The sequence below is a fragment of the Aneurinibacillus aneurinilyticus ATCC 12856 genome (assembly GCF_000466385.1).
In the GTDB taxonomy this organism is placed as follows: domain Bacteria; phylum Bacillota; class Bacilli; order Aneurinibacillales; family Aneurinibacillaceae; genus Aneurinibacillus; species Aneurinibacillus aneurinilyticus.
The window spans coordinates 29,583-77,504 of sequence record NZ_KE952892.1 but is presented as its reverse complement, the minus strand read 5'-3'; the positions used below and the strand labels follow the sequence as shown (position 1 = coordinate 77,504).

Sequence of the window (47,922 nt, the reverse complement as noted above, 5' to 3'; positions counted from 1 at the left end):
TATCTGCACTGAAGCATTTTGCGAAGCTTCTTTCAGTTGTTTTGCCTGTTCAGGAGTAAGCGTAGCTTCGACTGGACGTTTAACAATGAATGAATATGAGCCTAATCTAATCCATCCATCATTTTGTTCAAAGCTCCCTGAAGAATCGCCCCACCAGCTATCGCCCTTATAAGTGATGTATGTTTCACCATCAAAGTTTTGATTATATGAAAAACTTACGGTATATCCCCCTTCTGGAAGCATAGCTGTTGCAATATCAATGTTTCTTGTAATATTTATCTCACCACGGTCTAACACCTCTACCCATGATCCTATAGATTTCCCGCTTGAATCTTTGAGCTGATAACTTAATCTTGCATATCCACTAGTTACGTTTCTTGTGCCATTACCTTCTTTTTTCTCGTAGTACGGACTTCTAGTTAATATGAATCTTGCGTTCTCATTGGAAAAGTCATAACCTTTATTCTCTATATCATAATCAAATTTAAAGTAGTAATACGAGGCGCCTATTGTCCCTGCAATTAATCGAACTTTTGCATCTATTGTTGTAGCTGCTAGTACATGATTTACATTTAGTAGCATACTTAATGCCAATAAACTGCAAAAAAATAACCGAATAGCTTTCTTTTTCACTTATTTCCCTCCTCATAAAATGGCGATTTTACGAAATACAAAATTGGAAAAAATACTAGGCAATATACCTGATATATTCTTCCTTTTTTCGTCGCTCCGTGATACGAGCATAAATCTGTGTTGTGCTAAGTTTTTCGTGGCCAAGAATTTCAGCAACAGAACTAATCTCCATTCCCTTATTTAGAAGGTGGGTCGCTAGTGTATGCCGTAACATATGAGGATGTAGTCGTTTATTTAAACCAGCTTTTTCACCAATTTTCTTTATTTCTGATTGAACAATCCGGGTACTTAGCGCTCTAGCCTTCCCCTTTCGTGGTGCAAACAAATACGGGCTATTATCGAGCCGAGTATTTAAGTATTTCTTTAAGTAATAGTGTGCGTTCACATGAAAGTATACGGTTCTCTCTTTTGCTCCTTTCCCTCGAACAATGACCGAACGATTGAGCCAGTCAATTTGGTCCAGCCGAATTTGTACCATCTCAGAAACACGGCAGCCTGTCTCAAATAAAAATTCAAGCATGCAACGCGCCCTCAAATTATCTCCAGCTGCTTCTCGAATACGTAACATCTCATCCATTGTGAGGTACCTAATTTGCTTTTTTTCCTCTTTGACACGTTTAATTTTACGCATCGGATTTTTTTGAATTATTTCTTCATCCATTAGGTAGGCAAAGAAAGATTTTAAAATACTGGTTTTTGTGGCAATCGTGGCGCGTTTTAAATGTTCAAAATGTCCTAAGTACAACTTGATATCTGCATCCGTAATATCCTGCAGTGGCTTATTTATATGCTTCTTAAATATTTGAAGTTCTAATGTATAATTTTTTAATGTGCCTGTAGAACAACCGGCAAGACGCTTATCAGCGATAAATTGCTCAATAGCAACCTGGTAGTCGTAGGACGCCTGCTTCTCATGCTCAGTCATTTTCTCGTTGATCAATTCAATAAAATCATGCACAGCTTCTTTATAGGCCGCCTCTCTTCTCTTTTCTGCTTTCTGAAGCATCTCCCCTAATACTTCCTCGTATATTTTTTTAATTTCCTTCATTCATTCTCCCTCCAATAATAGATAAATTGCACAAAACCATATTATATATAAGGCTTGTGAGATCACTATTGGAGGGATATGTTCTTCTTTTCTTTGAAAAAAAGCTATTTAGACGAGAGGCGAGAAGCCAAATCATGAATGGTTTTCACATAGGTTTCTGAATGATGATAGGCTAACAATGCCTTGTCTTTGTCCTTCAAGAACCCATGCTCTTTTAGGAAAAAGGCGCAAGCTCTGGCCCCATCCTGCACATTTCCTGGATCGCCTCCCATGCCATATACACGCCAAGCTTCAGGAGTAAAATTAAAATGTTCTGTTTGATTTTCCTTATTTTTGAGTTGGCCAAATCGCGTCTCTGCTCCATGTATAGCTGCGATATATGTCCATGGGATATCAAATTCTGCTCCTGCTTCCTTGTATATAGGTAAATAGCTCATTATTTTTAAACTGTTTAAAAGGTTAAAGGTGTAATTTTTATCATTAAAATTGACTGGATACCGGTAACCGGCTAGTTCCAATAGTTCCATTTCACCTTCTGGTGGCCTATATTCCAACGTCTGAATCCGAACATTTGATAAGGGTCCCTCAATCGCTGGTTTAGCCTGCATTTTCGCCCATTCTGCATTCTTTCTTGCTTCTTCTCTCACACTGTCCAATGACCGTTTCTCCTGTAGTATGAATGGAGCAATGACGGCTTCTTTAGTAGATGGTTCATCTATTATGTTTTTCAATTCTTTGATACTATGTTCCAATTGTAAATCTGATATTTGTTCTTCTGACGCCTTGCCCTGCGATATATACGGTCCTGGATCAACCGATTTTCCATTTACTCGTACCTCAAAGTGAAGATGGGGACCAGTGGATGTTCCTTTCGTCCCCATATCTGCTATGTGTTCCCCTGCCCGAACTTCCTTTCCTATCTGTACAAGTAGCCCTTTTGCATGGCCATACCAGGTTTCTACTCCATTCTGGTGTTCAATTTTAATCAGGGTACCGTATCCTGGCACTTCACTAGCAAATACCACTTTTCCGGATGCATACGCATAAATTGGTTCGCCCAGCTTTCCAGGGACATCGATGCCCTGGTGAAATTTCATATACCCGTTTGGATGCTGATACCATCCATATCCTTTTGACACGTTCAAGGATTGTACAGGGTTATGGGAATTTTCTTCTGCAGCTGCCGGTCCAGCAAAAGCTAAAGACAAAGAAAGACATGCTAAAGCCATTTTTACTTTTTTCATGTTCATCCTCCTATATTTTCAATGGATTCACCCTAAAGCGTACATAATGGCATAGAATCCTTTTATAATCCATGGAAGTAGCGAAGTGATATCGGCTACTTGATAGGCTGCTACTACCGTTAAAACTTTCAAAATGACATACTCTATCTTTCCGCCTGTCTCAAACGTTATAGGCAGCCTTATATCGAACGGTAGTGGCCAAAGTAGTCTTATGCCTTGATGTGTCATCATATCGCCTAATAGGTGGCTTAAAACACCTATCACAAGCCCAATTACAAAAGGCATAGGCAGCCAATATGGCAAGTATGTGTAAAGAAGCCATACGAACAACAAACTGTGTAAAGCTGTTCGGTGGCCAAATACTTTCGAGAATAACCAGGGCAGTACTGGTACACGTCTGGAGATCGCAGTACCTTTTTTATCGATATCCGGGAGAAGAGCACCTAAAAGAACAGCAGCTCCGTAAGTTTCAAAGCCAGGCGTTTGCATAGATAGCGAAGGTTCAGGAATATGGATGCCTAGCACCGGCAAATAAGGTAAAACAGCCAAACCGCATACACTTCCGAACGCTAAATGTGTTTTCTTGAGCATACTTTCATCCCTTCTTGAACCAGGAACCGATCCAGTTTCCCAGCTTCATTACACTTTCTTTGATACCATGCAACCATGAGAGGGCATCCGAATTAATCGCTGATGCGATCGCAACGATAACAAAGAAGCCAAGAATCATATATCCCCACTCGTTCTCTTCCCTCTCTTTTTCCCTTTCTCTTTCAATATCGTACAGGCGTTTTTCATCATCCCACATTTTTCATCCCCCCAGGCCAAAGAATCGAGCCACCCGCTTTCCCATCGATTCCGGAAATTCAAATTCTGTACTGCCATCTGACGTTAAATAAAGAACAGCTCGACGCTTTCCTGTTTTGAACTGATAGCTCTTTTCCTTCATTTTTCCGCGCTGAAGAAGACGTTGTATGTCCTTTTGTGTTATCGTTTGGCCAGCAATGGTACCGGCGATAAAAAATCGGCAGCCATCCTGCCGCCGGTTGCACATATAATAAGGTTTTTCTTTGCCTGTAATGTGAAGGACTTGCCCTTGCTTACATGCCGGGCAACTTCCCATTACAGCTGCTTTTGCTTTCACAATCGTCGGGTCCTTAAGTTTAGCTGCAGCCTGCACCATTTCCCGAACCGATTCCTGGATACCCCGTTCGAATTCGGCAACCGATAAAGTCCCTTTTTGAATTTCTTCCAGCTGTGTTTCCCATTGACCGGTGAGCTCCGCTGATGTAATCGGTGCATCTCCCAACTGTTCGATCAAAAAAAGTCCCTTTTCAGTAGGGACCAGGGACTTTCCTTCTAATGTGATGTATGCCTGTTTTTTCAGCTTCTCAATGGTTTCAGCTCTAGTGGCCGCCGTACCCAATCGGCAACGTTCCATCTCCTTAATAATGGCTGCTTCTGTATAACGAGAAGGTGGTTGTGTTGCTTCCTCCGTCCAACTAGCATCCACATTTATAACCGTTGGTACAATATCATCCGGAAGAGCTTCCGGCACCGCACCAAATACAGTACGCCATCCTGGTACTACCTTATATCCTTCCCGTGTGTAAAACCTCTCTCCTTTTACGATGGTTATGATATCGCGTACACGGTCCAATCCGGACTCATGATGAGCCGCAATAAATACACGGACAATATAATCATACAACGCTGCTTCTGCGCCCTCTATTTTCCCTCTCTGGCCCGTTGGGATAATGCCATGATGATCCGTAACAGGTCCCACATACCGGCTGTCTATGGCCAAATTACGGGGCGATGCCGGGACAATAGAATGATAACTTCCGGCCAGCTGCTGCAAAATAGAAGGAAAGCTTGCTGCTACATCGGGTGTAACCAGAGAGTCAGCCGTTCTAGGATAGGAAATCATCCCTTTTTCATACAGCACTTGTGCAATATCCGTAACCTGAGCAACAGTGAGTCCTAAACGTGTACTTGCTTGCCGTTGTAAATTCGTCAACGATAACAAAGTAGGAGGAAGAATCGTTTGCTCCTGCCACTGTATCTCTACTCGATCAACCGATTGACCTTTCACCTGGTCCACAATTTTTTCGGCTTGCTCCTGACTGGCCAAACGTGACGATCCGGTTTCCGGATCGGTCCATTTTCCTGAATAAACGTATCCGGCCTTGTCTTCAAAAATACCAAGGATTTCATAATAGATTTCCGGCTCAAATGTCTCTATTTCTTTTTCCCGGTCCACAATTTTCTTTAAAACTGGTGTCTGTACACGCCCTAGGGTGTAGGTAGGGGAAGAACTGTCATTGTATCGTAAGGCACATGTAACGGCCCGTGTTGCATTTAGGCCCACCGTCCAATCACTACGCGCACGAGCTGCAGCCGATTCATACAACCGATCATATGCTGCGGCCGGTTGCAGCTGCTTCATCCCCTCCAGAATGGCCGTTGTTGTAACGGAAGCGATCCATAGTCGTTCAGCTGGTTTTTTACAGCCACACTTTTCATATATCCAGCGTGCAATCAGCTCCCCTTCAGCACCAGCATCCGTTGCAAAAATAACCCGGTCCACATCGTTACGCTGCATTAATGATTTAACAATCGAAAATTGTTTTTTCGTTCGCTTATTGGCCACCAATTTCCACGAATCCGGCAACATCGGCAACTCATCCAGTTTCCAGCTCTTCCATGATGGATGATACGCCTCTGGAGGCGCCAGGGCTACCAGGTGGCCCACTGCCCAGGTTACGAGATAGTTTTCTACCTGCAGGTAGCCGTCTGCACGTGTTGGCCGTCCTAATGCCTTTGCGATTGCACGAGCAACCGATGGCTTTTCCGCAAGTATTAATGTAGGCACTGCCTCCCCTCCCTTCTATGCTCTTCTTCTTTCTACAAATCTTCGCCATAAATAAAAGGATAATGACAGGAATGTGATAATCTCAAATGTAATTATTACGTTGCCTGCCAAGCTAATAGATGCGATAAAGAATGACGGACCACCAACACCCATAAAAACTACAAATAGAACCTTATTTTTTAAACCTTTTATGGAAAACCGAAGAAGTAATACTATAGACAGGACAAAAAAACACACCATTAAAACAAGAAAAAAGTATAAGGTGTTATTAATTATTTCTAACTTTTTATCTTCTGGATACATAGCCGTATAACTTGCTAATTCTATATAGAATTCATACACACCATATAACGAAAATGAAAAAAAGAAGGCTATATATGCCTTCAATATTGTTGAAGAGGTGAACTTCATATTTCCTCCCTTTTTCTATCTATTTTGGCTCTTCGTAGAATCTACGCATAAATGCTGGATTGTGAAACCTGTCATTTTTGTTGAAAAGTTTTAAACGAGCGTAATCTCTCCTGCAGGACACTAATTTGAGCAGTTACACGCCTCATTTCATCTTTAATTTCAGCAGGTACACTTTTTTCATTTTCAAGAACTGTATTAGCCCAGGACATTTGGCAAGATGCGTTACCCATATGAGCCAATGACTGAAAGATAAAATCGTCCAGTTTACCGAGTTGTATGAATCCTTCGTAGTTCGGTTGATGCGCTTTGTAACTTCCGAACGCTGCCTTTTTGTTCATGCTTCAAATCCTCCTTTTATGGGCTGTTTTACGAAATCGTCGAATCACAAAGTGCTCCTAGACATTCATTTAATGACCATTTTGTAAATCTTGAAATATGAACCGTATTTCGAAACTTTATAACATTGACTTAGTTATTTAAAAGTATGAAATACTGCTGGAAAACCGAATCCTTTTGGTTTTCCACTTCATAATCGCATAGAGTAAATACTTTTTGTTTCCCCCTTAAATTATTAAAATAGTATTTGTGAATTTCTCCTATTACTGCATCCTGCGTTTCCTCATACAAAAAAAAGATTTTATTTTCCAAGGCGAATACCTTCGCATATTTCACCTCCAATTCTTCTGAGGAAAATTCACCGATTTGTGTAAGCTGAGGATAAAAAATAATTGATTCTAATTCAGAAACTAGGGCAGTTAATTCATTTAAAGAATTTTTAAATGTTGAACGAAATTTAATAGTATCACTCAAGGATTCCTGATAATCCCCCTCACCATAAACTCGCATCTTTTCAAATATTTCTGAAGGAAGTTTAGTATTAGCTTTTAATTCAAGTTCTAATGTTGAATACATCCCCATATGTTTTAGCCCCTCTCTTCGTAACTGGCAACTTCCCCCTGGTATTCATTTAATGGGCTGGGGGTCGCTACCATGTCCGTCCTCCGGCTTTTGGCTCCTTGTCAATCATTACAATTACCCTCTATTTTTTCTTGCTATTTTGTATCTATTACACGTGACATACCATTCAAATTCCCAACAATGAGGTAATGTGCCGGGTATTCTCGTTCATATACCTTCCCACTTGCATCTTTTGCTATGACTTTTGCATCGATGGCCATGTTTGGGGAATCACCAGGAAAGAAATGTGTACCCGCAAAGATGAAGCCACCCTTATCTGTGCAGCTCACTCGCTCTCCGTTACTGAATTCGATATCGACACTTGATGCACCGGGTGCAAACACTTCAAAACTAAAATTAAATCCCGCATACAATCGAACCGGCTTCGGTGTCGGCAATGGGGGATTCCCTCCAGGATTTCGTACAATATCCGTCGTAATCAATCGATCGACAAAGAGCGTTCGGTCATAAATTACGATGTCATGTAAAATCGGTGTCTTTGTTTTATCCTCGGTGGCCAAGACGGCACGTAGATATATTTCACTCACCGGTACCTGTAGATCAACCATCGATTCATTTTTTGCTTCCTGGAACGAAACACCGTCTGAAGAGATATAAAGCTTTACATCTGTTTTTTCCGGTGTTGTAGCTGTATATTTTATTCCAAAGCGTTGTAGTGGCTTTGGAAGCGTATATGCTGTACTTTCCCATTGTCGTGGAGTCAGGTATGTGGCCTTTATTTGCCCTAACCCGGTTAGTTTAGCTTGTTCTAGATACTCCGTACCATTAAACATATAACGGGATACTCCATCTGCATCTCGAACATACACAGCCCCTCCTTCTGTGGCCACAGCTGACACCGCACCGGTGTGGCTGAAACTCAAAAGTTCCATCCCGTAATGATAAGAGGAAACAACACCGTCTTTTACCGCCGTTAGAACATCTTGCGCCCTACTAGAAGGGCCTACCCCATCCAAAGAGTACAATGGATTCTTGAGGTATTCCTGGCCATCATAGGACAAGACATGTACATTCTTTTCATCATCCGTTATGACTAATTCTGATTCAGTTCCTCCAGTGAAATACAGAGGCTCTGTCTCCAACTCATATGTTTTTTTCTTTTCTCCCAATGAACTCCCTAACTCATCCGCTGTCCATATTTTATTTCGGTCAAACACGGATACACCGGATTCAGTGACAGCCAACGAGATCGCACTTTGAAAGCCGGAAAGCCGGTATGCTGGATTTTCAAGAAACTCCGCACCGGTGTACTGGAATCGAATAACGTCACCGCTTTCAGTCAAAACTACATGATCCCATCCGTTCGGTGCGAATTGTACACCGACAATTCCATCCCCTAATGTTCGTGATAAGGCTGCATCGTATTCAAATTGGCCGGACTGATTAATCCGATAGAACTTAATTTCATTTCCTTCTACTTGAATAAACGCATCATCTGTGGCATGAAAGCTTTGCAGGCCACTGACTTTCGGCAGCCGCACTTCACCGGCTTTCGTATCCACCGTTGCATTCGTTTTTTCTTCGTTTACATGTTTACGATCCGTAAATGTTTCTTTTAGAACTTCTTCATCCGGCGTATTGGCTGCAAAAGCAAATCCAGGAAGTAAACACAGCAGACATAAAAAGCAAAAGAGAACGCGCCGCATCATATCGTTTCTCCTAGCGCCGCGATATCTTCAATTTGCCATTTTCGATCCTCATACATCCGAGCAAATACAACCGCTTCTTGTATTTTGACTTTTCCGAATGTATTGATTGTGTATTTCACTTGATACAGCTGCTCATGCATACTACCAGCGATAAATTGAATATCCTGTACTTTGACCGTTGTTCCTTTCTGTCCTTTATTGGTGCCACGCAGGTATACACCATAATGGCTTCGGTCTTCCCCGCCAACACCCTGGATCGCCTCCTTAACCACCTTTTCAGCCTCGATGTTTCGAGCATCATCTTTAACACGTGTCAGGTAATCGATGCTTCCCAGGCGAAGAGATACAATTTTATGCTTTTGTATCACTGTTTTATAGCGTCGCCAATCATATAAACCACCTTTTTCAAGAACAACATCTGTTTCTAATACATACATATCTCTTGGGAGCTGCTGCACAACCGGGTTATCTATACTGACAACTCGGTATGCTTTATAGGATTCTGGAAGTAGAATCGGGAGCGATTGTTGAACAAACGGGCCGAGTGAATCAGCCGGTGCCTCTCGTTTAAACATCTTGGCCAAAACTTCATTATGCCAGGCAGTCATTTCTTTCTTTTGGACTGCCATATGCGCTTCTACCTGGGAACCGGAGGCTTGTACAACTACCTTTTCCTCATCTTTCATGTATATCCACCAATATGAAGCAAGACCAATAAAAATAGCGCCACATAGCGCAATGCCAATTGTTTTGCCTGAATCAATTACAGCCATTAAAAAACGTTTCATTCACTCACCTCCGTTTCCGGTTCCGTTTTTTCTTCCTCTTTTTCCTCTTCTTGAATAGGGTCTTTAATGCGAACCTCTTCTGTTTTCAATACAGGAAACCCATTTTGTACAAATCCAACCGCCACACCGTTTTCCTTAAAAAAATGCTCCTTCCCTCTCCATGTGAAGAGGGTGGGAGCATTATTTACTACAAAAATTTCATAATCCGAAAGCTGTTGGCCGTTTGCGACAAGCGTATTTTGGGCTAATTCTACAGCCCGAATCTCGTCAAGTTTAATAACCCCGGCTTCTGCCGTTGCTTCCTTGTCCCAGGCCATGGCCCCGGAACGACTTGCCAAAATAGCATTGAAACGATGATCTGAAATGGTAATTAGTGATATTCCTGCTTGACTTGTTACTGCGATAAACGTGGCCATCAACAGAATAATAAAGATGGATTTAATGGATGAACTCATTAACGTTCTCCTGTACGCATAATCGCCTTATTCTTAGGAATTACATCAACCAGCCCAATCGTTTTACCTATTTCGGCAAAGTAGGGGACATGTAATTCATATTGCAATGTGGCCAATTCCCCTAATGGAACTGGATCAGGATTTTCTATTACTTCAAATTCCATTCCCCGTTCGGCTGCCAGTTGTTGCGCCTCTGCAATGGTCTCAGGCGTCATATATCCATCCAGACGCACACTATCTGCAACATACACATCAATTCCGGTTCCTTGTGCAATTTGCACTGCATGTACCCAAAGCGTCAATCCCATCACCAAACAAATAATAATCATGATGCTTCCTAATGAGGAACCAACTGTCTCACCCACACAAACCCCTCCTTACACTTACACGAAAAGATGGGCCACAAATGCAAGGGCTGTTGAACCCATATCTACAGCATCGGGTGCCATCGTTAACAGCTGATCAAATCGTCCGGCCAACCGTTCTCCCAAACTGGTTAAAGCCGTTCCTAATCGTCCATCCGGATTAAAGATAGCCGACAACACCGTTACCGCAAAGCTCACCAACATAATCGCACTTGAAGTCTCTTGCATAAATAATATCCTCCTGTTTTTCCGTTTTTTTGTTTTATCCAATCATGTCCATTTTTGTAATCGAGTCGAAAATCACCGGCAAAACGATTAAGGCAAAGGTCGTAATAATTGCCGTATAGCCAATTAAATCCAGACGTTGCTGATCTTTCTTTTGCTTGTCTTCCATTTGAATCTTCATTTCGCGTTCCAGGAGCTCTTCTTGCTCTCGAATCACTTTTAAATCCGTTGATGTTAAGGACACTTCCAGCATGTTAATGAGGGTCTGAATCATCGGCAATTCATCCATGTGTGTCTCCGCAAATGCCGCTTCCATGGGAATTCCATTTCCCCATCGATGCAAAATCAACTGGAAAGGTTTTTTCAAATACTGCATGTCCCATATTGCCATTTCAATCGCTTGCTCTGGACGAGCATTTGATCCCCTGGCAAATTGATACCGGCGATACCAGCGTCGAACCTCGTTTGTGATACCCTCCTCTTTTCGTAGCCCATAAAAGCTTTGTAAAGATAGGTACGAGAGAGGTGATAAAAAACAGAGTATCGCTAGATACCAAAGGGATGGCACCCAATTCAAAATAATAACGGGTGGTGGGATACATATGCAGGCCATTAAGACAATGAAGGTTCTCGGCTTAATTTTAATTTGGAACCGTGCAAAGTCCCGTTCTAATCTCTGTTCAAAAAAGGAGATCAAATTCTTCCCCTCGCTTTCATTAAGAAAAAGACATACGTATGAGGAAGTAGAAGTGTAATAACACCTACTGTACTCAAAACCTGTCCCAATCCCGTTCTAAAGTAAAATTTGAAAGGTTCATGAATCAATCCAGGCATCACTGTCACAACAACAAATACAACAAAGCCATTCAGTAAAAGACTCGATTTCAACATTCGTTTCTTTACTTTTGCCCCTTGTTCCCGGTCAATGTTCTCATTTTGAAAAGCGATTCGCAGGGATTCCAGGCGCTCAATAATATAGTCCCTCTGTGCGTTTTGTTCCTCCAGAATAAGGAATAGCTTTCCTATTTCAACTAAGTACCGGTTGTCATGTTTGTAACCTTCATTCATAAAAACGCTCGATGCTGGACGTCCAGCAGCCATCCCCTGCCGTATTTGCCTAACAATATGGGAAATAGCTGGGAATTTCTCTGGTTTAACGTGCTCCATTGCACCCTCCAGCGTGCCATAAGTACGAATGAGCGAAGATAAACTGGCTGTAAACTCAGTCGTTTGCTTATAACGAATGACATCGCCAAAAAGCGCTCGACTCTCCTGCAAAAAATATGGAAGCAAAAACACCAGTGCAGCTGCAATGAACGCCATGGGATAATTCATGATGTATTGAACCAAGCCAAATAACAGCGCTGCGATCCCAACCTTCACACCATACTGCCTAAACATGCGTTTTGCCTCCAAGGATGCCTATCTTGTGTAACTGCTGATATAACTTCATCGTTTTTTCACTAAAGGAGAGTGTTTCTAACTTCTCTCTTAGTCTGTCTTTTGCTGGGTAAAACTCGTATTCGTGTGTGTAAACATTGTACTTGGCTAGTAATTCCGGCTTTTGATAGTCAGGATATTGCCAAATTTCTACTAACTTACGAGGTTCACCATCGATCTTTTCTTTCATGACTACCGATGCATCGAGTACATGCGTAATCTGATTCACGGTTGGTTCTAACTCTACATGCTTTTCCTGCGCCATAATTTCTGCCAAATACAGAGGTAAATGCAGCCCTGTGGAATGAGTTGTAAATGGCCCCATTGGATGCCCTGATTTAAAGGCCGTAAGAAGATTTGACACTTCACGAGCACTCAAAATCTCCCCTTGTATAATTAAATCCGCAGAGCGTTGCTTCATGTTTTCATAAAGGTCTTCTAACGTTATATTTTGGGTAGCTGCCGTTTCAACGACATCTACGTCAATACCTTTTGATTTAAAGAACTTATAGAGGTTTAACTCAGGCATGATTTCCATATCAAAAATACGAAGTTTCGGCTCTACTTTAATGAGCTCATACAACAACTGGCGTAACAAAGCTGTTTTTCCTACCCTTCCTTGTCCAATGATGCCGAATGCTGTTTTCGCAATGGTAAGAGCCATTAAAACTTGATATACCGGCTCACTCATCACCCGTGGAACAAAATCCTCTTTTGATAGGAAAACCGAATTATCAATCCGTAGATTAAAGCTGGGATTTGATACTTCTCCTGCCGTAAACGAGAGCCTAGTTCCGTCTGCCAGCATCACCCGATTTACCGGGTTTGCATTACCAGCAGCTCCACCCTCATGATGGGATGTCAATCGATACAGTACAGTAGATACATCTTCTGCATTATCCCAGCAGATAGAAGTAAGTTTCTCCCGATCCCCATTTACGTAACAACGTACATCATTACGCCGATTGACATAAATGTCCTCAATTCTTTTTTCTTTTGCACTCTCATATAAGCGCTCAAATTCAACGTTTTTAAACCCGTATAACATGCTATATACATACAGCACAACTTCTTCGTGATCTGTACATTGAGAGCAAGTCACACCTAGTCCAGAAATAACATCAGAAATCATCTTTCGTAGTGCATGAACCGCTTGGGGATCGCGTTCTTCAGCTGCGCGTTTTAAAGTGTAAATTGTGCTATCGTTCGACTGCTCAATCTGCTTTTGTACAAGCTGCTCGATTTGAGAAAGGGTCAAGTCTTTTACGTTTTGCTGCTTGTGGCTATAAAATCGCGTCATAACGCTTTCGACAAATAATGTCTGGTTCGCTACTGACCAATCCTCGGCACTTTTCCTGTCAAGCGTGACCGCCATCTTGCCAACCACCCTTCTCCTTGTTCTTCTTCTACTCCCAAAATGTCTGCAGCAATTCGGCGTACTGCAGCTGAGTATTCTTTTGGAATGGTTTCAAAATCAATTTCCGCCACTTCTGGAAGAGTCCAATCTGCACGGTCACGGTCAGTTTTCCCGATCCAGACTTCTTCTATCTTGTCATTTAGACCAAATCGATCCAACAATTCCCCATAGAACTGCTCTTCTCTCAACTTTGCCTTCCACGTTTGAGCATGATGACGGATTCGTAGAATACGATGTGCCTGGGCAAAGGTATGTAAACCCGTAGCCACATCAAACCGATCAGGGCAATCCACGATTACTACATCTGCAAACTTATCGGCAGCTTGTAATAAATCACGAATTTTGTAATGAGGCACATCCAAACGGTGAGGTTGCCGAGTACCAGGCAAAAATAAAAAGCCCTGTGTTGTGGTAAACGTGCATATATCCACAATCCGAGGTGTGATTTCCTCGTGACGTTTGAATACAGCATCGATACCAAAATCAGAGCTTCGTTCCTCATCTAAAAAAGCTGTAATATCCGGATGTAGTGTCTCAAAATCAATTAAGAGTGTACGCCGGTTCTGAGCACACTGTTGAGCCAGGTCATAGGAAAAGATGGAGGCCCCCTGACCATTACTTGCAACTGCAATAATCATGAATTGTCTCCCTTCCATGTAAAATAGAACTTGCCTTTGTTTTGTGCGCTTTTCACTTTTTGGAGATCCACTGTTCTGATAATGATCTCCGCAGCCGCTGGATTCCGATCCCTGACCTCACTCCCTGCAATATCTTGATTTTGACGATTATAGTATTTTGTTACTTGGGCACCCTCACTTAATAAATCTGTTCGACCATCCTTATACAGTACGAACAAATCGACCTTACCAAGCTTGCTGCTCATTTCATAAATATCGACAGGAACTCGTAAATTTACGGTATCCTGCTGATACGCTTTATGCCTGATAAACTCTTGCGACACCGGAATACCGGCCGGAATCCCTGTATCCACCACGGAGCCTTCCAGCTTTTCCGGAACCTTATACCATTCACCGACAGTTTCCTTTCTCATCTCAATATCTTGCTTTTGAATCACATAACCAGGTGGCATCTTTATCTTAGCGACTGGAACTTCCCTCAACGTATCATTAGCCCCTGCATTTCCGAAAAAAATAAAGGAGATTCCACCTCCTATAAGGCAACCAACCGCCGCTATCAATAAGGGTCTTGTTTTCTTTGCCATAATGTCCTCCTTATCTTATTTTTTTAAGAAACGAAGCAAGTTGCCGAATCTTAAAACGCCATAGAGTGAAAGTACGCATACAATGAAGCAAATGGTTTCCAATATACGTACTTGGCCTGTTTGTACCATCCGTAGAAAGGCCACAAGTAATCCTCCAGATAATGTGGCAAGAATTCCGCATACGAAAATTAACAATACATTTCCTTTTTGTTCTTGGTTTTGTCGTTTCATATTTCTTCTCCTCCTATAATGGTTATTGAGCCCATGGAAGTAACGCCAGTAACTTTCTTGGCGCTAATTTTGACCAAAAGCTAGGCTCAGGTTGAATATAATCAATATGTGGTAATAACAAAGCTGCTAAATCCAGCATTTCATCCGTATACGGATGTTTTGGATGAAGCAATACAAATGGCTCCCGTTCTGTTTTTAGCTTTTTAATGTCCTTATGATACTGGATGACGCGTGAATCATAAGCTTGTACCATTCCCATAGCTTCCTCTTCTGTTATTCCAAGCCCTTTTTCTGCTCGATTTACTATGTGAATAATTTTCTCTTCCGGGATTCCATGTTGTTGTAATAACAAAGAGGTAAAATTATTTCCTTGTAACGTTTCAAAATCCATATCGGAGATCAATAAAATATAGTCGACTTCATGAATAAGCGCATAAAACACTTCATTCATGATGGTTCCACCATCAATCACGAGTACATCCAGTGCCGATTGTAAGAGGCGCACCACCTCCACTGCAGATGCCGGTGTTAAATTAGTTGGTGCTTCTGCTTCTCCTAATACATCCTGGGTTGGCAAGATGCATAACTCTGTACCCCCGTCAACATGCATTCTCGACCTTACTTCCTCGACAGAAGGCATATCATCCAACCAACTTTTCACAGTCAACGACTCGACAATCGAAAAATGAGAAAGTATAGTACCTGGTTGTTGTGTCAGCTCCACAAGACCAACATCTTGATTCGTATAGGTTTGCATAATCGTGGACAAATTCGCTACCGTTGTGGTTTTTCCTACACCCCCTTTCAATGAAAAAACGAGAACAGTCGTGTTCTCCGGCTTGGTTCTTACTCTCCGTTTCTTCCCTATCTCCCTTGGCCCATACACCTTCATGGCCGGTTCCGGTATCGGGGAAGTTTTTTCTCTTTCTTTACTCTTTGCTTTTGTATCTTGTTTGTTTTCTTCCGGTTCAGCAGAAGGAATCTCTTCTCTTCTTTCTATTGGTTTAGTTGTAACGGCTACTTCCTCCGCTACCTGTCTTTCTTGTTTGATATTGTTTCTTTCTGGATGTTCTTCTCTTACCTGTTTTGTACTTTCCTCCTCGATAGTCTCTTTCCTTTCCTCTTCCTCTCTTTCTGGCACTGGCTTTGGTTTCGCCCGAAGGACAGAACGAAAACGCCCCATATCTAGTGGTAACGGAAAAAGGCTAATTTTTGCCTTCACTGTTTCAAGATATAAATCCATCTTCGCTTCACGAGCAACAATATAAAGAGAAAGATCGGGGAACCCTTCCCTGACATAATTAGCTAAAGCAATACCAGATACATCCGGTAGGGTTGAATGTACGAGCACAGCATCGTATGTGTGGGAACCAAGCTTTTTTCTAGCTTCTTCGCCTTTTCCGACTATAGTAATTTTCATATCCTGTTGTTCTTTCAATTTTTGAATCCACTGACTTTCATTTCTTTGTGGATCGACAACCAGGATGCTATATGTCGTCAATATTTTTTCCTCCTTTCCTATAATCCAAGATATGAAGCCGGATCAACGGCCTTTCCATTAATACGGACTTCAAAATGCAAATGAGGGCCTGTAGACTGCCCTTCCGAGCCTACTGCAGAAATTGTGTATCCTGCAGGAACATCCATACCTGCTGATACGTACAATCGTTTACAGTGGCCGTACCAGGTTTGTACACCATTTCCATGGTCGATCTTTATCAGGGTTCCGTAGCCCCCAGCTGAACCCGAATACACAACCTTACCTGCCATAAAAGCATAAACAGGTGTCATCATGGGAGCAGCTAAATCAATTCCAGCATGAAGCTTTTTTACTTTTGTTATAGGATGAATACGATATCCAAACTTGCTTGCAACTCTAAAATTTTTAAGTGGCATCACCTTGGCTCCTGGGACTGTTGCTACAGGACTCCCTCCGGCCTCCCCTGTTGCCGGAATTTCAGCAAATAAGGCCGCCTGTGTTTTGATATTACTTACATAGGTCCAAGAATGGTTATAAGCATATATTGCTTTGTCCATGTCTTCAAAAAAACCAGAGGCCTTAAGATAGTTAGCTGCCGCCCTTGCAGAATCCCGTGGATTAAATGGATCGCCACCCATTCCAAACTCGCGCCATGTACCCGGCATAAATTGGAAATGACCGATTGCTCCGGCTTCACTTACCATCAATTTTCCTGTTTTCGGGTTTACATATGTGCCAAATCGCGTCTCAATAAAGTGGAAAGCAGCAAGATAATTCCACGGTATTCCAAACTCTGCTTCGACTTCTTTGTAAATCTCCATGTACTCTGGAGGAATCATAGAACTGGCCAATTGGCTTGGGTCCGGCGAATCGATTCTCGAAGTGAGTGCATATTGAGAATTAAAAATCCAAGCAAAAACAAGGGCCTGGTCCGTATCTGCATTTGATTCAGTTATTTTGTTGATTGCCGTAAAGGCTGACTTTCTATCTTTCCAGTCTACTGAAGAAAGATAATGGGCAACGGTCCATACAATATCATCAAACCGATCTCGCTCTGGAGGAATAGGTACGTGTTCTTTGATTTCTTCTTCTGTATGTTCCTCCTGCCACCATTCCCATTCTCGCTTAGAATATTTGTGTGCTTCCCAAAACGAATCTGGTAAATCAAACGCATCTGTTCGCTCCACAAACCAGAAGAATCCCGGCTCCCGAGCAAACCTGGTTTGCACCAAATGAATACCTGCAAGTACAGTCCAAGGCACATCAAACGCTTGCGATGCCGGGATATACCATTCTGTGATTAAATCTGGAGGAATATAGACCTTCTCTGCGTTCTCTTTGTACTTTTCAATGGCTGTCTTTTGAAGCCAGGCCGCTGAATCATTCGTTCCCAACATTACGCCGAATAAAAGGAGAAGCACCAATGGACACAGAATAAAGAAAGCTATCAATGCTAAGATTATTTTTTTCGGTAATCCAGGCGAACCCTTGTTAGGTCCGTATTTTCTCCAAATCGCATACGCTTTCCGGACCGCTAAAACTACATTCAACCTTTTTGTCTCTCCCCTCAGCTAATGTAACTTAGCAGAGGCTTCCAATCGGATAATACCTTTTCTGTGTCCATAATGAGATAAGAGCTCGGATCAGCATAAACCATAAATGATGGCTCCCTCTGAAGTTCATTTTCATAAATTGCTGTTGGGATACTTTCTAAGGTTCGATTAACAATGATGATTGTATCGGGCTTGATTTTTTTCTGTGCTCGATTCAATGATTCAAGGGATGGATCAGTGATTAATACATGATGAACTACTTTGTCCTCATCTTCTTCTATTGATTCCGGTGGAGCGCCATCTACAAGCACCCATCCTTTCTCGGGCCATTCGGGTAATTCTTTACTTGTCCTCACCTTAATCCCTTCCTCTTCTTTAATCATGAAGGTACATCCCTGTGTATCATCCAAAACAATTACTTCCTTCTGTTTTTCCTTAAGTGAACGGGCCAGTGCAACCAAGGCCGTTGTTCTTCCACTTCCTCCTTTAGCACCTTCTATATACACCACATGTAACAATTGCTTCTCATCAAGAGAATCTAGTTCTTGCTCTTCTTCCCATGTTTCCTCCAATTCCTCAAATTTTTGACGAATCTCATCGGCCATTTCTTGAACTACCTGTTGAATCATTTCTCCATTAATCTTTTGGCCATCATTTGCTACCAGTGTACGGCAACCCATTTCATCAGCAGCCTGAATAATCTTTTGTCCCTTTGCATCATTTGAGCCGACAATAATAAGCACCTGAGCATCTGGAGAGTGCTCCAGAATGGCACGTGCCATTTCATCCGATTTATACACACCGCCTACTTTGTTCCTTTTCAGTAAAATGGCCATATCAATAGGCTTGCAATCCTTCAAATGCTTCTGTAATTCCGCCAAATTCTTCACCCGGCCACTTTCCTCAAAATCATCCAGTTCCTTTCGTAACCAGTCCTCCTGTTGTTTTGCATTGCAAGCTAACAATAATTGAGGGGAAACATGTTCTCCAGTCTCCGTATTCTCTTCCTCGAAAAAAACAATGTCCTCCATTTTCATGGCTCCCTTCCAGTTATTTTTAGGCATAAAAAAGCCGCCTCACCTGTAGCGAGACGGCTTACCGCTGGCACTATTTATTTTTCCTACACTATCATATTACCACATAGAAACGGCAAAAAGTGTGCTCAAAAAAGTGCACGAAAAAGTGCACAAAAAAGTGCACGATTTATACCATACTTTCCTTTCTTTGCTGCTCAATCCACTCCGCCATCGTACTCGGATTATTGGATTCTTGTTCTGTCGACTCACGAATTGTTGCCACTATCTGATCAATATCTGGCGTTTTAAATGTTTGCACTTCATCTCCCACCTCTTGTAATACATTCCTTTCTTCTTGAATCGCAGCTCGTAGCCTTTCTGTCAAGTGAACCTCGGTAAAATCAAGTTGACGTATACGATCTTGTTCTTCTACAGTGAAAAAGCCACGCTGTTTTTGCGCAGTTTGAATGCTTCGACGTTCCATCTGCATATTCGTTAATTCCTGTGTTGCCTCTTCTTTCTCCTTCCAAGCCGATTGTAAATCACTTTGTCGATCCTTTGGTACAGATGCCAGGATACGCTCCTGTTCATGATTCTGAATTTGTTCCATACGTTCTATCATATCTGGTGTCTTTTGTTGAACCTGTGATAATGCTGCATGTTCCTCACGAAGTTCACTCAATGACATTCGCCCAAGCTCTATATTATTCAGTTCCTTACGCACTTCACGCGCACGGCCAGCCATTGGATTAGATTCAAAGGCTACAGGATCCTGTTCCCTTACGCGCTCAATTTTTTCCCATTCATCACGCAATTGCCGTTCCCGCATACCAAATTCTTGTTGGGCTTGTTCCACTTCCTGATCGCGTTGGATATCACGATTTTCGGCATGTTGACGAAATATTTCTGCCGCCGGGCCAGCACCAGAGGCGATAAGTAAACTTTGTAATTCTGACCGGTTCTCAGCTATTGCATTTTCCATTTGCGTTACGCGAGAGCGTCCTCCACGTTGAGCAAATAGGGCCGGGCTTTCGTGTTGCTGTCGACTAAACTCCGCTAGCTCTGCCTCCAGGGAGCGCCCTGTATCATACAGAGAATTCACTTGACTACGTTCATTCTGACCAAGATTCTCTAATGCACGTTGCCATTCCGTATGTTGAATGTATTCCAAATCGGTGCGATCAGCTGGCGAAAGCACTTCATTCTCGCTCAGACGTGCCTCATAGGCCCCTCGTTCATTACGAAGCTCATCCATGCCCATTGCCTCAATTTCATTCATACGTCGTCTATCCATAGCCTGGAGCGCTTCATTAGCCAAATGACGATTAAGAACGCCCTGACTTCCAGCACCTAAGTAATTACGGAGAGAAGAACGTGCTTCACGTTCACTTTCTGAGTATTTGTAACGATCAGCTGAACCGATGCCGCTAAGTCTTGCGTAAGCAGAAAGTAATTCATTTTCTCGTAACTGGTTGCCCTGTAGTTGACTTTGAAGATGCTGCAGCTGCAAATCTCCCCCGCGTTGTAAAAACCCTGTAGGATCAGCAAGTTGTTGCTGTAGTAATGCATTTTGTTGCTTATGAAGTGATTGACCTTCTCCCCAAATACGATCCAGGGCAACGCGATCCTGGGCACTCATCATGCTACGAATACGATTTCGTTCCATCTCCTGAATTCGACTTAAATCTTGTCTTTCACTTGCTGACAATCGTTCACCTGCATTCAGACGATTCTCATACATTTTTCTCTCCGCCTGCAACTGTGGAAGCCCCATATTCGCAAGATTTTCATTTCTAATTTGTTGCTGCAGCTGTCGTTCCCTTGTAGCCAAACCACTGGACGCATATCGCTCAGGATTCTCACGTTTAATACGTTGAAGACTCATAAGCTCTTCTGTTGCATTGGCTTTTGTATTTTGGTTCGGACCTTTATTTGTGAGGCGTGGATTTCTTCGACTATGCTGACCAAAAACATTTTCGACTTTCTCTTTTGTACCACGCTTTTTAAATCGTTCAGTTGCTCGCTTGGCCATACCTGTAATAACAGCCAATCCCTGAACATAACTCTTCCATACTTTTGGTGAAAGGATAATCGCTGTAACCAGGATACCAAGAATAATGATCTGTTTAACAATATAGTGAAACGAAAACTTGCTGACAATATACATTAGCAACATAATGATAGATAGATACAAAGTTGCTGTCACCTTTAACAGTAAAAAGCGCAACATAAATACCCCGTATGTACGCAGTACCCTCATCCCCCATTCGCCTAAAAGTGGGAGAACCGGGGCAAAAGGCGACACTGAAATACCACCAAGAAGTAAAAGCCCACTTACAAACATTAAACCTGCTACAACCCCAAATAATATAAGCGAAAGGATTGAGTTAATCAAAGCAAACCAGCCAACCTGTGTACGAACAGGAGGCCCGATTTCATGCATAAGCTTAGAAGCTATGGGGCTACTATGCTCAAGGTCTTGATCAGCTAGAACCGCCACAAGCGCTTTTCGTTCATCACTTCCTGGTTCATATTTAAGAAACTCTGTTTTCCATGTTCCACCCGTAGATACAGTAACGCCTTTCCTCTTAAGTTCGTTACTTTCTTTCACATTAATTTGGGGAGCATCTACACTCCCAAACTGTCCAATGGTCCATGGATCGTCTACAATAACTTTCCATAGCATGTTTGTTGTTTCCATCATTCGTTTGATACCACCGGCTTGTGCTTGCTCACCTTTCGAGGGAGATTCTAAGTTTGCAATATTCAACGTCATGATAGAAACACCGTCCGACAATTTAGACGCCTCTCGGGTAACATCTCCAATGTTTTGAATCAATCCCATCATGATTCCAGACAAAATGAACGAACCAAAAAATAGCTTCATCATCTTGCCCTTTTCACCATTAATCCACTTAATCAGGACAAAAATCATCGTAAACAGGGAAGCAAGCGAAAATACCTGACCATAGATGGTATTTGTTGTTGCCTGTATTTGGCCCTCAATCTCCTTTATGCCATCAGCAAAAATATTCGTGGAAAAACCAAGTTGGAAAATAAAAATTCCCATCCGGACAATTGCAACGGACCAACGAAAGATCATCGAGGCAAAGGAGTTATCCATCGTGTCAGAAGGTCCGTTCCATTGAGGAATGATTCCATTCATCTCCACGATTTGTAATGCTGTATCCCATTTATAATTTTCTGGAGCTGCTTCTTTATAGGCCGGTTTCATTCCTGGAACATCTATTTTCATATCCTTCTCGGTTGGATATAAATTATTGATAATCGAGTCGGCTGTAGCGTCCGAATCCGCTGAAGCAAAAGCTGCCAAAGAACACAAAAAGAGCGTCAAAATGATTATATATACGCTACGCTTTGGCATAATGACCTCCTTTCACTAAAATAAAAAACACCATTTCAAAAATGGTGTTTTGGTCTTTGTTAATAATCAATATTCGGAACAGGAAAATTCTTATCTGCTCCATTCGCATGTTTTTCATTGGTATCATATACAATAGCAACTCCGTGGAGGTTTTCCCTCCCAGCTAATTCAATGTACATAGGCACACAAACAAGCAATCCTTGGGGAACACCTGGCATTACAACAATTGATTTCACGATACGATTCGGTTCATAACGAGGCAACATATCACTACCATAATCAGCAATCAGTTGCTCCGGTTTATCCAGTTCTTTAGGGATTTTCTTATCCGGAAAGAATTGAATATAGTATTTATTCTTTATTTTTTCAAAAAGTTCGTTTTCTGTTTTAATTCCTTCTGTATGAAAAATATCATACGCAAATTGCACAGATGCCTTCTGTGCCTCATCTAATTGATTTATCGATACGACTTTCCCATCTGCATGAATAGGAACAGGAAAACCTTCTGCCGGTTTCTCCTCTTTTGGTTTGGCAGCCGCCTGCATTTCTTCCTGTTGCACTGGAACCGGTGCACTACTCGGCTCCTCTTTCTTCCCACACCCTACCGTCACGGTTAGAAGAAAGGCTGCTGCTAGAAGCATACCTTTAAACTGTACTTTCATGACTTCTCCCCCCATAATCTTCCTATCTGTCTTACACTCACTATATCGACAAAAAGGAGCCTTGTGAACATATTTTCCAAATCACATACACATTTACTTAGAGATATTCCTTATCAAACTAAGAGATGTCTAAGAAAATATTGGATAAGTAGGTTACACGACAGAAAAATATTAACAGAACAAAGACAAACACTGCTTCTCCCGCATTAATTTTCCGACGTTTTTTATAGCTATATCCTAGCTCGAATAGTTTTACGCAAAGAACGATTAACGCAGGATAAAACAAAAGTTTTGCACCCATGACAGTTATTTTTAAGGAAAGAGACATACTTGATATGTAAGCTACCACAGCAAAAAACAGGGAAAAAATAAGGGTAGCTATCATAATAGGCTTATCTATTCTTCCATTTTCCTTATATCTACGTCTTAATTCGAGTAATGAAATCAAAAGAAATCCTAAAACAAGATAAAACAAGCCTTTTGCTGCTAGTATAACTACCTCCACATTCTTCCCCCTTATCTTGAAATTTTTCTATATTGATTTGTTACCTGGCTGCATAATACAAAAAGTGACCAATCGGAATTTCTTGCTCTTCAACTAACAAGGAGGCCATTTCCTTTCCGAGCTGCGTAAATCTTGTATTCACCTCTTCATGTTTTGATAACGGTTTGTTTATAATGTCCATCATTTGACGATACAATCGCCTAAACTCATCAACATAAGCCATCTGTAAGGTAAAGGTATACCATGTAACTTCGTCTGTATCTTCATCCTCTGGCTTTGGATGTTCTGATGTATAACTGTCGCAAACAAATTCCTCACTTTTTGAGCAAGCGCATGAACGTTGATGTCCAACATGGTAAAACACGAGTTGTTCAGCAGCACCGTTTTTATCCATAATTTCAATCTTTACTTTGCCAGTTGATACACACTCAGGAGAGTACGTGGCTACCCATCTATAATCATCATGCCTATTGCTTTTTAACACAATTTTTTCCGATGTGGATGATAGCACAAAACCAGAGTATGAACCTTTTTCTGTATACCAGCTCACTCCCATTCCCTTTTTGATTTTGGTAACATCAAATAGTCCATTTTCTTGTAACATCCTAATCTTCTCCTCCCTAATTTTATAGCCCGACAAGTTGATTGCTCATATCCCATCGGGCTGATTTCTCGCACTCTATGCTGCTTTTTTTCCCTTTTTCTTTCGTTTCTCTTCTGCTGTATCGTTAGCTGTATCGAATATTTTCTTCCAGGTTTCAGGAAGCCATACATAAATTTGATTTGTTCTTCCCTCGATATCTCGGAAATAACACCATCCAGATTCGAGTCCTTGGAAACTCGGTACCATATCTTCGACCGATGAGGAAATGCGAAGCATATCCATGGCGTCGGCAATTTCCGTCTCCGAGTTCATCCGGAAACAGAAGACAATCCCCACATTGTTTCTGATTTCCTCTGCTGCTACGTCTGATGCTTCCTGCGTAGCCAGGAGAGGTACAATATTGAGGCTTCGACCTAGTTTGATAAACTCTTGAACCAGTTGTGCACCTTGAGGGATTTTCGTTACAGCCCATGATTCGTCCAAAGCAAACATTTTTACAATTTCCTTTGGTGCATTCAACATGAGCTCCTGGCCCATTGCTGTAACAAGATACATAATACCGATAGAAAAACGTTCAACTGGTGTTAAAACACGCTGATCCATCTCCTTCGAGCTTTTTGGAAGAACAAGCCCGCGTAAATCCGCAATTACCAACGGATATTCAGAGAGCGCCATCTCTGTCGGGTCATCATGAAACACAATTTTCCCCAATGGATCATCTTCATATGATTTCAACAGCATTAGGCATCGACGCGCCTCTAATTTAAGCATTTCATCTTCTTCATAATCTACAATAATCTCAAGCTCACGTTGAAAGTGTTTCATAGAAGGATATGGATGTTGCATAGTGGCTTTAACAGCCTGGGCAATTACTAGCCTTCTTTCCTCTGTCCGAGATTCTAACAGCAATTCTAAATAGCCCTTGGCAATCTCCCAAGCTTTCTCCAAATTATGAGAAAGTCGAAAAATATTAAGACGCGTTGACTCTTCACTACCGGCACGGAACCGCAGCACTTTGGTATATGGCCTGAGCCATGGAAACTCAAGGAATACATGGTCTTCTCCCTTTGGGTCTACAGAGAAGACCTTGCCACCTAGTAGGAGATTTTCCATGATAAGCTTTTTCTTGAGCATACTCTTCCCGCCGCCAAGCGTCCCCAGGATAACAATAGTTCCTGCTTTATTAAGTTCCCGACTCATTGGCCGCGCCATGTTATAACGAACCGGTGCCCCCTGTAAGGTACAACCCAAATATGGACCAGCGGGGTCCCCTATCTCATTCGAGCAGTGAATCCCGCTTGACGCTAAAAAACCCGGGTCCATCGGAAACGACCAGTAGTCTTCCATGTCTCCTCCCGGGATGAATGCTTGAAAACAACGTAAGGCATCTCCTACGCTACGCTGAAAAATAAAATGGCGTGGTCTATAAAAGGTTTCAATAGTCCGCGCCCGTTCCTCCATCTGTGTTTTTGAAGTAGCAGAAATACATAAAATGGTCTCTGCCCACATCAAAGGCTGCCCTTTCCCTAGTTTATATTCCAAATCGCGCCCCGCTTCATCTGTTTCAATCATGCTGTCCGGAACTTCTTTTCCACTTTCAACTAAAGATTTCGCTTCCCCTCGATACTCCTTTCGTTTCCGGCGTAGCCGTATCTTTTCGTCTCCAGGCTCAAGAATATTAAACCGGACACTCACATCAACAGGAAAGTCATTAATCATTAGCCAGTACAGCCACTCGCTATCTATTGCAGGGTTATCATCCGGAATATCAACCAAGGATAAAAAAGTCTGATAGGATACTTTACCTTCCCCTTTATCTCGATGATGCACCTCTAGACTTTGCATATTTTGTTTGACATATGAATCTCCAAACATTTTTAACATGGCTGCTTTCTTTTGTCGGAAGTACGCTGTTCCTCTTTTTTCTACCAAGGACACAGGCGATTTATCTGTGATATGCAACTCCGGCTCGCCAATAGCTCGTAAGAAATTACGTTTAATCAGACGTTCTGTATCCCTGGGGGTTCCTTTTGCCATCCGACATGTTCCTTTTAACTGCGAATACAGGCTCTTTTCTAAATTGATCGCCTCTTTAACCTGCTCCAGCTCTAAATCCACGCGTCGGCCTAATGCCTGTAACCCTGTATCTGTGATGATTTGATACCATTTCTTTGCCTGGGCTTTAAAATCATCCTTGGTTAAAACCTCAAAACCAGAATCCAAGTGACGCTTTTTCGGTAGCTGTAAAAGAATATATAGATCATGCGTCCATGGTGGTTGAATATCCAGTTGCTCTCGCTGTGCATCATTCCATTCCTCAAATGCCTCGGGGAATCGGTTCTCATACTGTAGATTCTTCGTTTCTTCCAAGTATTTATCAGATGATTCCTGACGAGCCAGAAGTAAAAGCTGGCCTTTCCCCCGATATACCCAGAATAAGTTTTCTAACTTTTTTAACACATTTTGTTTATACCCTTGTGACTTAAACATAATTTGACTAATAGGAATCTTATAAACAGCGAGCGTTGCTTTTTTTGTAAAAATAAGATTCCTTTCAAAATAATCAACGGTAAAACTATCACCGATGATTTTCTTAGCTGCTTGCCCCATTTGACTCCTCCTCTCCTCCAATGTTTGGTACATACTCTACTTTTGTCTCTCCCGCCTGATGCAAAAGGCGAACTTCCCCACGACCAACCTCAAGCGTAGTCGGACGTAACCGGTTCAGGACGGTTTTTTTCTCCTGCAGCTTTTCAAATGTCCCTACCTCAATATTTACCTGCCGTGATATAGGATGAAAGGTAAATCGGGTGGCTCCCCGGGTTTTAAATGTAAGACCTGCAAATTTCTTAGCCTGCCCCTGGAGGGGCAGGATGGCATATTCAGTTTCGCCTTCTTTTCTTTCGGTCACAGGTCGAAACGGGATTTTCCATATTGGCTTCCATGTCTTTTGAAGCTTTACCGGCACAAAAGCCCGTGTCGTTTTCGGTACCCGAAATATGAAATAGGGAACATAGAACAACCAGACGATTAGGGGCTTTCCAGCTGTTGGTACCTTAAGCAATGCGTACATTTCCAAACATGTCAAAATTAAAATCACCCAAAAACGAGAAATCACAAAAGGAATCATCCCTCCCAATGACAAGAGAAATGTAACTAATGTGTTAAACAAAAAAAGAATGGGAAAGACCATCACCGAGCCAAAATTAATATCAATATCGTCCAAAAATTTAATAGGCAGTGTAAAATCCTGCTTATACAGCCCCTTATATGACTGATATCGCATCTTAACCTCCCAGTCCGATGGCCTGTTTAATAACTTCCATTACTGATTTCGACGGGTCTGAGCTGGCAATAAAGATAATAAGAAAAGCACCAGCCAGTAGTTCGACAACCATTGCCCCTTTTTTACCCTTTGCATAGGCACGAATAGCCATAAATGCTGTTAGCAAAAACACAATCGTTACCAATTTAGAGCGTATACCTGTATCGGCTGATTCAATACTCCAACCTGCAGCAAATACGTCCGTTTGAAATACAAGGGTGAAGCAAGCTGCTAGAGCAAGCAATATACCTGTACGGAACACCTGAATTCCTCTTTGTTTTTTCTCCTTACTCACCATGACATTTCCTCCTATTCGTTCATGGAAACAATATAGAATTTCCCTTCCTGCTCCTCAACCTCCAAGTAGTAAGACGCACCATATGAAATGGTGGTAAAGGGATCGCGTACTCGAAGATTTACGAGCACAAACCATGTTTTGTCCTTTCCAAATGCGTCAACACGATCTAAGCGTTCAAAGGTAAATAGCTTGTTTTGAGGTTTAGGTGCGTTTTGTACCCTCTTGAAAAAGTTAGCAATGTCCTCGGATTTTTCCGCCTCAAAATAAACCTTATAGAACGACTCCAGCATTGGTTTCATTCTTTCTGCCGCTTCTGTATTGCCTTGGCCAGACGTTGGTAAAACAGCCGAATTACTTCGTTCTACCCTTTCAAATTTCGGGTACTGTAAAATTTGGAATTTCCCTTCTTTTCCTTCTGTAACCGGAACATCTACCCGATAAATCAATCGCTTGGATTTTTCACGCATCTCCATATCAGCTGAAGCACGATCACGTTCTACAATTGCTATCATTCGTACATTCATGTGATGACCGGATAGAACATCGCTTTTTATCGGCCATATTTCCACCACACGTTGCGTCACCTTATCTCCATCACCCACATTCGCCGTTCTAGGATCAGGTAATTCTGTGAACAAACGAATTGGCTCCGGGCCTCCTTTGTCATAGGTAAGATAAGAACGCAGAAATGCCGCTGCAAAGCCCTCCGCTTCTTGAGTATTTGCTGGTATTGGATCAACAGTCATATCCAAGATAGTTTTATAGAAGGCATAACCACCTCCATATATGGCAAGGAAAATCCATAACCCGGTTAAAAATCGTTTCAAGACTTCACCTCCTTTCTAGTTGAATAGCCTACACAAAACAAAAAGGACACCAGTAAGGCCATAATGGCTGTTATTGGTGTCCTTTTATTAGATGTATACTCATACTTCTTCCTTAAAACCTTTGTTTACATCGTGAAATTTACTCCCATTCGATCGCATCTTCTTCCTTATTACTTTCCTCATCTTTCTTTACGTTCGTTGCCTCTTTCTCATCAAAGAAGCCATTAATGCTTTTGAATTGAAAGCGAATGCTCTTTGTCTTTCCTAAAAAATCACTTTCCTGCAGCTCTTTTTCACTTACTTGAAAAGGCATGTCCATGAGAGAAATGCCCTCTTTATCAAGTGACTGCCATACAGACGAAAAAATTCCCTGTTCGGCAAGCTCTTCAAAATGGGCTACTGCTACAAATGGGATATCAACACTACCAGCACTAAATTTACGCCACAACTGCAATATTGTTCTTCCAGCGCTTTTACCTAGATAGACAAACAAGAGCAATGTTTTTCCTACACTCTTCGGTCGATCTATCGTTATCAATTGTGAATGCTGCAGCAACATGGTTTCTAGGACAGCAAGGCTTTCCGTACCATTTAAAATATCTAGGTAGATATTTCTCTTCTGATTTTCATAATAAAAAACACCGTAGCTGTTCATCTTCAAAAGTGGCTTCTTCTCATCTTCCTGGTACCGCTGCATAAGTGTGCGTCGACCGGTCCATTCCACTATCCCTGCATCGGGCATTTCTCTTGTGCTACGAATCATTTCACAGAAAATTTGATTGGCCAGAAGAATACTCAGCATACTGCCCGGAACTGTCTCCCATTCTTTTGGCTGAAACATAGCCAATTCGTTCCGGAATTCAGCCACATATTTTGCCTGATTCGGCATCAAGGAATAAGCCTTCGCCCCGCGTTTAATTTCCGGTACATCCACTTTACGAATCTGCTTATCCTTAGACATTTTTTGTAGATAACTATAAACCGTTTTCTGTTTCCAGCCATGTAAAATAGCCAGTTGTTGCGTGGTCATTATTTCGTATTCATATAGACTTTTTTTAATTTCCATTTTGCTATTCATGAATCTGATTGCCTCCTACTAAAAAGGTAGAATGCATAGGACAATCGCTTACGGATGAAAGGATTAACTTTCTGTTGTGTCCAATGTGGTAGGACGGCGACTGTGTACCCTTTGTATAATAAGGCCATAACCTTCCATAACTGCACTCCTCCTGTTTCCCCAATAAGCACCTTATCCTCTGTATGGGCTACAACGTCGCAACGTACTGCATGACCATACAACATCATCTTTTTTTCCTTCTGGATGAAGGGATGTATATAACTACGTCGGATATAAAGCTGAAAAAGTTCCTTTAGAAAACGATGATTCGGACTTTCTTTTTCTGAATCCTGGGCAAATGAAAGGGATGCTAATGTAAGCCATGTCGGCATATCTACATGTAGCATCCCCGATTGAATTCTCCATTTTCCCTTTTTCACTTCTCTCTCAAATTGAGCTTTATCGCTCTTATATCCTGGGTAACGATTCCACTCATCACTATAACGAAAGGCTCCATCCCATTCTTGCGTTTGTTCGGTCACTACCTCCAACATACCGGACTGTTCTACTCGATTCCGGAGTGCCGGATATAACTTACGACCTGGTAAATTCCATGCTTTATGAATGGCCCTCCGAATTTCACTACTATGTGCCTTACCTAACTGCTTAAAAAAATTATCTGGCAAGGGGCACTGTAGCCATTGGCTACTCAATTGCTTCAACCCGTTCCTGGCTGCCTTCCGTTTTCATGGTTGGTTTTGCTATATCAGCAAGGAGAGCTTCATCGGTATTACCCCTTGATAACCCAATGGCTTGTTGTTCCCACTCGGCCTTTTTTAGCGTTTCCTTTGCATCTTGCAAATTCCCCTCTACTTCATAAATTTTACTGGCCATTGTCAAAACCCCTGCATTTGTACGACAACGCTTGTAATCATCTTTCAAATCTTTTAATTGTTTTTCAAAGGATGGTATTGCACCCTTAAGTATCTGTATTTTCTCCGCTAATGTTACTTTTAGGGGTTGGTCCTCATCAAAGAGATAAAATTGTTCATTAGAAAACCTAAATTTTATTCTCCCTTTACTGTTCTTATCCATATCAATCAAAATGGACTCTCCAGAGTAAAGGGAAATACTCATATCTAGCACTTCGTCTAAATCTGCTGTATTAAAGACTATCTTTGTTGGAAAAAACTTGTTAAGTTCCTTCAACTGGGTTACTGTTAAATCCTCATTTATACTATTCATTCGAATATGAACATAAATGTTATGCTCATTTGCTGCCCGAATAAAAGCTGAGAATTGATTAAAGTTCAATTCATTTATAAAGCTTCGGGATTCGTACAATACTATATATTTATAGCCAGCTGAAGCAAGTGTATCCATCAATTCTATTAGTCGATCTAGCAATCCTCCATTATTTCCAAAACACAGGTCATTAAATTGGAGGTTAATCAAACCACCGGTTAAATCAGAAGCCTCTAACATATCAGGGGAAATATTGTTACCCCCTAATTTTTCCGTGAATACTACAGTTTCACTCATTTGACTAATCATTACTACCTTTTGGTTATTCCTTACTAGCTCTGAAACTAAATATTTAATAGCTAGTTTACTACCACTTCCGGTTTGACCAACTACTGCAAGGTTTTTGTCAGAAGCTTTCTCAATGATTTTCTCTTGAGGAATATACAGAGGCTCAGAAGCCAGCTTTTCCGTGTGCTTCAACAAAAACGCCTCTAGTTCATTAAGCAAAAAATCCTCCATCTTTTCTGTTTTAGAAAGTCCATCTATACCAAGTCCCCAGCCAGATAACAATAACCCGTAAGAATAAAAACGACCAGTTTCAGCCATCTCCTCCTTTTCAAACTCATCTGCTTCACGCAGACAAAAGTCTTCTTTCGATTTATCAAATACAAGCTCACGATATAATTTTTCTCCGCCAATTGCACGTTCCAAAAATCCAGGGTCCAGTACTTCTCCATTTACACGAGTGGAAATACCAATAGAGTAGAAATCGTCCGAATTTGAAATATTTCGCTCTGCCGGTATAGGATATCGATTAACTCTCAATGTAATCTTCTTATCTCCTGCTACAACAATCCTCGCTTTTTGTTCCATCACTATCCCCCCTTTTTTTGTTCCATGCTTATCGCATGGAATGAGATACTTCGACTATCGTCTCGTATCTCGACGCGTCGATTTCCTCGCGTATTCCGCTATGTCTCGGCCTGTCCCTTCCTGCCCGTCATGTCGGCTGACTCGCTATACTCGCCAGCCTCCCCACGGTCCCTTGGTCCATCATCCGACATAACGAACGCGACAAAATCTCCGCTAAATAAACAATGTAAAAACAACAAAAAGCCTTATTCTATAAGGCTTTACGCTATATCATACAGATGCATCACTTCTGTTATCATTACCATAGCTATTGCGATAACTATTGCTATACAAATGACACCATAATCATTCCTATAACTGTTCCTATAACTATTGATGTATGGCTAATCTAAAGTTATCCCCTTAATCCTCAATATCCTCGATGCTATATGACTGCCGATGGGAAGCAATAGGCGACAATTCTTGATTAGAAGGATGTCCCTCATCCAAGGCCCCTTCCAATGTCAACATGCCCCTGGAATAATCCATTTTAAAATTAGGATCAATGTGTTGGTCTTGAAAATATGGTGTCTGTACCAATCGTTTTCTAGCACCGATACTATACATGAAGCGCCCCGGTAAAACTTCAGGATCAGGTAAACGAGGATACGGAATAAAGTCCAGCATAATACGATAAGCTACATCATCCGAAAAATAGCCACATATCCGTCCAGTCACATTATTTTTAATCTGCCCTGGCACCACATTAGCGTCCGGCCTTTGTGTGGCCAAAATCAGATTAATCCCTGTAAATCGGCTTAACCTTGCAATTCGTGACGTTAATCCAACAATGTTGTCCACTAGTTCATGTTCATCTTTTGGACAGCTCTTTTTGTCTGTGAGTTCAGCCAACTCATCAATCAAAACAAAAATACGGCGAAGGGGTTCTTTCTTTTTTCCAGGCTGCTTTTTTAGCCATTCATTATAGTCCCATATATTTCTCGCCTTACCTTTAAACAGCTGTACACGAGCATCATTTTCAACTAATAAACGTTGCAATAAACGTTCTACAATCTCACGTTCTGAGATAATATCAATGCCCATATCCTCAAAGGCTGCATAGTCTGCTCCACCTTTAAAGTCAACAATGTATAACATTCCATCAAGTTTAGTTATACACTGATACGTAATTGAGTTTGCCACTACTGTTTTTCCAGCACCCGTTGCTCCCCCAACCAGCACATGTGGATTCTTTTTAAAATCATGAGTAAGCACTCCCTGCTCACCAACACCAACTACTATAGATGAATCTCCACAATGTGAAATCAGTTCTTCGCTAAAATCTAACTTCTCAGGAATTTCAACTCCACCAAGTTTCACAGCAATAAAAGATGGCTTATTATTAAACATCTCGATACGGGAAATTTTTTCCCCAATGGATGCTTCTAAGGATGGCTTTGTTTTCTGCCATTCTTCAACCGGAATACCTACATTTCGGAATACGAATGTAATTCCTCCGTCATCACCGACTATTTCCTTAAATAGAGTTGGATATTCCGGACGGTTTTTATTATCAATCATTACACGCCGACTACTGTATAGGCCACAACGTTCAAAGGCCAATATAAAACGTTGCCGTAATTTAATAACGTTTTTCCCCTTGTTATAAAAGAAATAACTTCCTCCAGCGAAACCAACCGTTAAAGCCAACGGATAACGCATTGGCTGTTCATGATACAACCAATGCCAAATAAAATTATCTGGATATAAGTCTGCAAGGTATGTACTATCTATAATACCCGCAGCGACTGAAGCACCGGCTACAGTACCCATATACCACATAAACGGTTTTGTCTTCCATATCTCCTTTTGCTTTACTTCTCGGATGCCAATCCCTACTGCATTAAAAAAAGGAACTAGCCCCTTCTTCCAAATGGATGCTACTCCCTTTTCAAGCCCTTCCCCTGCCCTGTCAATTGCTTTATCAATTTCTCGTTCCACACTAACTCACCATTCCACCACGGGTTGATGTTGCCAAATGACTCGTATGCATACCTGGAATAAAGCAACTTAAGTCTATACCACCCTGCTGAAGTGTTACCTCTGAAATCCGACGAAAAGCTGCCATTATACAACGATGTGACTGTTCTGGATGAATTTCTGCCTCCTCAGCTGCAGCTTGGATAATCTCATCTACCATACTCCGTTCTTTCATATTCTCCCTCCCTTTCAACAATAATTAAAGTAAATATCCTTGCCCCTCTTTATCAACCCCCATAAAATCCGGCACTTGCTCTTGTTGATTGTTTGAACGTATATAACGTTTAAAGCAATCACATCCGGCGACATAATCAGGCTCCTCTTCAAATCGTGGACATGGTTCCTGCCCCATCTTACATACATTCCATAAACGACAACAACCAAATAGATACCCCTGATTTGTTTTAGGGTTCATTTAGCACCTTCCCTCCTTTCCCCTGTAATATGGAAAATAAAAAGGCCATACGCAACGCGCAGGCCCTATGACCACAAGTAGAATTACTTGCGCTCTCTTATTTATTTTTCCTACACTATCATATTACCACACAGAAACGGCAAAAAGTGTGCTCAAAAAAGTGCACGAAAAAGTGCACAAAAAAGTGCACGATTTTTAAGATCGATATGTCTTAATGGCTATTTTTTTATACCCACTATATAGTAAAAATATACAAAAAAATCAATGGGGGAGTGGCTTTATGCTTAGTAAAATTTTTGATAAAAAAATAAATTTCCCTAAGAGGTTCGCCCAGGATTCCATTTTTGTTGCAAAAGAGCTTAAAAAACTAAAGAAAATATTTGATAAGGATAACGGTTCCCCGACTAAAATGAGCTTAGATGATTTTAATCGATTGTGGATCAAAGGAGAAGACAATGAATTATATTTGCGTTATTCACCTGAGCACTTAACAATTGCAAGGATAGAATTAAAAAATACAGGCAAGGGCACAGGTACTGAGGTACTGAAGTGGCTCAAGAAATATGCAATTAGCAAAGGGTTTAAATATATTATAGTTGAAGCTGTCTCAACAAATGAAATGGCAAATTTTTGCCAGTATCATAAGTTTGAACCGGTCCCAGCATTAACCACAAATACAAAGTTTCACAACGGCAACTGGAGGTTAAATATTGACTAGGAAAAGCGCCAGCTGGTAATTAAGCTGGCGCTTTTTTTTGATAACTGCTTACAATCATTTAAATGCATATCTTATATTCGACTCAATATCACTAACCCAGTATTCATTAGAATAATTAGACTCGTATTCTTCAGCAAGGGCCTTTAGTGTGTTTCTTAATATACCCTCATTTGGCCCATGATATTTTTCAGTATACATTATTCTTATAACAGGGAGAAAAGCATCCCTTAGCTTAATATCTTCCTCATATTTTTTTAATTTAAGATAAAACTCATTAGCAATCGCTATCTGATTCGTGTCTAATTTTCCAGCGGATTCTTCCCCAATTTTTAACCCTTCCATCATATCACCCTCTATATCTTTGATTATACTCTATTGCATTAATACTCCTAACTTATGGGACCCTTCTCCGCATCAAGTAGTAGTGTGAATGTCATTAATGACTCATATTCAGGAATATATTCAATAGCCCTTTTATTTTTCACATCTTTATGGTGCACATCTGCGCCTCCGTTAAGCAATAATCTAACGATTTTATATTTTCGATCCCTAGCAGCTATCATTAGAGCTGTTATTGCACTTTTATCCTGGAGATCAACCGAAATACCTGATTTAATAAGCTCCTCTACTACTTCTATACGGTCTTGTATTACTGCCCACATTAAAGCGCTTTTACCTTCTTCATCAGTCGTATTTATATCTACTTTAAAATCAAGAAGTAATCTTACAGCCTCAATCTTTCCTGTTCTGGCTGAATAAATGAATTCCTTTTCCATCCATTTATGATAATCAGAAATCCCTCTCCTTTGGAATTCTTCAAGAATTACCTTCACATTTTCTATAGGAGCACCCTCACTTAAGGCCCTTCTCAGCATACTATTATTAAGCAACGAGGAATCGCATTTACTAATAAAACTTAAAAAAATATTGGTATTCGCTCTCAATACTAAAGACCAATGAACAAAAGGTGTGCTTTCATTTCTATAATTAATATCAAATCCTTTATCAATGAATTTATTGATCAGGGATTCTGGAATTTCATTATTTTTTGACATTATCCCCGCTAACAAAAGCTGCTGTCTATTGAGGCTAGCATCATAAATCTTGGAGTTTGCATCAAGTCCCCTATCAAGTAATAAAGAAATGAATGGTACACCTTCTTTCTTTACTAGTGAGGCTAAAAATTCCTGACTTATTAAATTTGGATTAGCATCGTAGTCAAGTAACAATTTACACATTTCCAAATTTTCATTACGGATAGCTATTTCCAATGGTAAAATTGTTTTACGTAAGTTTAAAAACCCCATCTTCACTTGTATATTGGCGTCTATCCCTGTATCTAACATCTCCTTAACAAGCATCCGGTTATCGTTGTCGATCGCCTCAAGAAAGGTAATAGCATTCTCTTCTACAGCCTTAGTTCCCATACACATCTCCTCATACAAGTATTTTTTACTACTACTTTTATATTACAACATATCCTAAGGAAAAAGATTACAATTTTCATTTGATTAAGCAAAAATTAAAAAAGTCGCCTCATGGACGACTAAATTAAAATAGTATTCATAATGGTTGATTGTAGCGCCGATATATGGCACTCATTAGCATAGTATTTTTCCTATTTCTCACTTTTCCACTCAATTGTATTTCCATCTGTAGTAGCTGTTACAGTTCCTCGGTCATCCGTTCGATAAATCTTTTTAACACCGACCTGGTGAATATGTTGTAGTGTTTCGATATTCGGATGATGATACTTATTATTGGCTCCGACAGAAATCACCACGATTTCTGGACGTACAGCCTTCAGAAATTTAGTGCTTGAGGAAGTTTTGGAGCCATGGTGGCCAGCCTTGTACACGTTCGCAGATAAATCTTGGCCACTCGCTAACATATCGTTTTCCGCTTTCTTTGCAGCATCACCGGTAAACAAGAATTTCTGTTTACCATATGTAACTTTCAGCACGATTGACCAGTCATTTGTATCAATATATGAAACCTTGGGACCCGGAGAAAGAATTTGTGCTTTCACTGACTTTCCTATATCGAGTGACATGCCTTTTTCTCCGTGAATAATCGGTATGTTTTTTTCCTTGATAGCCAGTAGTACACCAAAATAGGTTTCTGTAGAGCTACTCTTCAAAGGCATAACAATTGACTTTATTGGTAGCGTATCGATTACATGAGTCGCTCCACCTATATGATCCGAGTCCGGATGTGTAAGCACAAAATAATCAATTTGTTTTACCCCTTCTTTTTGTAGACTTTTAGTGACCGTTTCACCGTGAGATTTATCTCCGGCATCGATTAACACGTTTTTTCCCTCTGGGGAAACGATTAACGTCGCGTCCCCCTGGCCCACATCAATATATTTAACTGTCATTTTGCCATGACTTACTGCCTGTGCTGGCTTACTTGTAATTGTAGCATCCGCAATTGTATTGCAGCCAGTAAGCATTCCAATAAGGGATACTATAATAAATAACTTAGATAGAATACCTCTCCATTTTTTCATCTATTCATCTCCTAGTACCCGATCTCATTTAAAATATAAAACTGTTCAGTTAGAAAATCGCTCGGATTTTTAATTAAAAACGATGGTGCAGCTCATAACACCAGGCTGTTTGTGTTGCAATAACACATATTATTGAATAGCAATGATAAAGAACGAGACCGCGAAACAAATGTAAAAAAACACGATTAATACCTCAAACAAATCACTCACCCCCCAACGTTTTGAAAGTTCATCAAAAAGGTCAAAAGCTACAGAATGCAAATTATCGGACTTCAACAATCGCTCAAATAGTCATCAAAATCATAAAAACTAGAATACACTTCCCTCACGTCCCCGCATTTTTCACAACGAAAAAGGTCAATTTGAGAACCTTCATTGTCATGATACCAATCAAAAATTCCATACTTATGCTGGCAATCAACTTTTTCATCAGACTTCATAAATATGAAAGCTTTCATTTTCCTTTCCTCTATTTCAGTTGGAGGCCTGCCAAACTTTTTTTCAAATAGCTCTTTCAGTTCCTTGTATATTGAATCCTCATCCATTTCGTCAAATCTTGAATAATCACAGAACATATCACTCACCCCATTTTTCTTCCGCATATAGACAAAAAGCAAAAGTAAGAGACAAAAGGAAAATAAACTCTATAAGACCGGGAAAATGAGTTCTAAACGAAGAAATAATATGCAAAAAATCAGCAAGAACAGGCAAATCACTCACCTCGCTTTTGATGGAAGACAACCCCCTACCCCCGTGAGGGGTCTTCTATTGCTCGCCGCCGCAAGGCTCGGGAGGCAGGTAAGCGTATGGTTCCCCTACCCTGTCAATTCCTTATGCTCGTCGGACCTTTATAAAAGCGCTGAATTGTGAAAGCTAGTTTCCGTTCTCATAAAGCCGCTTATGTTCTTCATATGCAGGATCATCTTTATCCAAAATACACCCTGCCGTACAAAGGCATGTATACGTGACCTCGACTTCGCTCTCGCAAACAACACAGGTGGGGCTAGGCTCAGTGGTTACATCGTAATCTGGCTTATCTTTATAAATTTTGTACATTAACTCAAACTCTTGCTTAACCTCTCTGTCCGTGTATTTTGCATAACCAATTAGCACCCTGTGACCCAATTTTCTAGTTATCCATTCGATGCGTTCACTCCGATTTTTTGGCTTTTTCATATGTCACAACCTTTCGCAATATTGCCGTTTTGTGAATCATTAACGACGTACTCGCGCCTTTAATCCTTCTAATTTTAACTCTGGCCATTGGTACGCATAATAACCACCGTGTAGATTGGAGTGTTCAATACGGACAATATGCCATTGTGCTGACTCGTCAAACCGTTCTGACCAAACTTCTATCACAGACCCACTTGCCAACTCCTGGCCATCCACTTCATAGCGTCCGTTTCCGTTTATGTAAAGCAATCCTTCATAGTAAACCTCTTTTTGCAAATAACGAAGTTGGCTTACTAACTTGTCGATATGCTGATATCCTAAAGAACGCAGCTCACGAATCATAAATTGTGTATCTGCGTCCAGGTGTTCACTTGGATACATTTCATCTTCTAGTTTTTTTGATACGACATTTAAGGTAGGTAGAATACGGTACAGATCGGCCATTACTTCTTCCAGTAGCCTTTTTTGATTATCCATTTTGCTCCTCCTTACGCTTTTTCAACGCTCGATATAGTGTTGCTCTGCTTATCCCGGTCAGTTCTTCAATTTCTGAAACACTATGATTCCGGCTATCATACAACGATAATGCCTGTTGAACCTTTTTTACGTTTGCCGATGGACGGCCACCTTTACGCCCCCGTGCCCTGGCTGCTTCAAGTCCAGCCATTGTTCTTTCCCGAATAATGTCACGTTCAAATTCTGCGAGAACAGCAAGCATCCCAAACATCAGCTTCCCTGTAGGTGTGCTCGTATCAATATTATCCTTAATACTGACAAATTCGACTTCCAATCCTTTGAGTTGTTCTGCAACCTCGATAAGCTTTTTTGTCGATCTGGCTAGACGGTCCAATTTATAGACGACAAATACGTCACCTGGACGAAGTATGTCCAGTGCTCTGGCCAACTCCGGTCGATCATCTTTCGCACCACTCAATTTTTCTGTATAAATGCGTTCGCAACCGGCTTTTTGCAAAGCATCAAGCTGTAAGTCTAACGATTGATCGGCAGTAGATACCCTTGCATAGCCTACTTTAATTTTCTTTCCCTCCCTACTATCCATTTCTTACCTATATTATATCTAAAACGTACCATTTTGTAAAATAGTTTTTGATACGGTTTTTGAAATAAAAAACAGCGAAAAAAATAATTTTTTCACTGTTTAATGACATTGTTTCTAAAACAATCGTTTTTGAGAATATATCCAAACAAAAAAACACCGACATTATGTTTGATATCTAGTTATAAAGGTATCGGTAAACATCGAGGAATCCACTCCCTCGATCACGCCTAGCGCTGTTTCGGAAACAAATTATGTATACTGCAGCTGCTCGACATCCTGGACCGACTACCAGTTGTGAATTATCGTACTTAAAGTAACGGGTGCTTTAGTTAAACAAGAAATATGCTTATGATCTTCCATAATCGCTCGATATTCCGAAGTAATGATAAAAGTCCAATTTCTTAATTCTAATGTTGGGATATTGGACTTTTTATATTTACTTATAGTGCAAAATAGCACTTAAAACAGGTGCAAAATAACTCCTAAAGTAACAGGTGAACATATATTCCAAGTCCTGTTTTTCAACAATTTCCTTTAGCGTGTCGGATGGGTTGATACCGAAAAGTTCTATTTTTTGCATCTTATCTACCCCTCATTTTAAGATTAGCCAGATGCACACCTGGCTAATCCATATAATTCACCTGTATTGCGAAACGTAAATGCTTTCTAGTCTTGCTCTTCGTACTCTTGTGATTGTTTATAGATTTTTATCTATTTTTGGACTTCCAAAGATTTTGATCATCGCCTGTTCGGATACTAACCATATTCCTCCATCTTTCGCTATCATTCCATGTTCCTTGCATCTTTCTATTTTTTCTAACGTTTCTTTTTTTCCGGTTCCCTTTAGCTGGTTTTTAAATGTGTCGTATGAGATACCCCATAATTCAGCAGCTGTTTTAGCCGTGTGGATTTGCGAAAGGGGAAAGGTCGTTTGATTGCAGTTGCAAGTTTTATGCATCATGAATTTCCCTCGAATTTTTCTTTTTCGTAGTATTTTTTTTCAAATTCTTCCCATGAACGTGAAAACTCATGGTTTTGAAAAGCTTCTTTTAGTCCGCTAATTTGCTTCAAACGAATTACCTCATCGAGCTCCATTCCAAGTTTTTTACAGATTTCTTCGTCTCCCCATCCTTCTTTTGCAAGTTCAATGACAATATCGCTCATGGAACGAATTTGATGTGTCCCTCTTGCTCGATTATGACGAATTGTAGATCCCATGCGCTCATCGATTGGTTTATCAATGACTACAATTGGCAAATAACCATGAATTCGTTCGTTAATATCTTTATATTCTTTACCGATTCTATTACGATGAAATCCGTCTGTGACTTCATATTTTCCGTTTGGAAGATGATAGGTAACGATCGGTTGAGTATATCCATCAAGCTTAATAGAAGTATGTAGCAATTTCATTTCTGGACTAGAAACTTTGTTAGGATTATATTCGTTTGCTTGTACTTGATCAGCTGGTACCCATCGAACCAAATCGACAGGTTCGCTGAAAGGAGAAATAGAAGACAGCATTTCGCGAACTTGGTTTAACGATTCGATTTTTTCCTCTAAAGGCAAAGATTCAATCTCCTCTTTGATTTGTTTGACCAAATCGTTTATTTTATTCATCATTCTTTTCCTCCTTTTTCACAAAATAGTAATTCGTCGTTTCTTTTTCCACCTCAAACCCATGATCCAACCAATAAGCAAGCTCATCTTTGTTCTGTAAGGCCGCCTTTAATGGAGAATGTGGATATTCCTCTTGAACGATATTAAAACGCAGGCTCAATAGATCGTTTTCTAATTGTTTTGATGAACCAAATGTATAGCCTAAATCAAGGTAATTTTTTCGATTTATAAATGTTGTAAAACCATGAACATCCTCTTTTTCTATCACTACAATCCATACGCGTCCATCCTCATTAGAAAGATAAGGAAATACTTTCCGAAACTCCTTCTCCGCAAAGAACTTACCCATCAAACTATAGAATTTTGACCGGTCATAATCTCCTCGAAAAATTTCATATTTCATCTTAATCTCCCCATCGTTTAATTGTTCTGCTACTTGCTTCAGGTGTTTATCGTCAGTATCTTTTGCAAAAATGATGTTTCGGTATTTATTTTTCAATTCATGCAGCTTTTCGACATCCCTTTTCGTCTGACTAAACGAAAGTCTCTTCATCCAGAAGTCATTTTTCTCAATTGCACGGGCGATTCGCCGCCAAGAAGCCACCTTCTTCGAACTTTCGAGTTTGCTGTCCGCCTCATCTTCTATTTCCTGTAATGATACGCTTTCCTGCTTTTCGTACCAGTCCAGGAACGTTTTGATTTTCCGGTAGTAATGATCGCGTAGTTCCGGGGCATACAACCCCAGACTTTCGAGAAGAAACACCGCATACTGTTCCCATGTCATGCTGTTAGGCTTCTCTGACTTAATATTTCCGAGTAGAGATGTCCGAGCATATATATTGCCAAAGTTTACGCCATGCACACGATTTAGGACCTTCTCCCACGTCTCAGGCTCAATGTAACGGAATTGATCCAATCCGTTGCGTTGATCATCTCCATACGGCTGACACAAGCGTTGTTCGTGAATCGATAACCCGTTCTTATACATCAGCTCATAAACTCGGTTGTAGCTCAAGTTAAGTAGGCTAACAGCGCCCCATATGTCTTCCGTTCGCCAATCGTATATCGGGTAGAAATTATATACGTCGATTGGACGAACACCAAGCCTTACCCGTGTGGTCCACCCGTAGTCTTGGAATCGTTCTTTTCGGTCACTTGTAATGGTAGCGAAACGGTTCAAACTCTCATCGCTTCGAATCCCGATTCCGGCCGCTGCTATGCCATGTTTATGGCTATACCATTCCGCGAAATATAAAATGAACTCTTCGAACTCCATGCCTGATTTGAACCACTTCCATTCATCCGGGTAGTTTTTGATATGGACCACATCTTTGTTTTTAGGAAGTGATCTCACCCATTTTTTCTTATTTTCTTCATCCCAGCATACCCACTTGGGCTGGATGACAGATACCGCATTACGAAGAGAAAGGGGTAAACATACCCAATAAAAGCAATGGATCACATCTTTGTTTTGTTCACGTAGCTCCTCAATATGCTCGATTGTTGCTTTGTACTGCGCTTCAAGGTCAATGTATAGCACATCAAATGTACGTCCGCGTTTACGTGCTACCTGAGCAGCAAGTTGCAGCATAACAGAGCTGTCTTTTCCACCGCTCACACTGAAGTACATGTGTTTAAAATTGTCAAACATAATCTCAAGTCGTTGCAGTGCCGCTGTCAATACATCCTTTTCCGTATAGATTTTCCCCAATGTCCTCCACCTTCCCTTCTATCCATTCTTTCATCGCTGTAATGTCACGATTTTTCATGCTTTCAATCTGACGTTGAAAGCTGTACACTAAACTTTCTTTACGTGATAGACACTTTAGTATCCGTTCGTCCAGCGTCCCATCTGCACACAGATCGATAATATGCACATTGTTCTGCTGCCCAATACGATGTACCCGATCTTCTGATTGACTCCTTGTAGCATAGTCCCAATCGTTGTTATAGTAGACCACAAAACTGCAAAATTGCAGATTAAGTCCGTATCCGGCGCATGTTTTATTCGCCACAAAAAACCGAGCTGAACTTTCGAATGCTTGTAGATTCAATTCTCTTTGTTTGTGCTTTACTTCTCCGTTAAAGGGAACGGCTACACCTGGTCCATAACGCTTGTTTAGAACAGTGACGATATGATTAATCTCGTGTGTATATCTACAGAAGATAATAACCTTTTCAGTTACACCTTCTAATTTGTTCATCAGTGCTTGGATACGTGGATTTTCTTCTGGATGATGAAAGAAGTTCTTAATGACAAACGGCTCTTTCGTCGGATCTACCCAAAGACCACTGATGACATTCTGCAATCCAGTAAATAACCGATATATTGTTTCAGGCCTCATCTCATCTATTTCAAACAGGAGTGTATTTGCTACATTGTTGTAATGAACCCACTGCTCGTCTGTCAAATTATAATAGACTTTCCCGTATGTCTTTCGCGGAAGATCCAAACATTCACTTTTGGTGACTTGGTATGTGTAAGGAGCGATTTTTCGGGTAAGATAATCTACATTGAAAATGTTTTTAATTCGCCCGCGTGTTCTCTCATCCCAATCTACATGATTTTGAGCAAAGCTCCAGAACGATTGATATCCAAGTATGCGCCAATCTAGAATATACCACTGCGCATAGAGATCCGCCTCGGTCCTGCTGATAGGCATTCCGTTTAAAATCAAACGGTAAGGGCAATATTGTGCCAATCGAATGATATTTTTTGTGCGTTTTGCCCGGTGATTTTTCACCAAATTGCTTTCGTCTACAATCAAGAAACATTTCTTTTCTTTTGCCAATTGAAGAAGATTTACATTTGCTTTGATACTAGAGGAAAGTGTTTCAATGCCGCAGATGGTGAACATGGACAAGTCTTTGCCGATATGTTTTTGAATTTCACGCTCGATAGACCGCTTGATTGAGAAGGGGCAAAGCCAGATGATATGATTGACTTTCCCCTTGTTATAACGCCGAAGAATAAGCTCCAGTGCAGTGCGCGTCTTTCCTGTTCCCATTTCCATATACAGAGCACCAACTTTGAGTCTGACCAACTTCTCTACTGCATTGACTTGGTGATTATACAATTTTGTTTTAGCGATAAGGATATGAATCAGTCCTCTTCAATTAAGTCTGGAAGTACATCATCACTTGACTGTAGGATATCGCTTAACCCATCTTTTCTGTCATGTTCTTTTGACTTTGTCGGTTTAACAACAACAGCTTTTTCCAAACGTTCTTTCTGTTGTTCTATCAAATTTTGTGCTGCTTTTGTAAATTTGAATCCATACAGTGAAGCAAAGTCCTCGATCTCTTCAAAATGCTCAACTCGAACCAAAACAGAAGGGTTATCCCACTTAGAACCAGGAAGGGATCGCGCTTTCTCGTATATATCCGATCTATCTGTCCAATTAATAGCTAAATAATTTGTATCTTTTCGATGATAAATCCATCGCTTGCATTCCGGCTTATATGTACCGTTTACGGCACGTTCTCGAATATTCTCATCAAATATACATATTGGAAATCCGGCATTGAGAAGTTTATTTCCAAGTTCCGCTGCTCTTTCTTCTGCCGTTCCTGTAGTCTCTGTAATTTTCTTCACCCATCTATCATCCCATTTATAACCGAGGGATTTCACAATCGACCGAAACTCCTCGTTTTTTTCGAACACAATAGATATTTTGTCGGTCTGTACGATGATTTCCACAACAGCATCTGTAATCCGATTTTCCGGATACACAGTGTTCTCAGCTTTCGCTTCTTCAACTAATCGATCTTCTTCATCTATAACAGCAGATATTTTTTGAAGCTCTGCTTCAATATATTCCTCGATTGTATTGTACCGGTTGTCGATATAGTATTTAGCTTGAGAACGATTACGGATGATGAACTCACGAATTTTTATAACTTCGTCTATTGAAACGCCAATCCTGCGCTTGATGAGTCGCGCTTTGTATGAGTCTTCATCATTCATCTTCTCAATGGTATCGTCAAACGCTTCTATTAATTTTTGACGGATCGTATTCGCCCAGGCGACCTGTTTTTCTGTTCCGGCTAATTCTGGGAGATTCATTTCCTTTGCACGTTCCGCCGCTTCCTTGTTTTCCTGTTCACGGAGTTCTTCCGACAATTTTTTATAACAGTCTGAGCACGTTTTTGCAAAAGCCCGCTCCGCTTTCCATTCCCGATCCTTAATTGGCCCAATGATGTTCGTACGTCCCTCATGCCCGCATGCAAATGTCCCATAATACCATGCCATTGTATACCCTCCTATTTAATCTAAGAGGGGGATATACCCCCCTTTACCAAGTGTGACCCCATTCGTGTTTTTCTGTCCCATCTGGCATCGCGTATATGCAGTGGTTATCTATCTCGCATTCTTCATGCTTGCTGCAGCATGGTTCTGACCATTTGCGAAGAAGTACCGGCTTTCCTGTTCGTCTTGCTTCTTCAAATTTTGCCTGGCGTTCGGCTTCCCGCTTCGCCTTTTTTTCACGATCTACTTCTGCTTTTTCAGAAAGGGCTTGCTCAGCTGCTGCTACAAGTTTTTTAAATTCTCCATATGTGATCATGAAGTATTCTGTGATGCTGTAATCACCCCAATCTACTTCATCAGCATTCCGTCCAAGTATATCGCCAATTTGAATTCTGGATTTTTTAATTTTTGTTATAGAATCCTTGATCTCGATGTGCTCCCCCGCTTTACTGTCGGTAGAAACGAATAGATACTGGGAATCAATAGACAACTTCATTTTCGTTGTATCTGTCATCGATCGGAAGTCTGATTCAATCTCTGCCAGCTTTATCTCCTTTTGTTTTTGCTTGTAAACTTCGATTTTAGCTGCTGCTACTTCCGCCGATTCATGCATGAGATTTATAGATTGGGGCTTTACCCCTAAAATTTTGGCTAAACCCTTATCCGTAACTTCGTAAGCCCAACCATGCATGTAATGCTTGTACGGACGAGCTACGAATCTCTCCCCGCCAGCTTCAAGGAAAACATGTCCATTTTCAAATATGGATGTGATTTCAACCTCTTTTTTCACAAACTTCGCGACATTTTCCATATCACTTTTCACGATAGCCCAAGCAGCACGCAGCGCCTTAGTCCATGCCGTCATGGTACGAACACCTTTCTTTTTGAAAATTTCCCGAGCTTTCTTCATCGCCGCTGCTGCTTTGTTCATCGCTACTTCCTCCTCCCGTTATTTACTGTCGTTCTTGTAGCTGTTCTTGATTATATTATAACCTTTAAAGGTTAAATTGTAAACCCTTTAAGGTTAATAAAAAGAAAAACCTTTTTATTTCCTACCCTTTATATTACAATTGGTATAAATACAAAAAAGAGGTGATATCAATGGATAAGAAGAAAAAAGCGAATGTAGAATATAAACCAGTTCGTGATAACTTTATGCTTACTGGTAAAGACAATAGTTCGATTATCTACTCTAAAAATGTTAAAGAAGGGAACAAAGAACAAGGAGAAAAAAAAGAGTGTTGAATCCTTAGAATTTGTCTTAGTGGGGGCTTCTTCGATCACACCAAATAACATACAGACGCTTTTTTCCATTATGGCCACATCGCACTCGCTCCCCCCTTTTCTACCTAATCGTCATTAAAAATTTTTCAAAAACCTCCTTTTTTTTCTTGCTGTTATATACCCGTTATATTATAATAGGTATATAAGGAGGTGAGCAAATAACATTAAACGCAGTTGGCAGGTAGATGTACAAAAATCAAAAAAGGAGAGGGAAAAATGGAAAAAATTTATGAAATTCTACGAATCAAACAAGAAATTATCGAGGTAAATGAAACAGATAACTTACAAGTTGTCCGTTCCCCTCAAGACGTTGTAAAAGTCATCGAGAAAAGAATTGCAGATGAAGATAGGGAAGTATTCTTGGTTCTCTGCCTTAACACAAAAAACAAAGTGGTCGCTATACACCGGGCACATGTAGGCAGTATAAACGCTTCAATTGTACATCCTAGAGAAGTTTTTAAATCGGCAATCCTTAATAACGCCGCCTCAATTATCGTTGCACACAATCATCCAAGTGGACAAAGCGTACCTAGTCCCGAAGATTTTGAGGTTACAAAAAGATTAGTAAAGGCCGGGGAAATTATCGGAATTGAAATGCTTGACCACATAGTAATTGGACGAAACGAGTATACATCTCTAAAGAGTCAAGGTCATATGTAAAATAAAATACCCTTCCCCCCTAGAGCCTCCAGGTTCTAGGGGGGAAGGGCTAACAAAAAATACTAACAACCTACTGTAATACAATAACTAAATTTAAATTTGGTTTCTAAATAAGTAATGAAAAGGTAATTCATAAAACGATGATATTGTGAAAAACAAGATTTTTGCTATCGTAGTGCTAAAAAGCGAAGGGAAAATCCACATGCGAATTAGACTCAAATACACTGGTAAATATCTGACTGGGAGAACACCAATAAAAACAAAACATAGGATACTGATTTTTCACCAATTTGAATACGGCGAGACGGTGAACAATACGCCTTATGACGAGATTTTATCACTTGTCCCGGATGCTTATTGCGATGGTTTGACTATTTATCTTCCTAATGATTTTGATA

The 47,922-nt window shown here is 40.8% G+C and carries 53 protein-coding genes; 4 read left to right on the top strand and 49 right to left on the bottom strand.

The genetic code is table 11. From position 1 onward, the window contains the following. The 36 genes from HMPREF0083_RS28860 to HMPREF0083_RS22215 form a co-directional block, all read right to left on the bottom strand. Positions 1-633 (bottom strand): hypothetical protein (locus tag HMPREF0083_RS28860; RefSeq protein ID WP_040304476.1); only part of this gene is annotated, 633 nt, incomplete at its 3' end. A gap of 55 nt (positions 634-688) precedes the next feature. Continuing rightward, a complete protein-coding gene (xerA, locus tag HMPREF0083_RS22390; protein ID WP_021624140.1) occupies positions 689-1,681 on the bottom strand; it encodes a site-specific tyrosine recombinase/integron integrase in 993 nt (330 codons plus the stop codon). Positions 1,682-1,785: 104 nt separating this feature from the next. Further along, on the bottom strand, positions 1,786-2,925 hold the full coding sequence (locus tag HMPREF0083_RS26650) for a peptidoglycan DD-metalloendopeptidase family protein (RefSeq protein WP_051354761.1): 1,140 nt from the start codon (positions 2,923-2,925) through the stop codon (positions 1,786-1,788). Between the two features lie 27 nt (positions 2,926-2,952). Then, positions 2,953-3,516: a metal-dependent hydrolase gene (locus tag HMPREF0083_RS22380; protein WP_021624138.1), complete on the bottom strand. Its 564-nt coding sequence runs from the start codon at positions 3,514-3,516 to the stop codon at positions 2,953-2,955. A 4-nt stretch (positions 3,517-3,520) separates the two neighbouring features. Next, positions 3,521-3,733, bottom strand: coding sequence for a hypothetical protein (locus HMPREF0083_RS22375; protein WP_021624137.1), 213 nt, complete (start codon positions 3,731-3,733; stop codon positions 3,521-3,523). 3 nt (positions 3,734-3,736) lie between these two features. Next, positions 3,737-5,800 (bottom strand): type IA DNA topoisomerase, encoded by a 2,064-nt coding sequence (locus HMPREF0083_RS22370; RefSeq protein ID WP_021624136.1) that lies wholly within the window; start codon positions 5,798-5,800, stop codon positions 3,737-3,739. A 482-nt stretch (positions 5,801-6,282) separates the two neighbouring features. Further along, positions 6,283-6,549, bottom strand: coding sequence for a hypothetical protein (locus HMPREF0083_RS22360; RefSeq protein WP_021624134.1), 267 nt, complete (start codon positions 6,547-6,549; stop codon positions 6,283-6,285). A 130-nt stretch (positions 6,550-6,679) separates the two neighbouring features. Beyond that, the gene (locus tag HMPREF0083_RS22355) at positions 6,680-7,129 is read right to left on the bottom strand and encodes a hypothetical protein (RefSeq protein WP_021624133.1); all 450 of its coding nucleotides are present in this window, start codon (positions 7,127-7,129) and stop codon (positions 6,680-6,682) included. Between the two features lie 134 nt (positions 7,130-7,263). Beyond that, positions 7,264-8,838 carry a hypothetical protein gene (locus HMPREF0083_RS22350; RefSeq protein WP_021624132.1) on the bottom strand — a complete coding sequence of 525 codons (1,575 nt, stop codon included), beginning with the start codon at positions 8,836-8,838 and terminating at the stop codon, positions 7,264-7,266. Beyond that, on the bottom strand, positions 8,835-9,626 hold the full coding sequence (locus HMPREF0083_RS22345; protein ID WP_021624131.1) for a hypothetical protein: 792 nt from the start codon (positions 9,624-9,626) through the stop codon (positions 8,835-8,837). Before HMPREF0083_RS22345 ends, HMPREF0083_RS22350 begins: the two co-directional genes overlap by 4 nt. After that, positions 9,623-10,081 carry a hypothetical protein gene (locus tag HMPREF0083_RS22340; protein WP_021624130.1) on the bottom strand — a complete coding sequence of 153 codons (459 nt, stop codon included), beginning with the start codon at positions 10,079-10,081 and terminating at the stop codon, positions 9,623-9,625. Before HMPREF0083_RS22340 ends, HMPREF0083_RS22345 begins: the two co-directional genes overlap by 4 nt. Beyond that, a complete protein-coding gene (locus HMPREF0083_RS22335; protein WP_040304474.1) occupies positions 10,081-10,446 on the bottom strand; it encodes a hypothetical protein in 366 nt (121 codons plus the stop codon). Before HMPREF0083_RS22335 ends, HMPREF0083_RS22340 begins: the two co-directional genes overlap by 1 nt. A gap of 18 nt (positions 10,447-10,464) precedes the next feature. Next, a complete protein-coding gene (locus HMPREF0083_RS22330; protein WP_040304473.1) occupies positions 10,465-10,674 on the bottom strand; it encodes a hypothetical protein in 210 nt (69 codons plus the stop codon). Positions 10,675-10,708: 34 nt separating this feature from the next. Continuing rightward, positions 10,709-11,062 carry a hypothetical protein gene (locus HMPREF0083_RS28415; RefSeq protein ID WP_148316046.1) on the bottom strand — a complete coding sequence of 118 codons (354 nt, stop codon included), beginning with the start codon at positions 11,060-11,062 and terminating at the stop codon, positions 10,709-10,711. Between the two features lie 302 nt (positions 11,063-11,364). Continuing rightward, the gene (locus HMPREF0083_RS22320; RefSeq protein WP_021624126.1) at positions 11,365-12,072 is read right to left on the bottom strand and encodes a hypothetical protein; all 708 of its coding nucleotides are present in this window, start codon (positions 12,070-12,072) and stop codon (positions 11,365-11,367) included. Further along, the gene (locus tag HMPREF0083_RS22315; protein ID WP_021624125.1) at positions 12,065-13,486 is read right to left on the bottom strand and encodes a P-loop NTPase family protein; all 1,422 of its coding nucleotides are present in this window, start codon (positions 13,484-13,486) and stop codon (positions 12,065-12,067) included. The genes HMPREF0083_RS22320 and HMPREF0083_RS22315 overlap by 8 nt, the downstream gene beginning before the upstream one ends. After that, on the bottom strand, positions 13,441-14,166 hold the full coding sequence (locus HMPREF0083_RS22310; protein ID WP_021624124.1) for a CpaE/TadZ family protein: 726 nt from the start codon (positions 14,164-14,166) through the stop codon (positions 13,441-13,443). Before HMPREF0083_RS22310 ends, HMPREF0083_RS22315 begins: the two co-directional genes overlap by 46 nt. After that, positions 14,163-14,750: a CpaB family protein gene (locus HMPREF0083_RS22305; RefSeq protein WP_021624123.1), complete on the bottom strand. Its 588-nt coding sequence runs from the start codon at positions 14,748-14,750 to the stop codon at positions 14,163-14,165. The genes HMPREF0083_RS22310 and HMPREF0083_RS22305 overlap by 4 nt, the downstream gene beginning before the upstream one ends. Before the next feature lie 15 nt (positions 14,751-14,765). After that, on the bottom strand, positions 14,766-14,981 hold the full coding sequence (locus tag HMPREF0083_RS22300) for a hypothetical protein (RefSeq protein ID WP_021624122.1): 216 nt from the start codon (positions 14,979-14,981) through the stop codon (positions 14,766-14,768). A gap of 22 nt (positions 14,982-15,003) precedes the next feature. Next, positions 15,004-16,482 carry a CpaE/TadZ family protein gene (locus HMPREF0083_RS22295; protein WP_021624121.1) on the bottom strand — a complete coding sequence of 493 codons (1,479 nt, stop codon included), beginning with the start codon at positions 16,480-16,482 and terminating at the stop codon, positions 15,004-15,006. A gap of 17 nt (positions 16,483-16,499) precedes the next feature. After that, positions 16,500-18,011: a peptidoglycan DD-metalloendopeptidase family protein gene (locus tag HMPREF0083_RS26645; RefSeq protein WP_021624120.1), complete on the bottom strand. Its 1,512-nt coding sequence runs from the start codon at positions 18,009-18,011 to the stop codon at positions 16,500-16,502. A 17-nt stretch (positions 18,012-18,028) separates the two neighbouring features. Next, complete coding sequence (locus HMPREF0083_RS22285) at positions 18,029-19,078, bottom strand: AAA family ATPase (protein ID WP_021624119.1); 1,050 nt, start codon at positions 19,076-19,078, stop codon at positions 18,029-18,031. A gap of 139 nt (positions 19,079-19,217) precedes the next feature. Next, positions 19,218-22,415: an MFS transporter gene (locus HMPREF0083_RS22280; protein WP_021624118.1), complete on the bottom strand. Its 3,198-nt coding sequence runs from the start codon at positions 22,413-22,415 to the stop codon at positions 19,218-19,220. 59 nt (positions 22,416-22,474) lie between these two features. After that, positions 22,475-23,077: a hypothetical protein gene (locus tag HMPREF0083_RS22275; RefSeq protein ID WP_040304471.1), complete on the bottom strand. Its 603-nt coding sequence runs from the start codon at positions 23,075-23,077 to the stop codon at positions 22,475-22,477. A gap of 118 nt (positions 23,078-23,195) precedes the next feature. Beyond that, positions 23,196-23,582, bottom strand: coding sequence for a hypothetical protein (locus tag HMPREF0083_RS22270; RefSeq protein WP_021624116.1), 387 nt, complete (start codon positions 23,580-23,582; stop codon positions 23,196-23,198). A gap of 40 nt (positions 23,583-23,622) precedes the next feature. After that, complete coding sequence (locus HMPREF0083_RS22265; protein ID WP_021624115.1) at positions 23,623-24,186, bottom strand: hypothetical protein; 564 nt, start codon at positions 24,184-24,186, stop codon at positions 23,623-23,625. 75 nt (positions 24,187-24,261) lie between these two features. Beyond that, a complete protein-coding gene (locus HMPREF0083_RS22260; RefSeq protein WP_021624114.1) occupies positions 24,262-26,796 on the bottom strand; it encodes an ATP-binding protein in 2,535 nt (844 codons plus the stop codon). Then, positions 26,780-27,472 (bottom strand): hypothetical protein, encoded by a 693-nt coding sequence (locus tag HMPREF0083_RS22255; protein ID WP_021624113.1) that lies wholly within the window; start codon positions 27,470-27,472, stop codon positions 26,780-26,782. Before HMPREF0083_RS22255 ends, HMPREF0083_RS22260 begins: the two co-directional genes overlap by 17 nt. A gap of 1 nt (position 27,473) precedes the next feature. Next, positions 27,474-27,809: a TcpD family membrane protein gene (locus tag HMPREF0083_RS22250; RefSeq protein ID WP_021624112.1), complete on the bottom strand. Its 336-nt coding sequence runs from the start codon at positions 27,807-27,809 to the stop codon at positions 27,474-27,476. Between the two features lie 11 nt (positions 27,810-27,820). Further along, on the bottom strand, positions 27,821-28,636 hold the full coding sequence (locus HMPREF0083_RS22245) for a conjugal transfer protein (RefSeq protein ID WP_021624111.1): 816 nt from the start codon (positions 28,634-28,636) through the stop codon (positions 27,821-27,823). Between the two features lie 139 nt (positions 28,637-28,775). Then, positions 28,776-29,714 (bottom strand): replication-relaxation family protein, encoded by a 939-nt coding sequence (locus HMPREF0083_RS22240; RefSeq protein WP_021624110.1) that lies wholly within the window; start codon positions 29,712-29,714, stop codon positions 28,776-28,778. After that, a complete protein-coding gene (locus HMPREF0083_RS22235) occupies positions 29,711-30,406 on the bottom strand; it encodes a hypothetical protein (RefSeq protein ID WP_040304469.1) in 696 nt (231 codons plus the stop codon). Before HMPREF0083_RS22235 ends, HMPREF0083_RS22240 begins: the two co-directional genes overlap by 4 nt. Then, a complete protein-coding gene (locus HMPREF0083_RS22230) occupies positions 30,399-31,811 on the bottom strand; it encodes a hypothetical protein (RefSeq protein WP_021624108.1) in 1,413 nt (470 codons plus the stop codon). The genes HMPREF0083_RS22235 and HMPREF0083_RS22230 overlap by 8 nt, the downstream gene beginning before the upstream one ends. Positions 31,812-32,213: 402 nt before the next feature. Next, positions 32,214-33,791, bottom strand: a complete 1,578-nt coding sequence (locus tag HMPREF0083_RS22225; RefSeq protein ID WP_021624106.1) for an FtsK/SpoIIIE domain-containing protein — start codon at positions 33,789-33,791, stop codon at positions 32,214-32,216. 1 nt (position 33,792) lies between these two features. Next, positions 33,793-34,005 carry a hypothetical protein gene (locus HMPREF0083_RS22220; protein WP_021624105.1) on the bottom strand — a complete coding sequence of 71 codons (213 nt, stop codon included), beginning with the start codon at positions 34,003-34,005 and terminating at the stop codon, positions 33,793-33,795. A 24-nt stretch (positions 34,006-34,029) separates the two neighbouring features. Next, complete coding sequence (locus tag HMPREF0083_RS22215) at positions 34,030-34,245, bottom strand: hypothetical protein (RefSeq protein WP_021624104.1); 216 nt, start codon at positions 34,243-34,245, stop codon at positions 34,030-34,032. 280 nt (positions 34,246-34,525) lie between these two features. Between HMPREF0083_RS22215 and HMPREF0083_RS22210 the strand changes: the two genes are divergently transcribed. Then, entirely contained in the window at positions 34,526-34,963 is a 438-nt protein-coding gene (locus HMPREF0083_RS22210; RefSeq protein ID WP_040304467.1) for a hypothetical protein, read from the top strand. 54 nt (positions 34,964-35,017) lie between these two features. On the opposite strand, the gene HMPREF0083_RS22205 is transcribed toward HMPREF0083_RS22210, so the two are convergent. The 13 genes from HMPREF0083_RS22205 to HMPREF0083_RS22145 form a co-directional block, all read right to left on the bottom strand. Further along, positions 35,018-35,308: a hypothetical protein gene (locus HMPREF0083_RS22205; protein ID WP_021624102.1), complete on the bottom strand. Its 291-nt coding sequence runs from the start codon at positions 35,306-35,308 to the stop codon at positions 35,018-35,020. A 44-nt stretch (positions 35,309-35,352) separates the two neighbouring features. Further along, on the bottom strand, positions 35,353-36,390 hold the full coding sequence (locus HMPREF0083_RS22200) for an ankyrin repeat domain-containing protein (RefSeq protein ID WP_021624101.1): 1,038 nt from the start codon (positions 36,388-36,390) through the stop codon (positions 35,353-35,355). Positions 36,391-36,581: 191 nt separating this feature from the next. After that, entirely contained in the window at positions 36,582-37,475 is an 894-nt protein-coding gene (locus HMPREF0083_RS22195; RefSeq protein ID WP_021624100.1) for a ComEC/Rec2 family competence protein, read from the bottom strand. A gap of 272 nt (positions 37,476-37,747) precedes the next feature. Continuing rightward, positions 37,748-38,059, bottom strand: a complete 312-nt coding sequence (locus HMPREF0083_RS22190; RefSeq protein WP_148316044.1) for a hypothetical protein — start codon at positions 38,057-38,059, stop codon at positions 37,748-37,750. 289 nt (positions 38,060-38,348) lie between these two features. Continuing rightward, positions 38,349-38,651: a hypothetical protein gene (locus HMPREF0083_RS22185; RefSeq protein ID WP_021624097.1), complete on the bottom strand. Its 303-nt coding sequence runs from the start codon at positions 38,649-38,651 to the stop codon at positions 38,349-38,351. Positions 38,652-38,690: 39 nt separating this feature from the next. Then, positions 38,691-39,128 (bottom strand): DUF5348 domain-containing protein, encoded by a 438-nt coding sequence (locus tag HMPREF0083_RS22180; protein ID WP_021624096.1) that lies wholly within the window; start codon positions 39,126-39,128, stop codon positions 38,691-38,693. Continuing rightward, entirely contained in the window at positions 39,121-39,687 is a 567-nt protein-coding gene (locus HMPREF0083_RS22175; RefSeq protein ID WP_040304504.1) for a recombinase family protein, read from the bottom strand. Before HMPREF0083_RS22175 ends, HMPREF0083_RS22180 begins: the two co-directional genes overlap by 8 nt. Positions 39,688-40,408: 721 nt before the next feature. Then, entirely contained in the window at positions 40,409-40,672 is a 264-nt protein-coding gene (locus tag HMPREF0083_RS22170) for a helix-turn-helix domain-containing protein (protein WP_021624092.1), read from the bottom strand. Then, positions 40,669-41,334, bottom strand: a complete 666-nt coding sequence (locus HMPREF0083_RS22165) for an IbrB-like domain-containing protein (protein ID WP_021624091.1) — start codon at positions 41,332-41,334, stop codon at positions 40,669-40,671. Before HMPREF0083_RS22165 ends, HMPREF0083_RS22170 begins: the two co-directional genes overlap by 4 nt. Next, on the bottom strand, positions 41,324-43,042 hold the full coding sequence (locus HMPREF0083_RS22160) for a DUF3440 domain-containing protein (RefSeq protein WP_081696156.1): 1,719 nt from the start codon (positions 43,040-43,042) through the stop codon (positions 41,324-41,326). The genes HMPREF0083_RS22165 and HMPREF0083_RS22160 overlap by 11 nt, the downstream gene beginning before the upstream one ends. Next, positions 42,987-44,408 carry a DEAD/DEAH box helicase gene (locus HMPREF0083_RS22155; protein ID WP_021624089.1) on the bottom strand — a complete coding sequence of 474 codons (1,422 nt, stop codon included), beginning with the start codon at positions 44,406-44,408 and terminating at the stop codon, positions 42,987-42,989. Before HMPREF0083_RS22155 ends, HMPREF0083_RS22160 begins: the two co-directional genes overlap by 56 nt. A 26-nt stretch (positions 44,409-44,434) precedes the next feature. Then, positions 44,435-45,583 carry a hypothetical protein gene (locus HMPREF0083_RS26640; protein ID WP_021624088.1) on the bottom strand — a complete coding sequence of 383 codons (1,149 nt, stop codon included), beginning with the start codon at positions 45,581-45,583 and terminating at the stop codon, positions 44,435-44,437. Between the two features lie 43 nt (positions 45,584-45,626). Further along, positions 45,627-46,511 (bottom strand): hypothetical protein, encoded by an 885-nt coding sequence (locus tag HMPREF0083_RS22145; protein ID WP_021624087.1) that lies wholly within the window; start codon positions 46,509-46,511, stop codon positions 45,627-45,629. A gap of 170 nt (positions 46,512-46,681) precedes the next feature. Here HMPREF0083_RS22145 and HMPREF0083_RS28410 point away from each other — a divergent pair, with 170 nt between their 5' ends. From HMPREF0083_RS28410 to HMPREF0083_RS29120, 3 genes are all read left to right on the top strand, one after another. Next, entirely contained in the window at positions 46,682-46,825 is a 144-nt protein-coding gene (locus HMPREF0083_RS28410; RefSeq protein WP_021624086.1) for a hypothetical protein, read from the top strand. Between the two features lie 255 nt (positions 46,826-47,080). Next, positions 47,081-47,524: a RadC family protein gene (radC, locus tag HMPREF0083_RS22140; RefSeq protein ID WP_051354759.1), complete on the top strand. Its 444-nt coding sequence runs from the start codon at positions 47,081-47,083 to the stop codon at positions 47,522-47,524. Between the two features lie 202 nt (positions 47,525-47,726). Beyond that, a partial coding sequence (locus tag HMPREF0083_RS29120; RefSeq protein WP_040304461.1) for a hypothetical protein occupies positions 47,727-47,922 on the top strand: 196 nt, incomplete at its 3' end.

What these genes read in the sequence shown, in the direction of transcription:
- xerA (WP_021624140.1), bottom strand. Translation starts at nt 1,681, where the DNA reads ATGAAGGAAATTAAAAAAATATACGAGGAAGTATTAGGGGAGATGCTT.
- HMPREF0083_RS26650 (WP_051354761.1), bottom strand. Translation starts at nt 2,925, where the DNA reads ATGAAAAAAGTAAAAATGGCTTTAGCATGTCTTTCTTTGTCTTTAGCT.
- HMPREF0083_RS22380 (WP_021624138.1), bottom strand. Translation starts at nt 3,516, where the DNA reads ATGCTCAAGAAAACACATTTAGCGTTCGGAAGTGTATGCGGTTTGGCT.
- HMPREF0083_RS22375 (WP_021624137.1), bottom strand. Translation starts at nt 3,733, where the DNA reads ATGTGGGATGATGAAAAACGCCTGTACGATATTGAAAGAGAAAGGGAA.
- HMPREF0083_RS22360 (WP_021624134.1), bottom strand. Translation starts at nt 6,549, where the DNA reads ATGAACAAAAAGGCAGCGTTCGGAAGTTACAAAGCGCATCAACCGAAC.
- HMPREF0083_RS22355 (WP_021624133.1), bottom strand. Translation starts at nt 7,129, where the DNA reads ATGGGGATGTATTCAACATTAGAACTTGAATTAAAAGCTAATACTAAA.
- HMPREF0083_RS22350 (WP_021624132.1), bottom strand. Translation starts at nt 8,838, where the DNA reads ATGATGCGGCGCGTTCTCTTTTGCTTTTTATGTCTGCTGTGTTTACTT.
- HMPREF0083_RS22345 (WP_021624131.1), bottom strand. Translation starts at nt 9,626, where the DNA reads ATGAAACGTTTTTTAATGGCTGTAATTGATTCAGGCAAAACAATTGGC.
- HMPREF0083_RS22340 (WP_021624130.1), bottom strand. Translation starts at nt 10,081, where the DNA reads ATGAGTTCATCCATTAAATCCATCTTTATTATTCTGTTGATGGCCACG.
- HMPREF0083_RS22330 (WP_040304473.1), bottom strand. Translation starts at nt 10,674, where the DNA reads ATGCAAGAGACTTCAAGTGCGATTATGTTGGTGAGCTTTGCGGTAACG.
- HMPREF0083_RS28415 (WP_148316046.1), bottom strand. Translation starts at nt 11,062, where the DNA reads ATGGCAATATGGGACATGCAGTATTTGAAAAAACCTTTCCAGTTGATT.
- HMPREF0083_RS22320 (WP_021624126.1), bottom strand. Translation starts at nt 12,072, where the DNA reads ATGTTTAGGCAGTATGGTGTGAAGGTTGGGATCGCAGCGCTGTTATTT.
- HMPREF0083_RS22315 (WP_021624125.1), bottom strand. Translation starts at nt 13,486, where the DNA reads ATGGCGGTCACGCTTGACAGGAAAAGTGCCGAGGATTGGTCAGTAGCG.
- HMPREF0083_RS22310 (WP_021624124.1), bottom strand. Translation starts at nt 14,166, where the DNA reads ATGATTATTGCAGTTGCAAGTAATGGTCAGGGGGCCTCCATCTTTTCC.
- HMPREF0083_RS22305 (WP_021624123.1), bottom strand. Translation starts at nt 14,750, where the DNA reads ATGGCAAAGAAAACAAGACCCTTATTGATAGCGGCGGTTGGTTGCCTT.
- HMPREF0083_RS22300 (WP_021624122.1), bottom strand. Translation starts at nt 14,981, where the DNA reads ATGAAACGACAAAACCAAGAACAAAAAGGAAATGTATTGTTAATTTTC.
- HMPREF0083_RS22285 (WP_021624119.1), bottom strand. Translation starts at nt 19,078, where the DNA reads ATGCCTAAAAATAACTGGAAGGGAGCCATGAAAATGGAGGACATTGTT.
- HMPREF0083_RS22280 (WP_021624118.1), bottom strand. Translation starts at nt 22,415, where the DNA reads ATGCCAAAGCGTAGCGTATATATAATCATTTTGACGCTCTTTTTGTGT.
- HMPREF0083_RS22275 (WP_040304471.1), bottom strand. Translation starts at nt 23,077, where the DNA reads ATGAAAGTACAGTTTAAAGGTATGCTTCTAGCAGCAGCCTTTCTTCTA.
- HMPREF0083_RS22265 (WP_021624115.1), bottom strand. Translation starts at nt 24,186, where the DNA reads ATGTTACAAGAAAATGGACTATTTGATGTTACCAAAATCAAAAAGGGA.
- HMPREF0083_RS22260 (WP_021624114.1), bottom strand. Translation starts at nt 26,796, where the DNA reads ATGGGGCAAGCAGCTAAGAAAATCATCGGTGATAGTTTTACCGTTGAT.
- HMPREF0083_RS22255 (WP_021624113.1), bottom strand. Translation starts at nt 27,472, where the DNA reads ATGCGATATCAGTCATATAAGGGGCTGTATAAGCAGGATTTTACACTG.
- HMPREF0083_RS22250 (WP_021624112.1), bottom strand. Translation starts at nt 27,809, where the DNA reads ATGGTGAGTAAGGAGAAAAAACAAAGAGGAATTCAGGTGTTCCGTACA.
- HMPREF0083_RS22240 (WP_021624110.1), bottom strand. Translation starts at nt 29,714, where the DNA reads ATGAATAGCAAAATGGAAATTAAAAAAAGTCTATATGAATACGAAATA.
- HMPREF0083_RS22230 (WP_021624108.1), bottom strand. Translation starts at nt 31,811, where the DNA reads ATGGAACAAAAAGCGAGGATTGTTGTAGCAGGAGATAAGAAGATTACA.
- HMPREF0083_RS22220 (WP_021624105.1), bottom strand. Translation starts at nt 34,005, where the DNA reads ATGAAAGAACGGAGTATGGTAGATGAGATTATCCAAGCTGCAGCTGAG.
- HMPREF0083_RS22215 (WP_021624104.1), bottom strand. Translation starts at nt 34,245, where the DNA reads ATGAACCCTAAAACAAATCAGGGGTATCTATTTGGTTGTTGTCGTTTA.
- HMPREF0083_RS22210 (WP_040304467.1), top strand. Translation starts at nt 34,526, where the DNA reads ATGCTTAGTAAAATTTTTGATAAAAAAATAAATTTCCCTAAGAGGTTC.
- HMPREF0083_RS22205 (WP_021624102.1), bottom strand. Translation starts at nt 35,308, where the DNA reads ATGATGGAAGGGTTAAAAATTGGGGAAGAATCCGCTGGAAAATTAGAC.
- HMPREF0083_RS22200 (WP_021624101.1), bottom strand. Translation starts at nt 36,390, where the DNA reads ATGGGAACTAAGGCTGTAGAAGAGAATGCTATTACCTTTCTTGAGGCG.
- HMPREF0083_RS22195 (WP_021624100.1), bottom strand. Translation starts at nt 37,475, where the DNA reads ATGAAAAAATGGAGAGGTATTCTATCTAAGTTATTTATTATAGTATCC.
- HMPREF0083_RS22185 (WP_021624097.1), bottom strand. Translation starts at nt 38,651, where the DNA reads ATGAAAAAGCCAAAAAATCGGAGTGAACGCATCGAATGGATAACTAGA.
- HMPREF0083_RS22180 (WP_021624096.1), bottom strand. Translation starts at nt 39,128, where the DNA reads ATGGATAATCAAAAAAGGCTACTGGAAGAAGTAATGGCCGATCTGTAC.
- HMPREF0083_RS22170 (WP_021624092.1), bottom strand. Translation starts at nt 40,672, where the DNA reads ATGATGCATAAAACTTGCAACTGCAATCAAACGACCTTTCCCCTTTCG.
- HMPREF0083_RS22165 (WP_021624091.1), bottom strand. Translation starts at nt 41,334, where the DNA reads ATGATGAATAAAATAAACGATTTGGTCAAACAAATCAAAGAGGAGATT.
- HMPREF0083_RS26640 (WP_021624088.1), bottom strand. Translation starts at nt 45,583, where the DNA reads ATGGCATGGTATTATGGGACATTTGCATGCGGGCATGAGGGACGTACG.
- HMPREF0083_RS22145 (WP_021624087.1), bottom strand. Translation starts at nt 46,511, where the DNA reads ATGAACAAAGCAGCAGCGGCGATGAAGAAAGCTCGGGAAATTTTCAAA.
- HMPREF0083_RS28410 (WP_021624086.1), top strand. Translation starts at nt 46,682, where the DNA reads ATGGATAAGAAGAAAAAAGCGAATGTAGAATATAAACCAGTTCGTGAT.
- radC (WP_051354759.1), top strand. Translation starts at nt 47,081, where the DNA reads ATGGAAAAAATTTATGAAATTCTACGAATCAAACAAGAAATTATCGAG.